Source organism: Pelagibacterium limicola, from assembly GCF_015694405.1.
Lineage (GTDB): Bacteria > Pseudomonadota > Alphaproteobacteria > Rhizobiales > Devosiaceae > Pelagibacterium > Pelagibacterium limicola.
Window position 1 is genome coordinate 285,475 of sequence record NZ_JADQDB010000002.1, and the last position, 57,671, is coordinate 343,145.

Below are 57,671 nucleotides of genomic sequence, written 5' to 3' on the forward strand. Positions count from 1 at the left end.
CTCTACCAGACCACGGTCACCCAACCCCGGCTTTACCGCAAATATCTCATTGAAAATCTCGCCGTCATCCTCAAGAACCACGGCGGTCCAATCGAGGTCGGCGAATCCGAAACGCCGATCCCGCTCCATTTCGCGGTCGATCCCACCGAGCGGGTCGAAGGGGAAGTGCTCCTCGACATCGGCGTTCCATTGCGCGATCTTTTCGATGTCCCCGATCTCGGCCATATGGATGACGAGATCGCCAATGGTACCTTCATTCCACCTGCCGGCGGCCCCTATCCGTTGGCGGCGTTTACCGCGCCGCGCGTCGACTATTCGCTGCACCGGCTAAACCACTATACCGGCACCACGCCCGAGCACTTCCAGAACTTCGTTATTTTCACCAATTACCAGTTCTACGTGGAGGAATTCACGCGCCTTGCCCAGATGTGGATGGCCCAAGGACATGAATTCTATGAGAGTTTTGTGGCGCCGGGCAATGTCGTCACGATGAACGCTCGCCAGGGCGGCGAAACCAGCGGGGTTCACCCTACCCGCCAGCCCCAGATGCCGGCCTATCACCTCACCGCCCCTAGCGGTCGCGGCATCACGATGATCAACATCGGCGTTGGCCCCTCCAATGCCAAAACGGCCACGGACCACGTCGCCGTCCTGCGCCCGCATGCATGGCTGATGCTGGGTCACTGTGCGGGCCTCAGGAATTCTCAATCGCTTGGCGATTACGTGCTGGCCCATGCCTATGTGCGCGAGGACCACGTGCTCGACGACGACCTGCCAGTCACCGTGCCGATTCCCGCTCTCGCAGAAATCCAGCTGGCCCTACAGGACGCCGTTGAGGAGGTTACCCATCTCGAAGGACTAGAGGCAAAGGCCATTATGCGGACAGGCACGGTCTTCACCATCGACAACCGCAACTGGGAGCTCCGCGATCAGACCGAAATCTCGCGTCGCCTGTCCCAGTCGCGCGCCATCGCCCTGGATATGGAAAGTGCCACGATTGCAGCCAACGGCTTCCGCTTCCGCGTGCCGTACGGCACACTGCTCTGCGTGTCGGACAAACCGCTGCACGGAGAATTGAAGCTCCCCGGGATGGCATCGGACTTCTATCGCACGCAGGTCAACCGCCACCTGCTGATCGGCCTCAAGGCGATGGAGATCCTTCGCAACCAGCCGCCGGACCGGCTGCATTCGCGCAAGCTCAGAAGCTTTGCGGAAACGGCGTTCCAGTAATGGGTGGGCCCCGATGAAACCGGGGCCCCGGAGTTCTACTCTTCCCGCTCCGCCGCCAGCGCCTCATTGACGGTGATTGCCGTCATGTTGACGATGCCGCGGCTGGTGACCGAAGGCGCAAGGATATGGGCGGGTGCCCGCGTTCCCATCAGGATCGGCCCAACCGGAAGCGCATTGTTCATTTCCTTGAGCAAGGTCATGGAAAGATTGGCGCTTTCGAGATTGGGGAAAACGAGGAGATTGGCTTCGCCTTTCAACACGGAATCCGGGATGTAGCGTTCCCGCAGGCCCTGGTTGAGTGCGAGGTCGCCCTGCATCTCTCCCTCGACAATGAGGTCCGGAGCAACCCGCTTGAGCTTGTTGTAGGCCTCGTGCATCTTGATTGAGCTGTCCCCGACGCGCGACCCGAAATTGGAGTAGCTCAACAACGCGGCCTTGGCTTCGATGTTGAAACGCTTGAGATGGTCCCGCGCCTGCAGCGTGATCGAAACGATCTCGTCGGCACTGGGCTCCATCGTCACATACGTGTCGGCAAGGAAGAAAACCCCTTGCGGCATGATGAGCATGGAAAGCGCGGAGACGTCGGAAACGCCTTCACTGAGCCCGATAATCGATTTGATGTCGCGGACGTGCTTGATGTAGCGCCCCTGCAACCCGCAGATCAGCCCGTCGGCTTCGCCGCGCTTGACGGCCAGCGCGCCGATGACTGTGGTATTGGTGCGCACGATTGTGCGGGCCGTATCCGGGGTAACCCCCGACCGCCCCACCAGCGAATGGAACAGTGAAACGTAGTCCTTGTATCGCGGATCGTCCTCTGGATTGACGATCTCGAAATCCTTGCCGGGCTGGAGAGCCAACCCGAAACGCTCGATCCGCTGCTCGATCACGAAGGGCCGCCCGATCAGGATGGGCGTTGCTATGCCCTCTTCCAGGATGACCTGCGTGGCGCGCAACACGCGTTCGTCCTCGCCATCGGCATACGCAATGCGCATGCCCTTGCCCTTCGCCTGCTCGATCATGGGCTTCATCACCATGCCCGAACGGAAGACGAAGCGGTTGAGGCTATCCTTGTAGGCGTCGAAATCTTCGATGGGACGCCGCGCCACGCCGGTATCCATGGCCGCCTTGGCGACCGCCGGCGCAATGCGGAGGATCAAGCGCTGGTCGAACGGGTTGGGAATGAGGTAATCGCGCCCAAAGGTCGAGGCCCCGCTCGGGATCGCCTCGAGTACGGGTTCATGTGCCAGCTTGGCGATGGCATGAGCTGCCGCAGCCTTCATTTCTTCGTTGATCGTAGTCGCCCCGACATCGAGCGCGCCGCGGAAGATGAACGGGAAGCAGAGGACGTTATTTACCTGGTTGGGGTAGTCCGAGCGCCCGGTGCAGATCATCGCATCGGGCCGTGCTTCCTGCGCCAGTTCGGGCATGATTTCCGGCACCGGATTGGAAAGCGCGAGGATCAGTGGATCCTTGGCCATGTTTTTGAGCATTTCCGGCTTGAGCGCGCCGGCCGCCGAGAGACCAAGGAAAATATCGGCGCCGTCCATCACTTCGGCGAGCGATGTCTTGTCGGTATCCTGCGCGAACGAAGCGCGCCAGCGGTCGACGAGGTTATGCCGCGCCTTGGTGACGAGGCCGTCACGGTCCGCCACCCAGATGTTTTCGCGTCTGGCGCCGACGGCGATCAGCATGTTGAGGCAGGCAATCGCCGCCGCCCCCGCACCGGACGTGCAGATCTTGACCTTGGAAATATCCTTTCCGGCCAGCTTGAGCCCGTTGAGCACCGCCGCGGCGACGATGATCGCCGTTCCGTGCTGGTCGTCATGGAATACCGGGATCGGCATCCGCTCGCGCAGCGCTTCCTCGATCTCGAAACAATCGGGCGCCTTGATGTCCTCAAGGTTGATGCCGCCAAACGAAGGCCAGAGCGGCGCTACGGTTTCGATGAACTTCTTGGGGTCCTGCTCGTCGATTTCGATATCGATGGAATCGATACCCGCGAACTTCTTGAACAGAACCGCCTTGCCTTCCATGACCGGCTTGGATGCCAGCGCCCCGATATTGCCGAGCCCGAGGACTGCCGTCCCGTTGGAGATGACCGCGACGAGATTTGCGCGGGAGGTGTATTGCGCAGCTGTTTCAGGATCGGCGGCGATTTCCTCGCACGGCGCGGCCACGCCCGGCGAATAGGCGAGCGCGAGATCGCGCTGGTTGGCCAGCGGCTTGGTGGCAACAATCTCGAGCTTCCCGGGTTTGGGATAGTTATGGAAGTGCAGCGCAGCGTCTCGCAACGCTTTCTGCGGATCGCGCGGTTCGTCGGTCATGCCGTCTCCTCAAGAGGCTTTTCGCGGCCTTAGGTGCCACTAAACACACAAAAAGGGAAGGCTTGAAGGCCGTCTTCCAATACGCCTTTAGGCTGAAAATCAGGCCGCCATATCGCCGTTGAGGTTCGATCCTCGCGCGGAAGGCTTGAGCGCGTTTGCCAGCGCCAGGAAGGAGGAAAGCTTGAGCGGGGGCGAGAACAGATATCCTTGTGCGAAATAGACGTTCTTGGCACGCAGGTACAGCGCCTGCTCCTGCGTCTCGACGCCCTCCGCGATGATTTCGATATCCATGTCCTTGGCCATGCTGATGAGGCCATCGATAACCGGTACCGGCACATGCGGATCACGGATCATGTCGACGAAAATCTTGTCGATCTTGACGATGTCGATCCCCAACGTATGCAGATAAGCAAGGTTCGAATGCCCGGTACCCGCGTCGTCCATCGCGATGCGGACGCCGAGCTTGTGCATGGCGGAGACGACATGATTGACCGCATCCCTGTCATCGAGCGGACGCCGTTCGGTGATTTCGAACACCAGTTGAGTGTAGCGAATGCCGCTGCCCCCGAATATCGACTGGATATCGTCGACGATGGTGCCGTCCCGGAAATGGCCCTCGAAAAGGTTGATGGAAACCTTGAAGTCGGGAACTTCGGCGCAAAGTTCCTCGAGATCGAACCGGACCTGCTCCATTAGGCTCAGCGTCATCGGCACGGCAAGACCCGACATTTCGGCATAGTCGATAAAGGCGCCCGGAGGCACGACTTCACCATTGCGCTTGACCCAACGCACCAGCACCTCGCACCCGATCAACTTGCCGGTCTTGAGGTTCATCACCGGCTGGTAATACGGCTTCATCTCGCCTGCGACGATCGCACGTTCGATATCGAAAGAAGGCAGGTCCGTGCGCCGTGCGTATTTGAGCATCAGGATGAGGACAAGGACACCCATCAGGCAGGCTACGGCCGTAAAGCCGAAATCGAGCTCGGCGTAGGACGAGCGCAGGGCTGAAAAACTGGCGCCAGCCTCGGCTTTGATCGGAATGTCGCCCGCAAAGGAACGCACAAAGATGTAGTCCGCATCCAAGGCCGCGAAGTCGATCGCATCCCCGCGTATTATGATCGGGGCGCCATTGGTCAACGATACCACGAGATGCCGCATGTTCCCGACAATCGGAGTGACCTCGCGTGCAACCAGCGGCGCGGCCTCGACAAAAGCCGACACCGCGCGATTCCCGCCGAATTGCTGGGTAATCTTGAGCAGAGGCGTAGCCTCGCCCTCAAGTTCGACCACGCTGAGCGTCTCGGTGTGGCCGGGAATGGCGAGAGACCCGGAAAGGACTCTGTAATTCACCCCACTTCCATAGGCCGCGCAGTATTGGATGCCCTCGGCGTTTTCCACGGCGACCTGACGCAGATAAATGGACTGCTGCAACTCCAGGTTGACGTTGGTGAAAAAGGTCGGCGTGCAAAGCGATGGGCTGTTGTGCAGGATGCGCCGCAGTGAAAGCACTGCGTCTTGCACAATTGTCTGGCTGTCATGGGTAATTGCGTCTAGCGCGGACTGCAGCTTGTTCGTTTCGCGGGACTTTGCATACCCATCCAGAACATAGTCGACGGCCAGAACCGGCAGGAAGGCCAGTGCTGCAACGACGACGATCAGTATCTGTGATCTCTTTGATCGCACGTCCTGCCCTGAGTTGGGATTGGTCTCAGCCCAACTCTATCCGGCAAGCTTTTAATCCCGCATTAACGGTGTTGCGAAAAGCCCGCGAACTGGTGCTCGCGGGCTGGAACCGACAAGGCCTCAGGCCTTTTTTTCCGTCGGCATGTTGACCCGCAGATGCAACTCGCGAAGCTGGCGTGGCGTCGGCTCGCTCGGCGCCCCCATCAGGAGGTCTTCGGCCTGCTGGTTCATCGGGAACGGCGTGATCTCGCGCAGGTTCTGGACGCCGCACAGGAGCATCACGATTCGGTCGATGCCGAACGCAGCACCACCATGCGGTGGTGCGCCGTACTGGAAGGCGCGATAAAGACCGCCAAACTTTTCCTCGACGTCAGCCTTGGAAAGTCCAACCTTTTCGAAGGCGGCAACCATGGTTTCGGGCTGCTGGTTACGGATGGAACCCGAGGCAATCTCGTAGCCGTTGCAAACTGCATCGTACTGATACGCCTTGATGGTCAAGGGATCGGCGTTCATCAGCGCATCGAGTCCGCCCTGCGGCATCGAGAACGGGTTGTGGGCGAAGTCGAGCTTCTTTTCGTCTTCGTCCCACTCGAAGAAGGGGAAGTCGACAATCCAGCAGAACTCGAAGCTGTCCTTGTCGACAAGGTCCAGATCGATGCCCACCTTGGTCCGCGCCGCGCCGGCGAAGTTGACGAACTTGCCCGGAACGCCGCAGACAAAGAACACCGCATCCCCATCAGCAAGACCAAGTTGCGCGCGCACCGCTTCCGTGCGTTCCTCGCCGATATTCTTTGCAATCGGGCCGGATCCCGCGCCCTCCTTAAAGAAAATATAGCCAAGACCCGGCTGGCCTTCACCCTGCGCCCACGCATTCATGCGGTCGCAGAAGGCGCGGCCGATCGGTTCGGCCCCGGCCTTGTTTTTTGCCGGAATGGCCCAGACTTCCACCTGGGGGTCGGCAGCGATCTGATTGGCGAAAACCTTGAACCCGGAATCGCGGAAGTGATCGGTGACGTTTTCCATCTCGATGGGGTTACGCAGGTCAGGCTTGTCCGTACCGTATTTGCGCATCGCAACGTCGTAAGGGATACGCGGCCAGTCCTTCGTGACCTTCTTGCCGTCCGCGAACTGCTCGAAGACCGAGGTAATGATGGGCGTGAGCGTGTCCCAGATTTCCTCCTGGGTCACAAAACTCATCTCGAGGTCGAGCTGGTAGAACTCGCCCGGCAGGCGGTCGGCACGCGGATCCTCGTCCCGGAAGCAAGGGGCAATCTGGAAATACCGGTCGAACCCAGCCACCATAAGCAATTGCTTATACTGCTGCGGCGCCTGTGGCAGCGCGAAGAACTTGCCCGGATGGATACGGCTCGGCACGAGGAAATCGCGCGCTCCTTCCGGCGAGGACGCCGTGAGAATGGGCGTCGAATATTCGCCAAAACTTGCCTCGGTCATACCCGCCCGCATGGCAGAAATGATCCTGCTACGCTTGACGATGTTGGCATGCAGCGTTTCGCGCCGCAAATCAAGGAAACGATAGCGCAAGCGCGTATCTTCGGGGTAGTCCGGTTCGCCGAACACCGGCAAGGGGAGTTCAGCGGCCTTTCCCAACACCTCGATGTCGCGGATGAAGACTTCGACGCCACCGGTGGGCAGGTTCTTGTTGACGGTTTCGGGCGTACGCGCCTTCACCTCGCCATCGATGCGGATCACCCATTCTGCGCGCACGGTTTCCGCCAGCTTGAACGCCGGAGAATCGGGATCCACGACGCACTGGGTCAGGCCGTAATGATCGCGCAGGTCGATGAACAGCAGCCCACCATGATCGCGGATACGATGCACCCATCCCGAGAGCCGGGCATTCTGGCCCACGTCGCCCGTGCTGAGTTGGGCGCAGGTGTGCGAACGGTAGCGATGCATGATCGAAAGTCTTTCGAGAAACCAAGGGAAATGCGTGGCGGAAAAGCGCATGAGACGCCCGAAATGTCAAGCGCGTAGGGCCCAAAGCAAGCCCCGCCCTTGCATCCTGGAGCAGCGCATCCGATGATGATCCGATAGAGAAAAATCCGCGAGTGCGCCATGGCCAGCGAGAGCAAGCCCGCAACCATTGAAGAGTATATCGCCGCTGCGCCTGAGGCCGCTCAGCCCAACCTTCGGGCCATTCATGCCTGTCTAGCAGAGGTTGCGCCCCACACTGAGCAGGGGATCAAATGGGGCTCGCCCACTTTTACCGGCCGGCGGATATACTTTTCCTTCGCTGCGTTCAGATCGTTTGTCAATTTCTACCCGACGCCCAGGGTCATCGAGGCCTTCAGGGATCGCCTCGCGGCCTATCGCACGACCGACGCGGGCATCAGCTTTCCCCACGGCGAGGCTCCACCCTTGGCGCTGCTTCGGGAGATCGCCACCTACCGCGTCCGCGACTGCGAAGAGAACGACGCGCGCTGGATGTAAACGGGCTTTGCCCCGCGCCGCCAACCTGTTACGAAATCGGCAACAGTTTTAAACAACTTCAAGAACCGAACCCTATGCAGGTTATCACCACGACGCAGGCCCTCGCTGCGTTTTGCAAGGATGCAGCCAACTACGATTTCGTCACCGTAGATACCGAATTTCTCCGCGAAACGACTTATTGGCCAAAACTCTGCCTTGTGCAGGCTGCAACGCCGGAGCGCGCGGTCATCATCGACCCCTTGGCGGACGACCTTTCCCTCGATCCGTTCGCCGAGCTTCTGGCCGCCGATCACATAACCAAGGTCTTCCACGCCGCCCGCCAGGACATAGAAATCTTCGTCAAGCTGTTCGGCGAGGTTCCCAGGCCCCTGTTCGATACCCAGATCGCCGCCAGCGTCTGCGGGCATGGTGATAGCGTTTCCTACGACAATCTCGTGCGGTCCGTGGTCGGCGAACAACTCGACAAGAGTTCGCGCTTTACCGACTGGTCGGCGCGTCCCCTGTCCGAAAAACAGCTTACCTATGCCTTGGCCGACGTCACCCACCTGCGCAATATTTATGCGGCCCTGCGTACCGAAATCGACAAGACTCGGCGCCATAGCTGGGTGGAGGACGAAATGGCGATCCTCGCCAGCGTCGATACCTACGTCACAAAGCCCGAGGAGGCCTGGAAGCGCCTCAAGGCCAAGGTCAATCGGCCCCGCGATCTCGCGGCCCTGCAGGCGCTGGCCGCATGGCGCGAGCGTAAGGCCCAGCGGAACGACCAGCCACGCAGCCGGGTCCTGAAGGACGATGCGCTTTCCGAACTCGCGACCCAGCGCCCCATGACGCCGGACGCCTTCGAAAAGCTCCGCGCCGTGCCGCGTGGCTATGGGCGGTCTTCTGCTGCGACCGAAATCATCGAGGTCCTGAAGACTATCGAGGCCTTAGACAAGACGGCACTCCCGAAAGTGCCCGAAAAGCCGCGCGGCCCGTCACCCAAGGGTGCAATCGGGGATCTGCTGCGCGTGCTCCTCAAAGCGGTCGCCGACAAAAATGGGGTTGCTACCCGCATCATCGCTTCGTCCGACGACATCGATGCGATCGTCCTCGATGACAACGCCGACGTGCCCGCCCTTCGCGGTTGGCGGCGCAAGCTGTTCGGAGAAAAAGCCCTCGCCGTCAAACACGGGCGCCTCGCGCTCGCAGCAACGCGCAAGGGCGTCGTCGAGGTGCCCGTGGATCTGGAATAACCTGCACAGGCAAACAGTCTAAGACTGTCCGGCACTTATCGCCGGATCGGCCCTGCATTTTCTAAACCCCGGGAAGGCTTCCCGGGGTGAAGTTTGTGTTGGATGAGTGCGCGAGACGGCCTAGGCGCCCAGCTTTGTCCAACGGCTGTCGTTTTTGGACGATTCCACCGAAGCCACGATGAACTCTACGCCTTCAACGCCGTCATCGAGGGTTGGCAACAAGGCCTCGAAATCCTGCCCTTCGCCCCGGATGACCGCCGCGAACTGGCTGTAGAGCGTCGCAAAGGCTTCGAGATACCCTTCAGGGTGTCCGGTCGGAATGCGGATGCCCATCGAGGCCGCAGGCGGCGCATCGATGGCTCCGCCGCGCGTTAGAAGCTGCCTGGGCTTTCCGAACTCGGTGTACCACATGTAGTTGGGATTTTCCTGCTGCCACTCGATGCCTGCTTTCTCGCCATAAATGCGCAGCTGCAGGCCGTTTTCCTTACCCACAGCAACCTGGCTCGCCCAGAGCATACCCTTGGCTCCGCCCTCAAAGCGCAGCATGATGTGGACGTTGTCGTCGAGCTTCCGGCCCGGCACGAAGGCCGTCAGATCGGCCGAGACAGCCTCGGTCTTGAGCCCAGTGACATAGCGCGCCAGGTTATAGGCGTGGGTCCCGATGTCCCCAATGGCCCCCCCTGCCCCGGATCGTGCTGGATCTGTACGCCAGGAGGCCTGCTTGTTGTCCGCATCCGCTTCGACCGCAAGCCAGTCCTGCGCATACTCCATTTGGACGACCCTGATCTTGCCCAAGGCGCCCGAAGCCACGAGCTCGCGCGCCTGCCGGATCAGCGGATAACCAGTGTAGTTGTGGGTCAGCAGGAACTTGGCATCATTCTTGGGCTTCACCGCCCTAAGGGCTCGCGCGTCCTCAAGCGTGGCCGTCAGTGGCTTGTCGCAGATGACGTGGATGCCGGCTTCGAGAAACGCCTTGGCGGGCGCAAAGTGCATGTGGTTTGGCGTGACGATCGAAACCGCCTCGATCCCGTCCTCGCGCGCAGCCTCCGCCCGGGCCATTTCGGCAAAATCGGTATAGATGCGGTCCTCGGCCAGCCCGAGATTCTTTCCCGATTCCCTTGCCACCTCAGGCCGGGACGACAACGCCCCGGCAACGAGCTGATAGTCGCCGTCCAGCCGCGAGGCAATGCGGTGCACATAGCCGATGAAGGCACCGGTGCCGCCGCCGACCATACCGAGGCGAATGGGACGCTTTCCGTTTTCAGCCATTGATTCGTCTCCTTAATCCAGCCCGAGCATCTTGCGGTTCGCGGCGGTGTCGGTGCCTGCATCGGCAAAATCGTCGAAGGCTTTCTCGGTAACGCGGATGATATGGTTCGCGATGAATTCCGCGCCTTCCCGCGCGCCGTCCTCGGGATGCTTCAAAGCGCATTCCCATTCGAGCACGGCCCAACCTTTGAAGTCGTACGCGGCGAGTTTGGAGAAGATCGCAGCGAAATCGACCTGGCCGTCCCCAAGCGAACGGAACCGTCCGGCCCGCTGCACCCAGCCCTGATAGCCGCCGTAAACGCCCTGCCGCCCGGTCGGATTGAACTCGGCATCCTTGACGTGGAACATCCGGATGCGCTCGTGATAGATATCGATGTAATCGAGATAGTCGAGCTGCTGCAGCACGAAGTGGCTCGGATCGTAGAGCAGGTTCGCGCGGGCATGGTTGTTCACCCGCTCGAGGAACATCTCGTAGGTGATCCCGTCGTGCAGATCCTCACCGGGATGGATTTCGTAACAAACATCGACGCCTGCCTCGTCAAACGCATCGAGAATCGGCGTCCAGCGACGCGCAAGCTCATCGAAGGCTTCCTCGACCAGTCCGGCCGGCCGTTGCGGCCAGGGATAAATATAGGGCCAGGCTAACGCGCCCGAGAACGTCGCGTGCTCGGTCAGGCCCAGGTTCTGCGATGCCTTGGCCGCATATTTGAGCTGCTGCACGGCCCATTCCTGCCGAGCCTTGGGGCTGCCGCGCACTTCCGGCGCCGCAAAGCCGTCGAACGCCGTGTCGTAGGCCGGGTGCACAGCGACCAACTGCCCCTGGAGATGGGTCGAAAGCTCAGTAATCTCGATCCCGTGCTTTCCGGCAATACCCTTCAATTCATCGGCATAGGTCTTTGATTCGGCAGCTTTCTTGAGATCGATGAAACCCGGCACCCAGCTGGGGACCTGGACGCCCTTGTAGCCGAGCCCCGCCGCCCACCTGCAGATGTTATCAAGCGTATCGAACGGTGCCGTGTCGCCTGCGAACTGGGCCAGGAATATCGCAGGTCCCTTGAGTGTGCGCATGAAATCCTCCGTTTGCGCGCCGACTCGTCACGCCGCGAACTGCGGGCGCTGCATCGGCCGATCGTGTTTGCATCGCCTCCCCAGGCATACATGACGTACGTGCGTCACGTGAAAACGTTTACACGATAATATGCCCATAGGTCGTGTCAAGACGTCCCTATCAGGGAATCTGGACATCTCTGCGCGTTCCTTGCGCGAGAGGAACGTCGTGGACAACCCAAAGTACCCGTCCTGATCGGTCAGAACGGGTACTCCAGGCTGCGGGGACTCCCCCAAGCCCTGCGCAGCACAGTTATTTCAGACCAGAAGCGCCTGCGCCTCTACGGGACCGAGCGCATCGGGGCGTTCGCAGGTCGTCGTCAGCGTAATCGCCTTGCCTGTCTCGCCCGACTTGAGGATCGAGGTCATGATATCGACGCCGTGCAAGGTTGTCTCGAGCGAGCAGCGCGGTTTACGCCCTGCCTCGATGGAGAGCATCATGTCTGCCAACCCCGCCGTGCGGTAATTGGCGAATGGCGGGCCGTTCGGGCGTTCCCAGTTCGGCACGCCCAGCGGATGCTTCCACGGATCGACCGTCTCGCGCACCCCGTTGCGCCGCGCCAGGATCAGCTCGCCGCCGAAGAAATTGGGATCGGGAACGAACAAGGTTCCGTTCGTGCCATAAATCTCCATGTTCCGGTGGTCGTGCGCCTCGATGTCCCAGGAGGCGCTAAGCGTTACGAGAGCGCCGTTATGGAATTCCATTACCGCATGAATGGTCGTCGGCGTTTCGACGGTGACAAACTCGCCGCGGCGCGGCTCGCTGCTGATTTCGCGCTTGTCCCGGGCCATGCCCGACATCGCCGTCACGCGCTTGACCGGCCCGATAAGGTTGATGAGATTGGCCACATAGTACGGTCCGATATCGAGGACAGGCCCCGCGCCCGGCTTGAAGAAAAAGTCGGGATTCGGATGCCAATGTTCGAGCCCGAAGTTCATCACATGGCATGTGCCCGAGACAATCCGCCCGATCGCGCCTTCATCGACCAGCGCACGCGCCTGCTGATGCGCCCCGCCCAGGAATGTATCGGGCGCGCAACCAACCTGAACGTTCTGTGCCGCCGCGGCGGCGCGCAGATCCTCGCCCTCCTCGAGCGTCAGAACGAGCGGCTTTTCCGAATAGGCGTGCTTGCCGGCCGAAATGATGTCCTTGGTCACGCGGTAATGGGCATCGGGAATGGTGAGGTTGACGATGACGTCAACCTCGGAATTGGCCAGGAGTTCGTCCGGCGACTGGGCCGCAACGTTGAACTCCTCAGCCCGCGCCTTGGCGGCATCGGAGCTGATGTCGGCAATCGCCCTGACCTCGATCCCCTTAAAGAGCGGGGCGAGTTTGAGATAGGCGCTGGAAATATTGCCTGCGCCCATAATGCCGACGCCGTAGGTCTTGCTCATTTTCAACTGTCCTGAAGCTTGGAGACGCTCGCGAACGAGCGCGATGCGAAACGTTCGAGATCGTTGGGATTGTCGTGTTCCATCACGTAATGCTGCGTGCGGGTATCCGACTTGATGGCGGCCATCAGCCCGGCCCAATCCATCGTACCATGGCCCACATCGGCCCAGCCGTCCTCGTCCTGCGCTTCCCCTTCGGGCGCGATGTCCTTGACGTGAACGTCGGAAATACGGCTGCCATGTACCGCGATCCACTTTATAGGATCGTGCTTGCCCCGGACGACCCAGGCGACATCCATCTCCCAGTCGATATCGGGTGCACCTTCGAGAAGGATATCCATCGGAAGACGTCCGCTGGCGGTCGGCCAGAATTCGAAGTGGTGGTTGTGCCAACCAAAGCCGAAGCCTTCGCCCTTATAGAACTTGCCCAGTTCGGCAAGCTCAGCGGCCAGCGCAATCCAGTCCTCTTCAGGCTGTTCCCAGCGTTCGCGCGGGATAGCCGGGCAATAAAGCGTCTTTATCCCCACCGTGCGGGCGATGCCCACCATCTTTTCGCGGTCGCGGAGCTGGTCGAGACCGAAATGGGAGGTCGGCATGGCGAGCCCGCGTTCATCGAGCTGCGCGCGCAAGGTGGCGGGGTCGGCAAAAAGGCCGCCAAACCCCTCGACATTGCGATATCCGAGACGGGCGAGCAACGCGAATACATCTTCAAGCGGGGGGAAGTTGCGCGCGCTATAGAGCTGGAACGAAATAGAACTCATGATTGACCCTCGTCAGATACGCTCACCGGATACGGCGTCGAACAGCGAAGCACGGGCCGGATCGAAGCCGAGACGAATCTTCTGACCTTCCTCCAGGTTGAGCTCGCTATCGGCGCGGAAAGTGAAGGAATGGCCGCCCAGCGTGGTCCACGCAATCGTATCGGCGCCCATGGGCTCGACGATCTCGATCGTCGCGTCGAACGAGAACGGCTGGGTGTCCACACCATTGAGGACAATCACGTGCTCGGGCCGCACGCCGAGTACCGCCCTGCCCGACCAGTTCTCGTTGCCCGGCTCGAACCCGTAGCGCCCGACGGACACAGAGGTTCCGCCCACATCCACGGCACCGTTGGTCAACTCCCCTTCGAGGAAATTCATTGAAGGAGAACCGATGAAGCCGGCGACAAACAGATTGACCGGCTTGTTATAGATGGCATGCGGCGTATCGAGCTGCTGGATGATGCCTTCCTTCATGATCGCGATACGATCGGCCAGCGTCATGGCTTCGATCTGGTCGTGCGTGACATAGATCATCGTGTTCTTGAGCCGCTGATGCAGCCGCTTGATTTCCACGCGCAGGTCGGACCTAAGCTTGGCATCGAGGTTCGAGAGCGGCTCGTCGAACAGGAATACGTCCACGTCGCGCACCAGGGCCCGGCCAATGGCGACACGCTGCCGCTGGCCGCCCGAAAGCGCCATCGGCTTGCGGGCCAGCAAAGGCTCGATCTGGAGGATTTCCGCCGCCCGTGCCACGCGTTTCTGGATCTCCTCCTTGGGAAGACGGGCATTCTTGAGCCCGAACGACAGGTTCCCCTCCACCGACATCTGCGGATAGAGCGCATAGGACTGGAACACCATGCCGATGCCGCGATCCTTGGGCTCGTCCCAGGTCACGTTCTTGTTGTTGATGAAGATCTGCCCAGATGAAACGTCGAGAAGCCCGGCAATGCAGTTGAGAAGAGTGGACTTGCCGCAGCCGGATGGCCCGAGCAGGACAAGAAACTCGCCCTGATGGACATCGATATTGAGCTGCTTGAGCACTTCGACGGAACCAAAGTTCAGCGAAACGTCGTTGACCTTGACACTCGTAATTGCGTGATCAGTCATAATACATCACCCCTTGACTGCGCCGGCCGCAATGCCACGAACGAAGAGCTTGCCAGACACAAAGTAGACTATGAGCGGAACCAGCCCGGTGAGCACCGTTGCCGCCATGTTGACATTGTATTCCTTCACGCCCTGAACCGAGTTGACGATGTTATTGAGCTGCACCGTCATCGGGTAGTTTTCAGGACGCGTGTAGACGACGCCGAAGAGGAAGTCGTTCCAGATGCCGGTGATCTGCAGGATCATGGCCACCACGAAAATCGGCAACGACATCGGCAGCATGATCTTGAAGTAGATCCCCCAGAACCCGGCGCCGTCCACGCGCGCCGCCTTGAACAATTCCTCGGGCAGCGAACTGAAATAATTGCGGAACAGAAGCGTCAGAATGGGCATCCCGAAGATCGTATGGACGATCACGAGGCCGGTGAGGGAGCCATAAAGACCCGCCTCGCGAAGCAGGATCACGATCGGATAGAGCATCACCTGGTAGGGCACGAAAGCGCCGAAGATGAGGATCGTGAAGAAGATGTTGGCGCCCTTGAACCGCCAGTTGGCCAAGGCGTAACCGTTGACCGAAGCAATGGCGATGGAAACGATCACCGATGGGATGGTGATGCGGACCGAGTTCCAGAACCCCCGGCTCAGCCCCTCGCAGTTCAGCCCGGTACAGGCTTCTGCCCAAGCCTTCACCCAAGGCTGGAACGTGATTTCGAGCGGCGGCGAGAAGATGTTGCCCATGCGGATCTCGGGCATGCCTTTCACCGACGTCATGATCATCACGTAGAGCGGCAACAGATAGTACACCGAGACGACGAACAGCGTCCCGTAGATCATGATGTTGCGCGGCGAGATGATCGGACGGGGCTTGGGTCCGTTCGGGCCGGTCAGAGCTTCTGCACGGGCCTGCGAGCCGGCCGACGCGCGGATATCGAGTGCGGTATCAGTCACGCTTCTTGCCTCCGAATTCGAGATAGGCCCAAGGGATGAGGACGATAAGCACCGTCAGCAGCATCATGGTGGAGCCGGCGAAGCCCTGGGCAAGGTTCTGGCGCAGGAAGAGCGAGTCATAGACGTATTTCGCGGGTACTTCCGAAGCGATACCTGGGCCGCCGCTGGTTTGCGCAACCACGAGGTCGTATAGCCGCACGATACCCGAAGCGATCAGGACAAGCGTGGTGATGAACACCGGACGCATCATCGGGATGATGATGAAAAGATAGGTCTTCCAGACCGGAATGCCGTCGACGCGAGAGGCCTTCCAGATTTCCTCGTCGATCCCGCGCAAGCCGGCGAGCATCAGGCACATCACGAGACCGGTCCCCTGCCACAGCCCCGCAATCAGCAGGCCGTAGAGCACGAGGCTCTGGTTATAGAGAGGATCGAAAACGAAATTTTCCCAGCCCCAGGACCGCACGACACTCTGAATCCCGAATTCGGGATTGAGAATCCATTGCCAGACAAGCCCGGTTACAATGAAGGAAAGCGCAAAGGGATAGAGGAAGATGGTTCGGAACGTATTCTCGAACCGCACTTTCTGGTCGAGAAACGCAGCGAGCACGAACCCGATGACCAAAGAGAAGGTCAACGACAACGTGCCGTAGATCATGATGTTCTGGATCGATACGATCCAGCGCGACGATGACCACAGGCGTTCGTACTGGTCGAAGCCAACGAATTCCAGCCGCGGCAGCAACCGCGAGTTGGTAAATGAATAAACGACCGTCCACAATGTCGCGCCAGTAAAGATCACCACGGCCGTAAGGACCATTGGTATCGATGCGATCTTGGCGTTCAGGTTGCGGAACAGCTGGTTTGGACGACCTGCCCGGTCCATCGCCACCTCTCCCCGTCTACGATATTATTATGGGACAAGCGACCGGCTCCGCACTGCGGAGCCGGTCCCCTTGAAAATTGCCAGCGTTAGTCGGCTTGGGCAATGATCGCAGCGTAGCGACGCTGAGCGTCTTCGGCGCTGATCGAGTCGCTGGACCAGAACTCGGTCATCAGGTCTTCGATCTGACCCTGCGTATCAGGGGAAAGAGTCTGGTTGCCGTCGGGCAGGATGTTGCCACCGGCAAGGATTTCGAGACCCTTCTTCATGCAGTCGTTGGCCGCTTCAAGATCGACGTCGCCGCGGATCGGCAGCGAGCCCTTCTTGAGGTTGAAGGCGACCTGGACTTCAGGCGAAACCATGAGCGAGGCCAGAGCAAGCTGCGCAGCTTCCTTTTCCGGATCGTTCAGCTTGGGGAAGTAGAAGGCATCGCCGCCGGTCGAGATGATCTCGTTGACGCCGAGACCCGGCAGACAGCTGTAATCCTCACCGGCAACCTGACCAGCAACCTGGAATTCGCCCTGCGCCCAGTCACCCATGATCTGACCGCCGGCCTGGCCGGTGATCACCATGTTGGTGGCCTGGTTCCAATCCTGAACGTTCGAGTTCTTGCGGAACTCGCGGGCAGCCGCAGCGGCTTCGAACACGCGAGCGTATTCCTCGCCACCCGCAACATCGGCGTTCTTGTCGATGTTTACGGCTTCCCATGCCTCCGAACCGGCGATGGCGATCGCCAACACACCGAAGGCGCCCGAAGACTGCCAGGGCTGGTTGCCCATCGCGAGCGGAATCTTGCCGGCAGCTTCAAGAGCTGGAGCAGCGGCGGCAAACTCGTCCCAGTTGGTCGGGACGGGGACACCTGCATCCTCGAATGCCTTATGGCTCAGCCAGAGCCATTGCCACGAGTGGATATTCACCGGCACGCAGTAAATGCGGCCATCCAGCGTGCACGAATCGAGCAGCGAGGTCGGATGGATGAAGTCCCGCCAGCCTTCGGCTTCAGCGACCTCGGTCAGGTCGAGCATCAGACCGGCTTCCACCAGCTCTTCTGCCTGACGGCCGTGGTTGAACTGGGTAGCACCCATCGGGTCGCCGCCGGTGATACGGCTGATCATCACGGGGCGGGCGGTGCCACCGCCGCCGGCGATCGCGCCGTCGATCCAGGTATAGCCGGCCTCTTCAAAGGCCCTGGCGAATTCGGCGACGGCAGCGGCTTCACCGCCGGAGGTCCACCAATGCGTGACTTCGAGCTCGGTCGCATGGATGGCGGTCGTGCCCATAAGAGCAGCTGCGAAGGTCGCAGCCACAGCAAATTTCTTCATGGAATATTCCTCCCAAAGAGTTGTCCAAGGAGACCCGAAGCCCCCTTCTCCTCCATCCCCGGCCCTCGGCGTCCCGTATTGACGCTCCTCCAAGGTTCCAGAAATGTAATCGATTACAATTCCTACGATCCGTATGGATGAAATCGATTTCAAGACCATCCAACAAACGGACAAGCCCTGTCAATAGGGGCATACGACAAAAGTTGTACGCCTCCGGAAAACCCGTCACTGCAGGGTGGTGGCAAGCCCGCCCGAACCGAACCGAAACCGTGGGGATCCCAAGCCCTCGACAACGGCCTTAACCAGTTTTTCAATTTTTCGGCATTCCGGATTTGGGGCTTTGAACATCATCTCCATCCTGACAAGCGGGTCTGATTAGGCTAGAGGGATGATGTGGCCCCGTAGCTCAGCCGGATAGAGCAGTAGCCTTCTAAGCTATTGGTCGCAGGTTCGAATCCTGCCGGGGTCGCCACGCAACGCCCCTGAACCACGCCGGGATTGATCGAAGTCAAGGTGGGGCATCGCGTAAGCGTTATCTATGCGAGTACCAACCTGGAGGCGAACATGTACAAGCACATCCTCATCGCGACCGACGGCTCGGAACTGGCGACCAAGGGTCTCGATCACGGTCTCAGGCTCGCCAAACTCGCCGATGCTTCAGTCACCATCGTGACCGTTACAGACGTTTGGGCATCCAGCGCTTTGGCATCTGCCGGACCTGCGACGCTCGCCGAATACGAAAATGCCATGAACGCCGCCGTGGACGACATTCTCGCCGAAGCGGCCAGGTTCGCCGAACAGAGCGGCGTGCAGTACAAGACGATGCATATCCCAAATCGTTATGCCGCCGACGCTATCGTCGAAACGGCTCAGGAAAAGGGTGCTGACCTGATCGTCATGGCTTCGCACGGCCGCCGCGGCTTCCGCAAGCTGATCCTGGGCAGCCAAACCACCGAAGTGCTTCAACTCAGCACGGTACCGGTCCTGGTCGTCAGATAGGCCTAGTCGGCCTCTACGCGCGGGTGAACCAGCACGTCGCCCGCGCGGATTCCGAGTTCCTCCGCCCTTCCCCCGGGAATTTCCAGCACGAACCGAACGGGCTCACCCGACGGGATCGGTGTTTCGTCATGGGGAATCGCATTCGCATGAATGCGCGCGATCTCCCCATTCGCGCGGATGAACAGCATATCGAGCGGGATCATCGTATTGCGCATCCAGAACGAGGTCGGACGTTCGCTGAAAAAATCGAACAGCATCCCAGCGTCAGGCGCCAGTTCGCGCCGGAACATCAGTCCCCGCGCCGAGGTCTCGGGCGTATCGGCAATTTCGATCTGGAAAGCGAATTCGGTCTCGCCGGAAGTGATAATCGCGACGTTTTCCGCTGCCCGGGCGGGCACGCCAGTCAGGCTCAGGAACACGCCCAGCCACACTAAAGCAGCAAGCCGGCCCGCAAGGTGCTGGATGATGTACAATGTCGCCTCCGGGCGCTGATCAATGCGACGATGGTCCGTCGCCCCAACCATCAGGCCGGATTTCGGCAACCATAAGGCCTTTCGGCCCATCGCCATAACGGGCAAGCACGACCTGGCCCGGCCGCAACTCGGTCAACCCGAATCGGCGCAGCGTCTCCATATGGACGAAGATGTCGGGATGCCCCTCCCCCGCCGAAAGAAAACCGAAGCCGCGGATGCGATTGAACCACTTGACCTCGAGCCGCTCCAGTTTTGAGGTCGGCTCGACCTGCACATGCGTGCGAGCCGCCGGCATCTGCGAGGGATGACGAGCGGTGCTTTCGTCCATGGAAAGGATGCGGAAGGCCTGCAACCCCCCGGGACGGTTTAGCGCCTCGACGACGATCCGCGCGCCCTCATAGGCTGTCTGGTATCCGTCGCGCCTCAAACAGGTCACATGGAGGAGAACGTCTGCGCCGCCATCGTCGGGAACGATGAAGCCGAACCCTTTTCCGGCATCGAACCATTTGATCGCGCCGGAAATCTCGATCACATCGAGTTCGCTACCCGCCGGCAGAGCCCCATCATGCATGTCCCGACCCGTTTCGCGGGCCGGCTCACGCTCACCCTGCGCTACGCTCGATGTGTCCTTAGCCCCCATAGTCCACGCCTTTACACTTGTACTCACGCGAAGGCTCTACGCCAAAGCCTTGCTTCTGGTTCCGGTACACAACTGAACCGCGCCTCGCGTCATTACGCTCTACATTGGCCGATTCAAAACAAAAAGTTAAGAAGCATTCACCAAATTGTCCGGATTTATTAACCCTGCCCGCCAACCGGGGCGCCGTATTGGCTCGATCCGGATTTTTCTGATAGCGTTCTGGCGATGCGCAAGAGCTCACCCCTTCACGAAAATCGGGAGACTGCCTCGTGAAATACCTTCACACGATGGTCCGCGTGACCGACGTCGATGAAAGCCTGCGATTCTATCGTGACGGTCTCGGACTCGTCGAATCCCACCGGATAGAAAACGAGAACGGCCGCTTCACGCTCATTTTCCTCAACGCCCCCGGGGACGAGGATGCCAAGGTAGAACTGACCTTCAACTGGGATCCCGAGGAGTATAGGGGGGGGCGGAACTTCGGGCACCTGGCCTACCGCGTTGATGACATCTATGCGATCTGCCAGCATCTCATGGACATGGGCTACACCATCCACCGTCCGCCTCGCGACGGGCACATGGCCTTCGTAAAGTCGCCCGACGGCATATCGGTCGAGCTGCTCCAGGAAGGCAGGCTCGAGCCAAAAGAGCCCTGGGCCTCGATGCCCAACACGGGAACATGGTAAACAGGTAACGGCATTTTAACCACGACGGTTGACCGGCGGTTAGGCGACCGCCGGTATTTTCATGTCCAGGTTTGGGAACAGGTTGCCCCAAAACGGACAGTGGTATGCGTCTTTTTTCGTCTCTTCTCGTTACAGTAATGCTCCTCGGCGCGTGCGCCCCGATGGCAATGTTCGCCTCATCGAGCGGCAATGGTTACAACGGTCTGAGAACCGACTGGGGCACCTTCGTTTCCCACAGCAACGTCAACGCGCTTTGTCTTACGCCCAAGCTGCGCCTGCTCATCTGGGATTTCGAGGGCTATTTCGGCAAGAAGGTCGTGATGAATTCGGGCTACCGCACCCCCTGGCACAACGCTTCGGTTGGTGGCGCAGAAGCCTCCTACCACACCAAGTGCATGGCGGCGGACTTCTATATCCCGGGTGTCGAAAAATCCCGGCTTATCGGATACGCCATGCGCAACAATCTCGTTGGCGGGCTCGGCTGTTACCCTGGCCAGCCTTTCATCCACGTCGACGTCCGCGACCGGCCGCGCGGGCGCAATACGCCCGTCACGTTCAGCGGCTGCTAAAAATCGGGAAACGAAGAATTTTTGGTCTTGCGGATTCGCATCACCCCCCCTATACAGCCGCACATCGGTTAGGCGCCCTTCGTCTAGCGGTCTAGGACGCCGCCCTTTCACGGCGGAAACACGGGTTCGAGTCCCGTAGGGCGCGCCACCTTTCCCACTCTGCGGCTCAACTACGGCTTCGCCGGTTGCCATGCGATGTGCGGAGAGGTATTCATACGATAAGGATCGCCCCGCGATCCATCCGCGCCCTTCGTCTAGCGGTCAGGACGTCGCCCTCTCACGGCGAAAACAGGGGTTCGATTCCCCTAGGGCGCGCCAAAAACTTGAAATATCCCTCGCTCCGATCCTCACCGCCCACCCGAAACGGTGATCGTCTCCCCGGTCACGTATCCCGCCTCATCACCTAACAGCCACAACACGGCCTCCGCGATTTCCTCCGGTTCGGCAGCCCGGCCCATGGGTATGGCGGGAGCGACGCGCGAGACGCGATCCGGCTCCCCGCCTGCCGCATGAATGCTGGTACTGGTGATGCCGGGCGCCACGGCGTTGACGCGGATACCGTGCCGCGCCACTTCCCGCGCCAGACCGAGAGTGAAGGTCTCAATTCCCGCTTTCGTCGCGGCATAGGGAATATATTCGTTGGGCGCGCCGAGCCGGGCAGCGACCGAAGATATGTTGACGATCCGCCCCCTCGTTCCGTCCGCCAACCAACGCCGGATCGCGACCTGGGATAGTAGCATCGGCGAGAGCAGATTGACCGCGACCACTTCCGCCATCACCTCGGGCTCAAGCGCATCAAACGTACAGATTCGACCCGTTATTCCTGCGTTGTTGACCAATGCGGTAACCGGCCCGAGAGCGGAATCCACCTCGTCCCAAAGCGCCGCGCAGGCCGAGGCATCCTCCGCCCGGTTGCGGATAGCGAGCGCTGGCACGCCGGTCGCCTTCAGCGCCGCGAGCGTTTCGACCGCAGCCGCTTCGTCGCGGCCATAGGTTACCGCCACCGCGCTACCCGTCCCCGCCACGCGCCGGGCGATCGCCGCCCCTATTCCCCGTGTACCGCCGGTGATCAGAATTACGTCGCTTGCCATCCCTGCCTCCCAACCCGATTGGGTTTGACCGGTAACACGCTTTAGGGATTGTCAGAAGTGGGACCGGGCCTGAGCGCGACACGCGCGACAACGATCATGCAGGCCAGGCCCAGCATCCCCACCAGCACCACAAGCCAGAGCGACAGGCCCACGCCGATCCCCTCGATGGACAGCGCCAGAAGGAACGGCGCGACCGCTGCCAACACTTGCCTGAAAGCCGCCATCACCCCCAACCGGGCGCCATAGGATTTCGAGCCGAACAGGGCGAGCGGCAGCGTGCCCTGCACGATGCTCTTGAGCCCTGAGCCGAATCCCAGCAGCAGCGCAAACGCCACGGCTCCCGCCACGACAGGGGCCGTGGCGGCAAGAAGGCCCAGAGCCAACGGGACCATGAGGGACGCCACGATGGTCGCCCATATGGGATGCCGCACGGCCCCGAATGCCATATTGATGAAACGGATCGCAACCTGCGCCGGACCGAAGAGCGTCGCAACCAGAAGCGCAGAGGTCCCAAGCCCAAGCGCCACCAGGACCGGCACCAATTGCGCAAGAATTGCCGACAGCGCAAAACCCGAAAGCGCAAAGCCGAGGGTGACGAGCCAGAGCAGCAACCGTTTTTCGCCGGACAGCCGGGCTGCGGGCGTGTTTTCCGTTTGCCGCGCCGCCCCTTTGGGTCGGCCGCGACGCTGCTGGAGCGCAAGGATCGCGTGGATCGGGAAACAGATCACCAGATTGGCGAGCGCAAACCCCAGGTAGATTTCGCGCCAGCCGAAAAGGCTCTCAAGCCAGGAGGTCAGCGGCCAGAACAAGGTGGAGGCAAAACCGGCAATCAGCGTCAGATGCGTGATGCGCTTTCGCGCGTCCGCGCCGCAGGTCTGCACAAGTGTGGCGAAGGCTGCATCGTACAGCGCGAGCGGCGAAACAGCCTGCACGCAGATATATCCGAGGGCAAACAGCAATCCGGTTGGCGCAAGAGCTGTCCCGGACAGGACGACGGCGAACAAGAGGCTTCCGATCGCCATCACCACCGCCGCGCCATGGCGATCCATACGCCGCCCGACTTCCGGCGCGATCAGCCCTCCAGCCAGCATGCCGATGGAAAGGCTCGCAAACAGCCAGGATACCGGCCAGCCGAGATCCTGCGCAATTCCTCCGGCCAGTATCGCAAAGCTATAATAGACCGTTCCATACCCGATGATCTGGGTCAGACCGAGCAGCCAGACGACCGCGGTCGGTGAGAGAGCTCGCCCCGCGCCCAACAAAGCGCCGGTTTCCATATGCCCTCGGTCCGTGAACATTGATCGCAGCGCCTCGCATCATCTGAGCCATGACGACCGCGCCGATTTACATATTCAGCCGCACCGGGAATCACGGTCGATCATATAAGCTGCAATTTATGACACTTTCGCTGCGCACGCCGAAACCCGATTCGCAGCGCCGCGCGCGCCTACGGACGCGTCCCGGACGACCCCTTTTAGGGGAGTATGGACGGGGTCAATCAGCGCGCCCTGCGCCCAGAGCCTGCGCCAATATCCGTTCGAGATCGGAACTCATGAACGGTTTGGCGAGCGTCGGCGTATTTCTGAAACGCTCCTGAAGGCCGGCGGCGCCATAACCGGTCGCAAAAGCGAAGGGAATCCGGCGTTCATTGAGGACGTCGGCCACATCGTAGCTATGCTGACCGTCGAGATTGACATCGATGATCGCAGCATCGAACGTGGCGGTCCTTGCCGCCTCCAATGCCTCGGGAAGCCGGGAGGCTGTCGCGACCACCTCGTGCCCCAATGCGTGCAGCGTATCCTCCAGATGCATGGCAACCAGCGCCTCGTCCTCGACGACGAGGATACGAAGCTTTCCCGTTCGGGAGAATGCAGCGTTCACGACGTTTCCTTCTGGTCTATGTCGGTTTCGATCGTGCACACGGCTCCGGTCGGAGGAAACACCAGTTCGACTTTGGCACCAAGTTCGTGGGTCAACGCCTTTTCAATGAGGCGTGAACCGAATCCCTTGTTTTCCGGCGGCTTGATCTTGGGCCCGCCGCTCTCTTCCCAGCGCAGGCGGATACGGGAGCTCTTACCCGGCGCGGTAGGCACCAACTGCCAGGCGATGGAAACGGTCCCTTCCTCTCGCGACAAGGCCCCGTATTTAAGGGCATTGGTGCACAACTCATGTAAGGCCAGGGAGAGCGACAAGGCCACCTTGGGCCGTAGCCGGACCCGTGGCCCTTCTATATGCACCCGCCAGGGATGGGCACTCATAGGCGTGACGGTCTTTTCGACCAGCTCCCGAAGGCCCACACCCTCCCAGTTTTCCCGAGTCAGGGCATCGTGGGCACGCGAAAGTGCGACCAAACGCTCCTCGAACCGACGGAACGTGGCATCCCGGTCATTCCCGCGAAACGTCTGCGCCGCCAGAGATTGGACGGTGGCGAGTGAATTCTTCACCCTGTGATTCAGTTCGTTGACGAGTAACTGGCGCCGTTCCTCGGCCTTCCGCCGCTCCGTCACGTCGCGCGCAATCTTCGAGGCGCCGACCACCCTTCCACGAGCATCCTTGAGTGGAGAAATCGACAGAGAAACATCGATCAGGGTTCCGTCCTTGCGCTTGCGCACCGTTTCGTAGTGATCGATATGCTCGCCTCTGCGGATTCGCTCGAGAATGGCAGGTTCCTCGTCGGCCCGGTCCGATGGAACCAGCATGTGAATGGGCTTTCCGACGGCTTCCTCTACCGAATAACCGAACAGACGTTCGGCTCCCTTGTTCCAGGTCTGGATGACCCCCTCGACGTCCTTGCTGATGATCCCATCATCGGAAAATTCGACGATGGCCGCCAGCCGTTCGGCATATTCCTCGGCCTTGCGGCGCTCGGAAATGTCCACCAGCATGTTGATGGCACCGACCATCTTGCCCTCTGCATCCCGCAGGGGCGTAGGATAAGGTACGAACGGCACTCTCGTGCCATCGCGTCGCTCGGCTATCGCCTCTACCCCGCGCACCGACCGCCCTTCCTTTAGAGCGATGGCCATTGGACACTCGTCATGGGGAAGATACGTGCCGTCGGTATTATAGAGACGCCATGTCACGCACCATTTCTGTCCCGGGTCAGGCTCCTGTCCGGCCATCTCGGCCGCGGCCTTGTTAAAGAAGGTAATGCGCCCTTCGACATCAGTGGTGTAGACCGCCGCTGGCAATGCCTGCAGCAGATCGTGCATGCGCTTCTCACTTTCGCGCAGGCGATCCTCGGCCAGTTTCGCCTCGGTGACATCCTGAAGCACCCGTACGGCGTATTGAAACGACCCGTCCGGGCTTGGGACAGTTGAACTGTACACGTCGACATAGACAATGCGGCCGTCACCCCTTACCGCACGTTTGCGCAGGCTGTAGCCATCGATTTCTCCCTCGACCTGCTGCCCGTAAAGCGCCGCCTCCTCTGCCTTGTCCTCGGCATTGGTGTAGTCAAAGAAGGTCATGCCCAGCAGTTCCTCGCGTGTACGCCCCAGCATCTTGCAAAGAGCATCATTGACGCGCAGGAGCTTGCCCGAGGCATCCGTTTCGATAATGCCGACCGGCGCGGCCTCGTAGGTTGCGGCCAGGCGCGCATCGCTGTCGCGCCGCGCCAGTTCAGCCTCGCGGAGCTGGGTAACATCGGTCGTGAAGCACCGGGTGTTGATGAATTTGCCGTTTTCGAAGCGGCTGCTGGACGTGATCAGGACGTGCCTGAAAGACCCATCCTTCGCCTTCAGCCGCGCCGGATACCTCTCAAGCTTTTCCCCACGCCCCAAACGGGCGAGAATATCCTCGATGACTGGAGGATCGGCATGGAATTCAGCGATATGGCGACCCAGATATTCGTCGGGGGCATACCCAAGCAGATCGAGCTCGGCCTTATTTGCCCTCTGGATCCGACCGTCCCGCCCCACGATATGGAGGGGAATGGCGGCATTCTCGAAAAAATCGTCGAGATCGTCCCGTTGGCGGCGGACTTCGCCTTCCAGTTCTCGTTGTGTGGTGATGTCCTGGAAGCAGTTGATGGCGCCTTCGATTTGGCCATTGTGCCCACGCAGAGCCCGAATATTGACTTGCGCGACGATGCGCGCTCCATCCGGCCGCTCGATATGCACCTCGGCGTTCCGCGTCGACACACCGGTCCTGACTGCCCATGCCATGGGGCAATCCTCATGCGCCATCTCGGTCCCGTCGGGACGGTGAAGGCGATAGGAACCGCAAAACCTGTCCCCGGAAACGCCGGTCGTGGGTTTCCTGCCCCAAAGATGTTCGGCTTCAGCATTGTAGCGAACGACCCAGCCATCGGCATCGCAGATATAGACCGCCCCGGGGATCGCCTCCAGCACCCCCGAATCCGGTCGTGTCAACACTTCGAATTCCGTGGGCGCAACAGGAACGGCCACCTCGCTTATTCTTGCCATTTAGATGGGACGTCCCTGTGTCATAAATCCCCTCGCCATATGGAAACCCGATACCCTCGTTACCTCGCGTCCAATAAAAAAGAACGCCGGTGACCCTAAGGGGTTCCCGCTGAACCATAAAAATTTTACCTGCCGGTGCTTCCCTCCTTGGCCGAGCGGCACTAGTTTTACCCTCCCTCCATTTGCAGACGGACTTTCCGCGATGACCGACGCCCCGCTCGATGCAGTGCTTTCCCATGTCGATGCCCAATTGGACGCCAGCGTCGAGCGGCTTTTCGAATTGTTGCGTATTGCCTCGATTTCCACTGATCCGGCCTATGCGGGACAGTGCCGGGAGGCCGCGGAATGGCTCACGGATGAACTCAAGGGGCTCGGATTCGACGCTTCGGTGCGCCAAACGACCGGACACCCGATGGTCGTCGGGCATGCGAGAGCGGCAACCGGCCCCAACGTGCTCTTTTACGGACACTATGACGTCCAGCCGGTCGATCCGATCGAGCTTTGGGCCAATGATCCCTTCACGCCCAAGCTCGGCGAGGAGAATGGCCGCAAGATGATCCTCGCCCGCGGCGCTTCCGATGATAAGGGCCAGCTGATGACCTTTGTCGAGGCTTGCCGCGCCTACGTGGCCGTAAGAGGCAACCTGCCGGTAGGCGTCACGGTGCTGTTCGAAGGAGAGGAAGAAGCCGGATCGCCTTCGCTCAAGCCGTTCCTGGAATCGACAGCCGAGGAACTCAAGGCCGACGTTGCCCTGGTTTGCGATACCGACATGTGGGACGAGAAAATCCCCTCGATCGTGACGATGCTGCGCGGCATGGTGGCCGAGGAAATCGAAATCACCGCCGCGAGCCGTGACTTGCACTCGGGAATGTACGGCAACGCCGCGCGCAACCCCATCCAGGTGCTTGCCAATATCGTCGCCTCGCTGCGCAACCCCGATGGATCGGTCGCCGTGCCAGGCTTTTACGACGACGTCGAAGAACTCGCCCCGCATGTGAAGGAACAGTGGCAGCGCCTGCCCTTCGATGACGGCACCTATCTCGGCGATGTCGGCCTTGCGATTCCCGCCGGCGAGCAATCGCGTTCAGTCCTCGAGCAGATCGCCGCGCGTCCGAGCTGTGAGATCAACGGCATCATCGGCGGCTATGTCGGCGAAGGCTTCAAGACCGTGATTCCCGCCAAGGCCAGCGCCAAGATATCGTTCAGGCTCGTTGCCAATCAGGACCCGGCGAAAATCCGCGAAGCCTTCCGCGCTCATGTGAAATCGCTCGTTCCCGCCGATTGTTCGGTAACGTTCAAGCCGCATGGGGGCGCCCCCGCCGTAGCGGTGCCGGCCGATGGTCCCTTTCTCACCAAAGCGCTTGGCGCGCTGACGGACGAATGGGGCGAGGAAGCGGCGATTGCGGGATCGGGCGGCTCCATTCCCATCGTGGGCGATTTTAAAAGGCTGCTCGGGATGGATTCGCTGCTTATCGGCTTTGCCCAGACCGATGACCGCATCCACAGCCCCAATGAAAAATACAACCTCGAAAGCTACCACCGCGGTATCCGCTCCTGGGTACGCATCCTCGACGCTTTGGCGCGATAAAATGACGGGGCGCGTCGCCTGGATTGTCGGGGGTGGTACCGGCATCGGCGCAGAAACGGCGAAGGGCCTGGTTGCGCGTGGCTGGACTGTCGCCGTCTCCGGCCGCCGCTCCGCGCCGCTCGCCGCCCTGCACAGGAGCCACGGCGCGCACCCCTTCCCGCTGGACGTCGCTGACCGCGAGGCTGTGAGCGCAACCGTCGAGGGGATCATTGCCGAACTGGGTCGCATCGACCTGATGATCTTTTCGGTGGCCCGCAAGGAAACCGTATCACCGGGCACCTACGACTACGATGCCTACGCCCGTATCATCGATACCAACCTGCTCGGCGCCATGCGCGTAATCGATCCTGTCGTGGCCCAGATGCGCAGGCAGGGCGGCGGCGAGATCGTGCTGGTCGCGTCCGTGGCCGGTTATTTCGGCCTGCCCCGCTCTGCCGCCTATAGCTCAGGCAAGGCGGCGATGATCGCGCTCGCCGAAACCATGCGCACCGAACTGGCACCGGACGGCATCTCGGTGCGCGTTGTCTGCCCCGGTTTCGTCAAGACAGATTTCACTGCCCGAAACAACTTCCCCATGCCGTTTCTGATCGAAGCCGACGATGCGGGCCGCCGGATCGTAAGCGGTCTCCTCGACAGCAAACGCTTTGAGATCGCCTTCCCGCGTCGCTTCGTTCTGATCCTCAAGGCGATCCGGATGCTGCCTTACCCACTGTTTTTCCGGATCATGCGGAAGCTGGCCGGGGTACGAAAGAGCTGATCCTATTCCGGCCGGCGGTACTTGTAGATCCCGACATCGATCGTCCCTTCGGTGAAGCCGGCCTCGCAATAGGCAAGGTAATAAATCCACTTGCGCTTGAATTGCTCGTCAAAACCAAGCCTTTCAATCGTGCTCCAACGGTCAAGGAACGTCTCGCGCCAAAGGCGCAGGGTTTCCGCATAATCAAGCCGGAAGCAGTCCACCTCTTCGAGAACCAGCCCCGCGCGATGCCCTGCCTCGCGCATGACCGACTTGGTCAACAGCATTCCGCCCGGGAAAATATAACGCTGGATGAAATCGGGGCCTGCCTTGTAGCCCTCGAAGTCGCGCTCGGCGATGGTTATGGCCTGGATCGCCGCGGTCCCGCCGGGCTTGAGCCGGTCGTGAACCGTCTGGAAGTAGTCCGGCCAATGGGCCTCCCCCACCGCCTCGATCATCTCGATGGAAGCCACATGATCGAACTGCCCTTGGGTGTCGCGATAATCTTCGAAGACCAGCTTTCCGAGCCCATCGAGGCCCTGCCGTTCCAGCCGCTCCAACCCGTATTTCAGCTGCTCGCGCGAAAGCGTTATCCCGCGCACTTTTGCCCCGGCTTCGCTCGTTACCGTCTCGGCAAATCCACCCCAGCCGCAACCGATTTCCAGCACGCTCGAACCCGGGCCGATGCCGGCCATCTCGATGATGCGCCGATACTTCGCGCGTTGCGCTTCCTCGAGCGGAATGTCCCGGCCACCAAAATAGGCTGAGGAGTAGGTCATCGTCGGGTCGAGCCATTCGGCATAGAAATTGTTGCCGAGGTCATAGTGCTCGGAAATATTCTCCCGCGATCCCTCCCGGGTGTTTGGCCGTGCCATGTGCCAGGCGAGATCCTGCGCCGCGCGACGAAAGAGGCCCGGATTGGCCTTGTCGAACACGTCGCGGTTTTGAAGGAAAAAGCGAAAAAGCCGCGTGAGGTCGTCAATCTCGATATCCCCGCTCATATAGGCCTCAGCGAACCCGAGCGTTCCGCGGCGCATTGCCTTACGGAGCACCTTGAAGTTGTTGAGCTTGAGATGACCGTGAACGCCGGAGACTGCATCGCCCAAGGTTCGGGCCCGCCCTGAAGGCAGCGTCACCGTTACGGCACCGTGCCTGGGAACCCCGATCAAGGCCGCACCCAGTTTTTCCAAGAGGAAAGAATTTACCCGCGTCCAGATACCGGCCGGAACGCGCTGCTGGTCAAGCGTCGTGCTCATTTCGCCCCCGTGCCTTCTTTGCGGGCACCGACAATCGGATCGTCTCTAAATATTAACGATCTTAACCACCGATCCCGCCAATGCAAGTCCGCGCGGCTTACGTCCCCGCGCGTTAGGCGGGCAAGGCCGCGTCGGTAACGCGCAGTTGCACGGTCTCCCGGCCCTGCCAGTGATCGATGTTGAGCGTGCCGGTAAGGTGCAATCGCCCCCCGTCACGCGCTTTCAACAGCGCATCACCAAGGGGCGTACCGGCGGCGCGGAAGGCAATGGCTTTAAGGTTGGCGCCGTCGCCTGCATTCAACGATAGCCGCACATGCCCGCCCTCACCTACGATTTCGGCAAAACGGACCGTATGCGAAGGAAAGGCGAAAACGGGCGTGGGATTGCCAGCCCCGAACGGCCCCGCCCGCTCGACATCGTGAACGAAATCAGGGCTCGCTCCGCGTGCGGTCAGTGCCGCATCGATCTTGAGTTCCGTTCGGGTCCGCGCCATGCTGACCGCGTGGCCGAGCCGCTCGACCATGAAGGTCCGGAATGGCCCCAACTGACCGGCCGCAAGCGTTATCCCGGCGGCCATCGCGTGCCCCCCACCCTTTAGAGCCAGCCCTTCACTCACCGCTGCAATCACCGCAGCACCCAGATCCACGCCGGGCATCGATCGCCCGGACCCCGTGCCGCCGCCATCCGCAGTCAAGGCAAAGGCAAATGCTGGGCGATCGAACCGCTCCCGCAGCCGCGCCGCCACCAGCCCGACGATCCCCGGATGCCATTGCGGCGAGCCGGACACCAGCACGGGGGGACCTTCGCCATCGCCGATTTCCATCTCGGCAGTCGCTACTGCCTGCTCCACCGCCTCCACCTCGATGCGCTGACGTTCGGCGTTGAGATCATCGAGTTTCGCCGCGATCGCCAGCGCTTCATGCTCGTCCGGCGTCGACAGCAACCGCGTGCCCAGACCTGCATCGCCGATCCGCCCTCCAGCGTTGATACGCGGCCCGAGGATATAGCCCAGATGGTAGCATGCGACCGGTCCGGATATGCGCGATGCAATGGCAAGGCTGGTGAGCCCCACATTTCCGCCGGCCCGAATCGCGTCTAGCCCCCGCATCACGAATGCCCGGTTCAGCCCTGTCAGCGGCACAACATCGCAAACCGTCGCCAAGGCCACAAGATCGAGCAGACTTATCAGATCGGGCAGCCCGGCCCGCCCGCGTTCGCGCAAAATGCGGTTGGTCGCCACTAGCGCCATGAACGTAACCCCGGCAGCGCATAGATATCCCAGCCCGGAAATGTCGTTGGGGCGGTTGGGATTGACCAGCGCATCGGCCTGGGGAAGTGCACTCGAGGGCAGATGGTGGTCGATGACCAGAACCGTGGCGCCTTTCCCGCGCGCATGGTCGATCGCCTCGCGGCTCGTCGTCCCGCAATCGAGCATCACGATCAGCGAGCAACCTCTCTCGATAAGGCCGTCTATTGCAGCGACGTTGGGCCCGTACCCCTCGAAAATGCGGTCGGGAATATGCCAGGCGGGATCGAGCCCGAAGGTTCGCAGATAACGCAGCATCAGCGCGGCCGAACAGGCGCCATCCACGTCATAGTCCCCGAAGAGTCCGATTTGCTCGCCGCGCTCGACTGCATGGGCAAGCCGTTCGGCGAGCCCGTCCATGTCGACCAGAACGGAGGGATCGGGCATGAGGTCGCGTAGCGTGGGATTGACGAAACTCGCGGCGGCCTCGACCGCAACGCCTCGCCCCGCGATGACCCGCGCCAATATCTCCGATAGTTCAGTCTGTTGGCCGATGGCCTGAGCCATGCGCGCCGCGGCTGGATCGAGACGATCCACCCAGCGTCGTCCGGTTACGGATCGCTCGACATTGAGAAAGGCTGGGACATCAGGCTTCATACTCCATCTATATCCCGCAACCGAACCGGGGAAAACGCGTTGACGACTTCAAGGGGGAATTCTCCCCACCCAAACCGGCCCTTGCCCCAACTTCGCCCATATTTGGCCCAAGAGCACCCACCGTCAGATTTGATAAACAACGAGGGTCCGAATCGATGAACACCAAATTTCTCTTGCCTTTAGCTGCCATTTCCGCGCTGGCACTCGCCGCATGCGGCGGTGACACCCCGCCTCCGGCGCAGCCCGATCCCGACGCCGGTCCGGAGGTCGTGATCGACGAGACCCAGGAAACCACAGAGCCGCAAGCCGAAACGACCCAAGATCTCACGCGCACGGTGGAGGAAATCCAGCAGGAGGCGGCCGAGACCTTCGAGCAGATCCTGCAGCAAACCGAGCAGACGGGTGAAGAGATGCGCGATCTCGGCACCGACGCCATGCAGTCGATGAACAATCAGCTGCAAGGGGCCGAACAGTCGCTTGAGGCGCAGGTCGATGAACTCATCGCCGGCCTTGCGAACCTTCGCGATGAAAACCTGACCGACGAACAAAAACTCCAGGCTGTCGCCAGCGCCCGCACGGCCGCCGAAAACGCGGCGCGCCTGGCCGGCCGCTCGGAACAGCAAATTGCCGCCCTCGGCCGGTCCACCGAGGATCGCGCCCGCGAAGCGCTGGGGCTCTAGATTATCCATGCGGTGTCGCCCAAAATGGGCGGCACCGTCCCAAACCTAGCGCGGATGCTCGGCCGTAATCCAGCGCACCGTCCGCGACCAGGAACGCATCACCACGCTTGCGGTAATGATTTTCTTCTGGCCGAAGCGCACCCCTCTCAGGAGACTCCCGTCCGTCACGCCCGTTGCGGCGAACAGGACGTCCCCGTGCGCCAGATCTTCGGCGGCATATTTCCGGTCATGATCGGTTATGCCGAGCTCCGTGGCGGCAAGGCGCTTGTCTGGTGTATCAAGGATCAGCCGCCCCTGCATCTGCCCGCCGATACACCGCATGGCAGCAGCAGCGAGCACCCCTTCTGGCGCGCCACCCGAACCGAGATAGATGTCGATGCCGGTGTCGTCGCTGTTTGCCGCATGTATAACCGCTGCAATATCCCCGTCCGGCAAAAGCTTTATCGCCACGCCGATCTCCCGCAACTCGGCGATCAGGGGAGCGTGACGCGGGCGGTCGAGCACGCAGGTGACGATATCGGTCACAGCAACGCCCTTGGCCTCTGCCAGCGATTTGATGTTTTCGGTGGCGGATTTATCGAGATCGACCACGCCCTTGGGATAGCCAGGCCCGATCGCGACCTTTTCCATATAGGCATCGGGCACATGCATAAGCCCGCCACGCTCGGCAAAGGCCAGGACGCTCAGGGAATCCGCGAGGTTCTTGGCACACCCCGTCACCCCTTCGAGCGGATCTACGGCAACGTCGATCGCCGGGCCGGTACCGGTGCCCAGCGTCTGCTCAAGTGCCAGCATAGGTGCGCCATGCCCCTCGCCGATCACCACACGGCCATCGAAATGCACCGCGTCGAGCGCTTCGTGCATGGCCGCCACCGCCGCCTGGTCCGCACGCATCTCGTCGCCCTTGCCGCGCCAGCCAGCCGCCGCAATGGCTGCCTGCTCGGTAATCCGCACGATCTCCAGCGTCAGGTTCCTGTCCGCCGCAGTCGAGGCCGACGTTCCACTGGCAACCATTGGCAAATCCTCGATCATCTCAAATTGCTCGCCTAACCGCTTATCCGGCTTTGCGTAACACTTTCAAGTCGATTTGACCCGGCTCTAGAACTCCTCGATCCGGATCAACTGGGGCTGGCCAACGATGAACCCGTCTCCCGCAACACGCGTCAACGCTTCGCGCACTGCGCTCTCGATGGTTTCATGCGTGATAAGGACGACCGTCCGCGTACTTTCGGCATCCACGCCCGGCTCGACGGCCCTGAGATCGGGGCGCTGGATCACGCTTTCGAGCGAGATGTTGCTTTCACCCATCCGTGTTGCGATGGCGGCCAGCGCACCGGGAACGTCGCGGGCATTGAGGCGGATGTAATAGCCCCCTTCGTGCACCCGCATCGGCGCGCGCTCGCACGGTTTGAGTTCTGCTGCGGGCACGCCGAGCGGCGGCACCCAGGTATCTCGAGCCACGTCCAGAATGTCGCTCAAAACGGATGCTGCGGTAGCGTCGCCCCCCGCGCCCGGCCCGGCCAGGAGCAATTCCTGCACATGGTTGGTCTCGAGCGCCACGGCGTTCAGCACGCCGTCGACACCGGCGATAGCCGTGGTCTTTCTTACGAGCGTCGGGTGCACGCGCTGTTCTATCCCTTGATCCGATTTGCGCGCCATGCCCAGGAGCTTGATCTTATAGCCCAGATCGGCTGCGACCCGGATGTCGGCTTGCGTGATCCGGGAAATGCCCTCAACGAACACCTGGTCCGCAGCGATTTCCGTCCCGAAGCAGAGGCTCGCGAGGATCGCCAGCTTATGTGCGGTATCGTACCCCTCCACATCGAACGTCGGGTCGGTCTCGGCATAGCCCAGCGCCTGTGCATCCCTGAGGCATTCCTCGAACCCGATTCCCTCGGCGCCCATCCGCGTGAGGATATAATTGCACGTCCCGTTCATGATCCCATAGACGCGCGTAACGGTGGCCGAGCCGAGCCCCTCGCGAAGGGTCTTGATGACCGGAATACCGCCCGCTACAGCGGCCTCGAAACCGAGTTGGGTGTCGTTCTCCTCGGCAAGTCTCGCGAGGGCTACGCCGTGCCGCGCAAGCAGAGCCTTGTTGGCCGTGACGACAGGGCAACCGCGCTCCAGCGCCGCCGTCACCGAAGCGAGTGCAGGGCCATCCTCCCCGCCCATCAGCTCGACGAACAAATCAACCTCTGGCGAACGCGCCAGCGCTACGGGATCGTCGATCCAGTTGATCCCGGAAATGTCGACGCCTCTGTCCCGCGAGCGCGAGCGCGCACTTACGGCCGAAATCACGATATCCCGACCCAGCTTGCGTGAAATCGCGTTGGCGTCGGAGGCAATAATGCGGATAAGCGCCGCCCCAACGGTACCAAGCCCTGCGATACCCACACGGAGCGGCTTGGATTCGAGTTCGACCTGCTCGGCATACCGTGCCATTCCCGCGATGATGCGCTGACGCGTATCAGTGCGCGGCTCGCGCCCATCCCTCAGATCGAAAACGAACTGCGGATCGCCCGCAAGGTCGCGCCCGAAGCGCGTCGGGGTCCAATTATGCGTTGCAAGGAAAGTCTCGATGGACTGTTTGAACGACTCGATATCACTCATGCTGCACACAAATTCCTATTGCGTGCAGGAGATCAATAGGAAAAATCCTATTCGGTCAAGGGCGAGAATGGGAGCAGTTGCTCACAGGTGCAGTCCCGGGAGCCAGAGCGATTTCACACCATGCTCCGGCATCCGGCCGATTTCATGCCGACACCCGGAAATGGGTCCCGGGTGCCATCCAAGTATGGGAGAAAATCCTACGCCTTCTGCAGTTTCACGACGTTCCCGCCGCTAGCCGAGCCGCCAAGGAACTTTTTTATCGCCCTTGCCGCCTGCCGGATGCGTTGGTCGTTCTCGACGAAGGCAAGGCGGACATACTGGTCGCCATATTCGCCAAAGCCCACACCGGGCGCCACGGCGACCCCGGTCTCCCTGATCAGCAGCTTGGCGAATTCGAGCGATCCCAGATCGGCGAATTGGTCGGGAATCGGCGCCCATGCGAACATCGTCGCGGCGGGAACCGGGATGTTCCACCCTGCCCGGCCAAAGCTCTCGACCATGACGTCGCGCCGTTGCTTATAAACCTTGCGCATCTCCTCGATGCAGGAATCATCACCATTGAGCGCTGCGGCGGCGGCCACCTGGATCGGCGTGAAGGCTCCATAATCGAGATAGGATTTGACGCGCGCCAAAGCCGCAATCAGGCGCTCATTTCCCACCGCAAATCCCATGCGCCACCCGGGCATCGAGAAGGTTTTGGACATCGAGGTGAACTCCACGGCAACATCCATTGCCCCGGGAATTTCAAAGATCGAATGCGGCGGCTCTCCCTCAAAATAGACTTCGGCGTAGGCAAGGTCGGAAAGTATGAAAATGCCGTGCGTTCGACAGTAGTCCACGACTTCCTTGTAGAAATCGAGCCCTGCGACATACGCGGTCGGGTTCGCGGGATAGTTGAGGATCAAGGCAATCGGCTTGGGGATCGAATGACGCACCGCCCTGTCGAGCGAGCGCAAAAAGTCCTCGTTGGGATCGGCCGGCATCGAACGGACAACCCCTCCCGACATGATGAAACCGAACGAATGGATCGGATAGGTCGGGTTTGGCACCAGGACGACATCGCCCGGCGCAGTAATGGCCTGTGCCATATTGGCAAAGCCTTCCTTGGAGCCGAGCGTCGCTACCACCTGCGTATTCGGGTCGAGCTTTACCCCGAACCGGCGGCCGTAATAGGACGCCTGCGCCTTGCGCAGCCCCGGAATGCCGCGCGACGACGAATAGCGATGCGTACGGGGATCCTTGACCGTCTCCTTGAGTTTTTCGACGATGTGCTGGGGAGTCGGCAGGTCGGGATTGCCCATGCCGAGGTCGATGATATCGATCCCGTCCGCGCGGGCCTTGGCCTTGATCGGATTGATATGCTCGAAAACGTAAGGCGGCAGGCGGCGGATGCGATGGAATTCTTCGCTCATTGGTTCCTCGATGGGGCGCGCTTGTGGCCCCGTATTGTCCCGGCTTTGCGGCGGCACTCAGGCCCAGCCGACGCTCGGGATATTATCTCAACATCATGATGTTCAAAGTGTGAACGGGGTTGCCTGGCAGGCCGGGCCACCGCCCGTGGTCTTTACCGGCCCTGCCTCTCCTTCCCTATGGGAAGAGCGGCAGAGCCTCGATAGCGGTTGCCTCGGCAAAACCGAACGCCACGTTGAAATTCTGGATCGCCTGTCCGGCGCTCCCTTTGACCAGGTTGTCGAGAACCGCAATCACAATGGCACGCCCTGCGATCCGGTCGTCAAAGACACCGATGACACAGAAATTCGATCCGCGAACGTGCCCCGTTGCGGGCAATTCGCCCTTCTCGGCGACCCGCACGAAGGGCTCACCGGCATAGGCCTGCTGCAGTACCCCGCGCAGGTCGTCAGCGTTGGTGGCATTGCCCAGCTTGACGTGAGCTGTCACCAGCTCGCCCCGGCTCATCGGGATAAGGTGCGGGGTGAAGTTGACCACCACATCCGATCCGCAGGCCCGCGACAATTCCTGCTCGATCTCGGGAGCGTGGCGATGCACGCCCACCGAATAAGGCGACACGCTCTCGCCCGCCTCCGCCATGAGGGTATTCTGCTTGGGCGCGCGTCCGGCACCCGAAACCCCGGATTTGGCATCAATGATGAGATCGTCGCTCGAAATCGCCCCGGTCCGGATAAGCGGCAGCAGCGCCAGGAGCGCCGCCGTCGGGTAGCACCCCGGGCAGGCAACGATCCTTGCTTTCCGGATCGCGTCGCGATTGTGCTCGGTCAGCCCATATGCGGCCATTTCCTGCATTTCCGGCGCGATATGCTGGGCGCCGTAGGTGGCGGCATACGCTTGCGGGTTGCGGAACCGAAAGTCGGCACCCATATCGATCACACGGATGCCGGGATTGGCTTGCACGATATCGGTAACCAGCTTCTGGCTGGTCCCGTGCGGCAGACCACAGAAGACGACATCGGCTTTGGAAAAATCGACATCCTCATTGGCAACCAGGTCCGGCAATCCCGCATGAGCGAGGTGAGGATAGACCGAGGACATAGGCTTTCCCGCGTGGGTATTGGCGGTAAGCGCCACGAATTCAAGGCCCGGATGGCGCACGCCAATGCGCAGCAGGTCGGCCCCGGTATAACCGGAAGCGCCCAAAAGTGCGGCTTTGACTGGCGGTTGCATCTTGCTTGCCCTCAATACGGGATTGTGTAAATGAAGCTGTTGCGAGGGGCCGTATTACTGCCGTGCCGGCACAATGTAAATGGCCCAAAGCGCCGGGGAGGCAGAGCAATCCGTCCCTATTCGTGGGTGAGTGTGGGGTGTAGATGAGACGCATTGCGATGGCCACAATCGGCACGCAGGGCGACGTTCAGCCCTATCTCGCGCTTGCGGTGGCCATGAAGGCGCGCGGCTATTCGGTCGTGCTGGGATCGAGCGACGATTTCGAATCCCTGATCACCAGTTATGGAATCGAGTTCCACAGCCTGGGGTCCTCCATTCAGGACTTCGTCACCCAATCCCAGTTCGACCAGGCGATGAGCAAGAACTTTCTCGCCAACGCCCCCGCCCTGCTCCGGCAGGGCCAGAAGATCGTCGATCGCGCCGCGCGTGCCGCTTGGGACATGTGCCAGGGTGCCGACGTAATCCTCTTCCATATGAACACCAGCTTTGCTGTCGATATTGCCGAGGCGCTCGATGTGCCTGCAATCGTCGTTGCGCTGCAACCGCTCAACGCGACGAGCGAGTTCCCGCTCTGCGTCCATTATACGCCGACCTTCGGGCGCGCGATCAACAAGCTGACCTATACGACCATGACCGTGCAGCAGATTTACTACAATCTGCCGCGCAACAAGCTTCGCCGCGAATTGATGAATCTCGAGCCGCGCAAGAAGGGCGGTTTTTTCAAGGATACCGACGGGCGTCCGCTCTGGGTGCTTAACGCCTTTTCCGAACTTGTTTCGCCAAGGCCAAGCGATTGGCCCGACACGTCGATCGTCACGGGCTACTGGCTGCTGCCCGACCGCTCCGGCTGGGAGCCGGACGAAAAGTTCAAGGCCTACCTCGCAGCCGGTCGCAAGCCGATCTATGTGGGCTTCGGCTCGATGCCGTTTGGCGCCGACCGCAACACGGAAATACTTCGTGAAGCGATGCGCCTCTGGGACGGGCGCGTCGTCGTCGCCCGCGGTTGGGGCGGAATCAACCACCGCGAGGATTTCCCCGACAGCGTCTACGTGATCGAGCGTGCACCGCACGACCAGCTCTTCAAGCACGTTCGCGGCGTCGTCCATCACGGCGGCGCAGGCACGACGGCCGCTGGCCTGCATCTGGGCCTGCCGACTTTTGTCGTGCCGCAAACCGTGGATCAGCCGTATTGGGGACGCCGCGTCTACGAGTTGGGCTGTGGCCCGAAGCCGGTCCGCCGCCGCAAACTGACCGGAGCATTGCTCGCGGAGGCCCTGGGCGAACTTGAATCCAACGTGGGATATGCACGTAACGCGGAGGCCGTGGGAGAGAAACTGCGCGCAGAGGACGGAACCGGCAACGCCATCAGCGTCATTGAGCGCGTCATGTCCAACTACCAGCAGCGGCGGGCGGGCGTCACCGCCTGACATCCTGCGGCCAACCGCCCGTTTTCAATGTCGGCCCGAACGTATAAAGCTCACCCACGCCTCACCTCGAGGCCGTGAACGTCTGTCTGGAGAACGCCGTGAAGATACTCGTACCGGTCAAGCGCGTGCTCGATGCCAACGTTGCCGTCAGGGTCAAGCCTGACGGCACGGGTGTCGATCTCACCAATCTCAGGATGTCCATGAACCCCTTCGACGAAATCGCCGTCGAAGAGGCCGCGCGGCTGAAGGAAGCGGGGATAGTGCAGACTGTCACTGCCGTCTCCATTGGCCCGGCTCAGGCAACCGACACCTTGCGCGCGGCGCTCGCAATGGGGGCCGACGATGCCATTCTGGTCAAGGCCGACGGCCCGGTCGAACCGCTCGCCGTCGCCAAGATTCTGAAAGCGCTCGTTGAAACGCATCAGCCTGACCTCGTCATCATGGGCAAGCAGGCCATTGACGGCGATTCCGGACAGGTTGCCCAGATGCTCTCGGCCCTGCTCGGCTGGCCACAAGCGACGTTCGCCTCAAAGGTCGAGATGAACGGCAGCATCGTCCGGGTCACGCGGGAGGTCGATGGCGGCCTTGAAACCATCGAGATGGATCTCCCTGCGGTGATCTCAACCGATCTGCGCCTCAACAATCCCCGCCGCGCATCGCTCCCAAGCGTTATGCAGGCCAAGAAAAAGCCCCTCGAGGAGATCGACGCCGCAAGCCTCGGCGTCGCGCTGGAGCCGACCCTCAGGATCGCCTCGACCCTGCCTCCGCCGGGCCGCAAGCCGGGATCCAGGGTGGAATCGGTTTCAGAACTGATCGATAAACTCAAAAACGAGGCGCGCGTAATATGACGACGCTTATTCTCGCAGAGCACGACAACGCTGCCCTTCTCGGCGCCACCGCCCGTGCGGTTTTGGCTGCCTTGGAAATCGGCGCGCCGATCCACGTCCTCGTTGCAGGACACAATGCCACCGGCATTGCCCAGAGTGCAGCAAAGCTCGAGGGCGTCGAAAAGGTGCTGCTCATCGATCACGAAAGCCTCGCGCATGGCGCGCCCGAACCGGTGTCCGAGGCCGTCGTAGCTGTGGCTGCGGCCTACAGTCATCTCGGTGCGCCCGCGACGACGTACGGTAAGTCTATCATGCCGCGCGTCGCGGCCCTCCTCGGCGTGATGCAGGTTTCCGAAATCACCAAGGTGCTCTCTGCGCACAGCTTCGAGCGCCCCGTCTATGCCGGAGCCGCCATCGAAACCGTTGAGGCAACGGCGGACAAGATCGTCTTCACGGTCCGCGCCTCGGCCTTCGATGCGGTTGGCGAAGGCGGATCAGCTCCGGTCGAAACGGTCGAATTCACCCCGACGATGCGCACATCGCGTTTTGTCGGACGCGAAAGCGCCGGCGGCGGGGGACCAGATCTCGCGAGCGCCAAGATCGTCGTATCCGGCGGCCGTGCGCTCGGCTCGGCCGAGCAGTTCAACGCGATCATTCAGCCATTGGCCGAAAAACTTGGCGCCGCCATCGGCGCATCCCGCGCCGCCGTCGATGCCGGGTACGCCCCCAATGACTGGCAGGTGGGCCAGACCGGCAAGGTCGTCGCCCCCGATCTCTATATCGCCGTGGGCATTTCCGGCGCGATCCAGCACCTAGCGGGCATGAAGAACTCCAAGGTCATCGTCGCTATCGACAAGGACCCAGACGCCCCGATCTTCGCCGTCGCCGATTATGGCCTTGTCGCCGACATCTTCGAGGCGGTTCCGGAACTCACCAAGGCGCTTTAATGAATTACGGCTGGGCGCCGATCCGCGTTATGGCATCGGCGCCGGCCTCCGCTGCCTGCTCCAGACAGGCGAGCGGTCCCTCGCCCCGAAGGTGGGCAGCAAGAAAACCGCCTGCAAAGGCATCGCCTGCTCCAGTGGTGTCGACCACCTCGGCTTTCCGTCCGGGCACCGAGATGATTTCGTTCCCACCGCCTCCAAGCATCGCCCCCAGCGCACCGCGCTTGAGTACGACTGTCTTGTAGTAGCCCTCAAGGGCCTCGATCTGCAGGTAGGGCGAATCCACTTCGGCGAGCAGCGCCGCTTCCTCAGCATTCGGAAAGAAGAAATCCGCCCCGGCCGTCCATGCGAGAAAATTCGCTACACCGACCTCCGCGAGAAAAGCGGTGGAGGCCGGATCGATACTGACGGCTATCCCTGAGGCGTGCGCCGCCGCGATCAACGCCAGCACTGCCGCCCGAGGGCCTGGCTCGAAGAGTGAATATCCCGAGACGTGCAGCAGACTGACGTTCTCGAGCAGCGATTGGGGGAGATCGGCCGATGAAAGCGCCGTATTGGCCCCTCTGTCGGTGAGAAAGCTTCGCTCACCGTCACTATCGACGAGGCAAACCAGCGTGCCGGTTGGCAGATCGGGATCGCCTGCCAGCGCTGTCATCACGCCCCGCGCCCCGAAATAGCCTTCGAGCCCCGGAAGATCGCCTGCGCCGACCCGCGCGACAAAGAGCACATCCGCGCCCTTGGCAGCCAGCCACACCGCCTGGTTTGCTCCTGAACCGCCCGGCACCTGCCGGATCACGGCGCGAACGTCGCTTCCCCGCACGATTGGGCCGTCCGGCACGACGGAAATATCCGTCATAACGTCGCCAATGACGAGAACGCGCCCGCTCATTCAGTTCCGGGCCGATAGCGCCACGGCGATCCGAGCCGCCACCATCGCGTTATGCTTGACCAGCGCGATATTGGCCTCGAGGCTCCTGCCCCCGGTCAGCTCGAACAGCCGGTTGAGGAGATAAGGCGTCAAATCCTTGCGCGTTACCCCGTTATCCTCGGCATCGGCGACCGCTGCGGCGATACTTGCCTCGATCTCGGCGCCGTCGATGGCATCTTTCTCGGGAATGGGAACCGCGATCAGCAAGCCTCCCGGCATCCCGAGCTCACGTTGCGCGGCGATGACTTCTGCTACCTCCCCGGGCGTATCGAGGCGATAATCGACCCCGTATGCGCTCGTGCGGGCAAAAAAGGCCGGAAACACATCGGTCCCATAGCCGATCACCGGAACGCCGTTGGTTTCCAGCACTTCGAGCGTCTTGGGGATATCGAGGATGGACTTCGCACCCGCGCAGACAACCGCGACTGGAGTCTGGGAAAGCTCGCGCAGATCGGCGGAGATGTCGAACGTGGTTTCGGCCCCGCGATGGACACCCCCGATCCCTCCGGTGGCAAACACCCTGATTCCCACCAAATCGGCGATCTGCATTGTCGTGGCGACCGTCGTTCCGGCCGTCTTGCCCGAAACGAGCAGCGCAGCGAGATCGCGCCGGGATGCCTTGGCCGCTTCCCTGCCCGTCCGTGCCAGCGTTTCCAGCACCTCGCCGCCCAGCCCGACGCGTAGCTTGCCACCGAGCACGGCAATGGTGGCGGGAATCGCGCCGTTCTCGCGCACGACATCCTCCACCGCCATCGCCATTTCGAGATTCTGGGGATAGGGCATGCCGTGGGTGATGATCGTCGATTCAAGGGCGACGATGGGCCTGTGCTCGGCCAGCGCCGCCCCGATTTCCTCGCTGATGGCGAGGTGGGCATGGATACTCATATGGCACCTCTTGCAGCAGTATCTGTAAACTTATCAGAACCACAGCCGACGCCGGCCTGCAAGCAAAGCGCCTGCGCATGGTTTCCCTAAAGCAACCCTTCGGCCGCAAGATCCCTCATCAACTGCCGCGAGCCGTACGTCCATGGCGGGCACTCGGTTGAGAGCCTTACGGTATTTACCAATGCGCCGAGCTTGGGCGAAGAAATCGTCACCACGTCGCCAATCTTGTGCGTGAAGCCCTTGCCGGGGCCGTCTCGATCCTTGACCGGCGCGAACATGGTCCCGAGATAGAGCACCATACCGTCGGGATACTGGTGATGCGGCCCCAACGCGGCCTTGACCAGGGATTCAGGCGTGCGGGAGATTTCGCTCATACGGCTGGTCCCTTCGAGCAGAAATCCGTCCGGCCCTCTGACCTCGAGGGTGACTTCAGCCGATTTCACGTCCTCAAGCCCGAAAGTCCCGTCGAATAGGCGTACGAAGGGGCCGAGCGAGGCCGATGCGTTGTTGTCCTTGGCCTTACCCAGCAGCAAGGCCGAGCGCCCTTCCACGTCGCGCAGATTGACGTCGTTACCCAGCGTGGCGCCCACAATCCGCCCGCCAGAGTTCACGGCAAGCGCGATCTCAGGCTCCGGATTGTTCCAATTCGAGATCGGATGTAGTCCGATATCGGCGCCATACCCAACGCTGGCCAGTGGCTGGCATTTGGTGAAGATTTCGGCGTCCGGCCCTATGCCGACTTCGAGATACTGGCTCCAGATGCCCCGCGCGATGAGGTTTTCCTTGACCGCCGCCGCTGCGTCCGAGCCGGGAACGAGTTCTGAAAGATTGGCGCCCACCAACTCCAGAATCTCCCCCCGCAGTGCGTCCGCTCTTGCCGGGTCGCCCTTGGCCTGTTCCTCGATCACCCGCTCGAGCAGGCTCACGACAAAGGTCACACCTGCGGCCTTGACCGCCTGGAGGTCGACCGGCGACAGGAGATGCGGCAGGGTCTGCCGACCTTCCTTCGCGACGCTGTTGGCCATCACGATATCGACGTTCCCGAGGCTCTCGCCCCCCGCGTTCCGGACATAGCCGACAGGATCGTCCATTTCCCAGATGTCGCGCACCGTAGGCGCGGCCTTTGTGGTGATGTCGATGACCTCCCCGTCCCGCACGGTAACGACGCGCGGCAGCGGCGCGCTTCCGATTCGGGCCCGGCCCAGCCAGGTTCCCTCATTCCAAAAATTCATCGGTTTCTCCCCCGAGGATTCGCGGTGTGGACCATAACGGATCGGACCGGCGATACCAGCCCGATTAGATGCACATGGTGATGAAAAGGCTGGGCGCGAGAACGAAAATCATCGAGCCCAGCGCCGCAACGGTAAGCCCGAACCCTGTATAGGCGATCATCTTTCTGGGCTCGGCGTCCGCGGCCAGCAGGTAACGGTAGTTCTGTCGGGCAAACCAGGCCAGAAACAGGGCGTGAACGACGAACAGCCCCACGAGGACGGTGCGCTGGAACCTCTGATTCCACCCGAACTCGCATCCGATCGCATTGACCGCATAAAGCGCAATGAAGGCGATCGACCAGACGATAAAGCCGATGACGAGAAGCAGAAGATCGGCGGACGGCGTCCGGACAAGGGTCATCGTGTTGCCTCCAGCATCCCGATGAGAAACGGCATCGCCATGACCATAAGGATACCCGCGATTCCGGTCAGCGCCGTATAGCCATGCCACAGACTCCCAATCCGCAATTCGAGCTGGGCACCCGGCACGATGAGTCCACGCCACATCTTGATCGCCGCATTGAGCACAAAGAGAAGGCCGATCGCGCAATGGAGCACCCCGTAGCCGAGCAGCGCGAAGGCCGTGGCAGCGTGGGCATGGGCGGTGGGATCAGGCATCCCCGCAATCGCAATCGATCCGGCGGCTATGGTCAGGATGTAAGCGCCCGTCAGCCCCGCAAGGAGAGGCGCGATGCGGCCGCTTCCCCGATTGGTGCGCTCGATCCACCATCCCACCGCGCCAGCGATGGGGTAGCCGATCAACGCAACCAGCATGGCGAGGCCGGTTTCGGCGACGTCCGGTGGCGGCCAGTTCGCCGCCACCAGCCAGTTATAGAGCGTCCCAAAGAGGAGCGACGCGAACAACGTGCCGTTGGCCAGCAGGGCAAAGACCATTGCCCACCACGAAGCTGGCCGGTCCACCTCGCTATGTGGCGGAGCCTTCTCCCCGCGCCCAACGTCAAGCAACCCCATCCCGGGTTCGATCCTGTTGGCTTGCGACCACCACACGAAGCTCAGGGACACCAGCACCGCAAAGGCCAGCGCGACCCAGTAGAACGCGAACAACATCGAAATCACGGCGCCGGCAACAAGCGATGCGGAAACAAGCGGCAGGTACGTCGATTTGGGCAGCAGCGCGACATGCTCAAGCCGTCCGGTGGTCATGTCGACCCCGAGCGTCTCCATTCGCTCTTCGCGGACAAATCCGAGATAGCCATTGCCAGCGGCCAGATCCCGTCCGAGCGTATCGACATCGAGATCGTCCGCCCGTTCCGAAACCTCTGGGAGTGACGCGAAGGCATAGGACGTTGGACGTGTCGGCATCGCCCATTCCAGCGTCCCGGCCCGCCAGGGATTGCGGCCGAACTGCCGCCCGAAATTGAGTTGTAGTATGATGTCGGCCATTACGAGGGCAAAACCCATCGTCAGGATGAACCCGCCCACCGATGACAGGAGGTTGAGCCAGTCCCAACCGAAGGCGGCGGGATAGGTGTAGATGCGCCGCGGCATACCCATGAGGCCGGTCAGATGCATCATGAAGAAGGTGAGGTTGAAGCCGATGAAAATCAGCCAGAAAGCCGGTACCGAAATTCTGTGCACACTCTGACGGCCGGTGAGGTGCGGCAGCCAATAGTAGATGCCGGCCAGCATCGGGAACACGAAACCGCCCACCAGGACATAGTGCAAATGCGCAACGACGAAATGCGTGTCGTGTGCCTGCCAGTTGAACGGCACCATCGCCAGCATGACGCCCGTCAACCCGCCGAGCACGAACACGATGAAGAACCCCACCACATAGAGCATTGGAACGTCGAACCGCGGCCTGCCATGCGCAAGAGTGGCGAGCCACGCAAAAATCTGCACCGCTGTTGGGATCGCCACGACGGCGCTGGCGGCTGAAAAGAAGGCAAGCGCCAGATGCGGAATGCCCACCGTGAACATGTGGTGCACCCAGATCCCGAACGATAGGAAGCCCAGCGCGACGATGGCGATGATGATTGCGCGATATCCTATGATCGGCCTTTGCGCGAACACTGGGATGATGGTCGAGAGCACCCCTGCCGCCGGCAGGAAGATGATATAAACCTCGGGGTGGCCGAACAGCCAGAACAGGTGCTGCCAGAGCAGGGGATCGCCTCCGCGCGTGGGGTCAAAAAACGGCAGATCGAATGCCCGTTCGATCTCGAGCAGGATCGAGGCGAGGATCAGCGGCGGAAAGCCCACCACCATCATCAGCGCCGTCACCAGCATGTACCAGGCAAAAATCGGCATCCTGTTGAGCGACATGCCCGGCGCGCGGATCTTGAGGATTGAAACCGTGATCTCCACCGCTGCAGCGATGGCCGAAATCTCTACGAACGTCACGCCCAAGAGCCAGACATCGGCGTTGATGCCCGGCGTATAGACGTTCGAGGAGAGCGGGGTGTACATGAACCACCCCGAGTCGGGGGCGACACCGAACAGCATCGAGACAAGGATGATCGTGCCCCCGAAAAGGTAACACCAGTACCCGAATGCCGTAACGCGGGGGAACGCAAGATCGCGCGCGCCAAGCACTTTGGGCAGCATGTAGATCGCCAGTCCCTCCAGCATGGGAATCGCGAACAGGAACATCATCACCGTGCCGTGCATGGTGAAAATCTGATTGTAGATGTCCGCCCCCACGAAAGCCGAATGGGACGTCGCCAGCTGGGCCCGGATGAGCATCGCGAGCACGCCGCCGATGGCGAAAAACACCAGGGCGGTGACCATGAACCGCGTTCCCACTACGGTGTGGTTGACCGCGGACAGCCGCCTTAAACCCTTGCCGCTTCCCCAGACCCGCTCAAGCGCCTTGTGCAGCGCTATGGGCGAGCGCGGCTCCATGCTGCTCATGGGGTACCTCCTGATAGTATCGCCTGGTACTCCTCAGGGTCGTGAGCCATGAGGGTAAAAATCATCTCGGTGTGTCCGATACCGCAAAATTCTGCGCAGACGCCCCGGTATGTGCCGGGCCTGTCGGCATGGATGCGTACGACGTTCTCGTGCCCCGGAATGGCATCGATCTTCCCGGCCAATCGCGGCACCCAGAATGAGTGGATGACGTCTGTCGATGTGACCAGCACGTCAACCGGCTGCCCAGCCGGTATGTGCAGCACGTCCGTTTCTCCCGCTTCCGGGTGGTCCGGGTACGAAAACCGCCACACCCACATCTCGCCTCGCGCGGACACGCGCGGAACATCCGGATCGGGATGCGCCAGCAATCGCTCGCCGGTAAAAAGGGCGTAGATCACCAGCGCCGTGAGCACGACGACAGGCATGATCAGCCCGCCGCCTACGATCCAGTGGTAGGGTTCGAAGCGCGCGCCGAGGTCCGGCCGTCGATAGACCACCGCCAGCAAAACAAAGACCAGGAGGGCCAATACGGTAGCGCCGGCCAGCATGACCCACCACAGCCAGGCAATTGACAAGGCAGCGGGACCGGCTGGATCGAGCGTCGACAACGGTCCGGCGCAACCCGCTAGCGCCAGAGCGGCGCCTGCCAAAAGGAACCAGCGCCCGCTCGCCAGCGTTGCCTGCGCAACGCTCCCCCGGAATCGCGAGGAAAAATGACCGAGGACAACAGCAAGCACAGCCCCGTCATGCAGAAGGTCAAGGAGCACTCTGTGAGCTCTGCGGTTGCTGTGGCCGGCCACCCGATCCACGCCATGCTGGTGCACTTTCCCATCGCGCTCATCATGGCCACGTTGGGATCTGACGTGTTCTATTGGTTCACGGGCGACGAATTCTTCCTCCGCGCAGGTGTCTGGAGCGCAGGATTTGCCTTTTGGCTTGGCGTCGCCGCCTCGCTCGCCGGTACTGCAGAATTGCTCCTTGTACGCGGCATCAGGATACGGGTGGGAAGCTGGACCCACGCCATCGCCGCCATGACCCTCCTGGCCATTGCCGCGAGCAACTGGGGCGTGCGCCTCTACTTTCCCGAGGAGGTTCTCCCGCACGGCCTTGCCCTCTCCGTGCTCTCGGCCATTTTCGCCGGAGTAGCTGGTTGGCATGGAGGGAAACTCGTGTTCGATCATGGGGTTGGCCTCATGGTCTCACCAGACGAATGAACGGCTCCAGCACAGGGGCCAGCATCTCGCCAAGGTAGCCGGGCTGGAAAAAATCGGTCTGGAAATCGCGGATATCGATCTCCGGCTTGCCTGAGACGACAACAAGGATTGCCGTGACAACGGCAGCGGTAAACGACGTCACGGCGACATAGCGCCAATTCGGGTAGTGTCCGGCCTCTTCGAACAGCTTGAGGATTACAAGGCCGGTGAGGACGTGAACGAGCACAAGAACGCCGACAAAAAAGAGCTTCACCGTAAACCAGGGCACGAACGTTTGCTGATCGAAGATCAGTACGGTCCCCGATCCAATGGCGACGAACGCGGCGGGCGAGAGGATCACGACGTAAAAGAACCGGGTCATCGCATGCAGCCGGTGCAGATCGTGATCGACGCCCACTTCGCTTCGCTGACGGTAGACGAAAGGCAGGCAGATCAGCCCCGCCGCCCATATGGCGATGGTTGCGACATGGATGAACTTCAGTCCCGCAGACAGCATCAGGTCGTCCGCGCGCGAGGCGCCAGCATGGCCGCGAACCGCCCCAGCGCAACCCCGAAATAAGGCAGAGCCGCCGTCACCCACATCAGCAGCCCCGCAAGCTGTTGGTCGCCCAGCGGCGAAAGGCCGAATGCCTGCGTCGTCCCGAAATGCGCGATATAAACGGGGTGTGACGCAAAGACGAGCAAGGCGCCCAGGAACCCCATCTGCATGACGGTGGCGAGCAGTGCCATCACCCCCGGACCCGCCCGGGTCAACGGTGAGAGCACCTCACGCCAGACGAGATAAGCCGATCCCATCAACGTTACCTGCATGGCCCAATATAGCGCGTCATGCGAAAGCGCCCACAGATACGGGTCCGGCGCGTGCCAGAACCACAATACCGCTGCGTGTAGGATCACCAGCGCAGAAAGCGGGAGCAAAGGTCCGGCCTTCCACGGCAGAGCCACGGCGAGCAGCGGCGCGACGCCCGCAATCAGAATGACATGATGGGCAATGCGAGCAGAAAAAAGTGCCGAGGCCAGCGCACAAAGCGGAGAAATGAACGCGACCGCGATTAGCACCTGCGCACCGACCAGAGACAGGCGGCCAGCAGTGTCGCGACGGCCCCATTGCAGCCAGGCGACGGCCAGGGCGAACATTGCCGCAAGGATGATGGGATCGAAATTCCAGCGCCCCAGAAGCGTTACAGGTGTAGGCGCCGGTCCACAGTAAGGATCGAGATATGGTTCTGGCATGTCGGTATCTGGCCCTCGCAGGGGCCGATACCAGTGCCGTTCGGCCCCTCAGGCGCTAACGCATAAGGGGCCGGTTTCGATCCATCGATTTAATGCAAATCCGACGGCAGCAGTGCATCGGGGAGGTTCTGGTAGCACACGGGGCGCAGGAAGCGTCGGATCGATAGCGTGCCCACCGAAGTCGCCCCGAAATTGGTCGACGCCGGATACGGCCCGCCATGCACCATCGAATCGGCAACTTCGACGCCGGTCGGGAACCCGTTGGCGAGAACACGCCCTGCCTTGCGCTCGATGATCGGCATCAGGCTCTGACCGAGCGCACTGTCGCCGGCGTCGAGATGCAGGGTGACCGTCAGCTGCCCTTGGAGGCTGCGGGCAATGGCCAACATTTCACCCTCGTCGCGCACCCGCACCACGAGACCCAACGGCCCGAACACCTCTTCGCCCAGTGCGTGGTTGGCCAGCCAGTTCGCACCGGTCGTTTCGAAAAGATATGGCGTCGCATTGCGCAGGTCGCAGGTCGATGTCAGCAATTCCTGCACACCCGCCGTACCCGCAACACGGTCGCGGCCCGAGCGGAAGGCCTCTGCAATCCCGTCGGTCAGCATGGTTTGCGGGCCCACGGCCGCAAGCGCTTCCCTGGCGGCACTGACGAAACCGTCAGCCTCCGGCCCATCGATGACGACGGCGATGCCGGGATTGGTGCAGAACTGCCCTGCGCCCATCGACAGCGATCCTGACCAGCCCTTACCAATCTCGGCGCCGCGCGCCTTTACCGCTTCAGGCAGGAGGAACATCGGATTGACCGACCCCAACTCACCGAAGAACGGGATTGGCTCGGGCCGAGCCGCGCAGAGGTTGTATAGCGCCCTGCCCCCACCCAAGGAACCGGTGAACCCTACCGCCTTGATATTGGGATGCTGCACCAGGGCAGACCCGACCTCACGATTGCCGCCCTGGATGAGCGAGAATACGCCCGGATGCAGCCCGAGCTTTTCGCGCGCGGCATTGACGGCCTCGGCGACGATTTCACCCGTTCCCGGATGAGCCGAATGCCCCTTGACCACCACCGGACACCCTGCGGCCAGCGCCGCCGCGGTATCGCCGCCCGCGGTCGAGAAGGCCAGCGGGAAGTTCGAAGCCCCGAACACGGCAACCGGGCCGATGGGACGCTGCACCATCTTAAGGTCCGGGCGCGGGAGCGGCTGGCGGTCCGGCAGGGCCTCGTCGTGCCGCCGGTCGAGATAATCACCCTTCAGGATATGCGAAGCAAAGAGCCGGAGTTGGCCTGTTGTCCGGCCACGCTCGCCAACGAGCCGGGCCTCTGGCAGCCCTGTCTCCTGGCTGCCGATCTGGGTGATGGCGTCGCCGCGCGCGTCGATTTCGTCTGCAATCGCATTGAGGAACGCCGCACGTTCCTCGCGGGTCGAATAGCCATAGGACCAGAACGCCTCTTCCGCCGCCTCACAGGCCGCGTTCACGTTATCTACCGTCCCGATGGAAAAATCGTGCGCGTCGCCATGCGCGGGTTCCGATTTGAAGGTATTGGCCTCAGCCACCCATTCACCGGCGATCAGATGCTTGCCATGCGGCACAAAAGTCATGTCAGTCGTCCTCGTAGATCGGATCGGTCACGTGATTGCCGCCCTGATAGAGCGCAATTGGATCGGTTGGGTCCGGACGCGGCACAGTCGCCTCGATTTCAGCCCGGTACACCTCTGAGTTATCAGAGGGTACCCACCCAAGCCAAGCCACATGTGAATTATCCCACCAGTTGGCTGTATTGTTCGATACCCCCCAGATGACCGGACACCCCAAACGCGGCACCGCGAATACACGCTCGGTCAGCGAAGCAAAGTCATCATAGCTCAGCCATGTGGCAAGTTGACGGTAATTGCGTGGCCTGTCGAAACACGACCCGACCCGGACTATGGCCGTCTCCTGCCCGAACCTGTCGTGATACATTTGTGCGAGCGCTTCACCGAAGCATTTGGACACCGCATATAGTCCGTCGGGCCGCGTCGGAGCCTTGGCGTCAAGCCGCTGGTTCTGGGGGTAGAATCCGACCGTATGGTTGGAACTCGCGAAAAGAATCCGCGGCATCCCGTTAGCGCGGGCCGCCTCATAGAGATTGTAGAGGCCCACAATGTTGCCGTCGACGATATTGGAAAACTTGTCCGCGGCGGCGACTCCAGCCAGGTGAACGATCCCGTCGCACCCTTCGACGGCCCTGAATACCGCGTCCCGGTCAGCAAGATCGCATAGCGCGAACTCTTCATCCGGGCGCTCGGTTTCCATCGGGCTACGATGAGAAATTCTGACGATGTCGGCCAGATGCGCAAGTTTCGTCCGCATCACTCGGCCCATCCCGCCTGCGGCGCCTGTTATCAACAATCGCTTCAAGGGGTTTCTCCTTTCGGGAATACTGGGCCCATGCCCGCTTCCGTCGCTGGGATTGCCATTTGCGGCCAACATAAAGATAAGATAGGATACGTCAATCTGTCTGATGACTTTGCCGTACCTGTTCCTTCTCGACTTGACAGCGCGTGATACGGCATGTGTCAGTCGGCTTTATAAAAATTTGAGGAATCGGGGTCGAAACTCCGGTGTGAGGGGCAATATGGACATCGACAAGCGCGACGACGCAAACGGAGGCACGCTCGTCGTGCAGGTGAGCAAGGCATTACGCCATGCCATTCTGTCCGGCAAGGTCAAGCCTGGCGAGAAACTTCCCAGCGAAGCCAAGCTGACCGAGGCTCATGGTGTCAGCCGCACGGTCGTACGCGAAGCCATTGCAGCCTTGCGGGCCGATGGCCTGGTCGAGCCGCGTCGCGGGGCCGGGGTTTTTGTCCTGGAACCCGGTGCCGCACACGCCCAACCCTTCCAGAACATCGATCACGCCCGCATTTCCTCGATTATAGAACTGCTTGAGCTACGGGGAGCCGTGGAGATGGAAGCCGCGGCCCTGGCGGCCCTGCGCCGCTCCCCAGCGCAGGACGAAGAGATCCATGAAAGGCACGCCGCCGTCCAAGCATGCATAGCCGTGGGCGAACCGACCAGTGGCGCGGATTTTGAACTCCACAAGGCAATCGCAAGAGCAACCAATAACCCCAGGTTCCTCGAATTCATTGAGCTTATGGGTCAGAGCGCTATCCCCCGCGCCGCCCTGCAGTCCGCCGACAACGAACGCACCTCGCCCGCCTACCTCACGCAAATACACGAAGAACACGGCAGGATCGTTTCCGCCATCTCCAACGGAGACGCCGAAACCGCGCGTGACGCCATGCGCGACCACCTCCAGGGCAGTCAGAGACGCTACCGCGCCTTGCTTCGCAAGGATGGGTAGAGCGAGTTCCCCAGACACCATTTTTACGGCAGCACTTGATTGTAACGGTTTTCATTAACAGGCGGGCACAGGCTCTCCTCTCCCTCGCCGCCCTCGGTATGACCTCCAGTTAAGCCGCCGACTTGGCGCAAACATATCATACAAGCTGTTGACATAAGTCATGCAGGTTTGTATGCCCATGGATAACGCGAAGCGGCTTGAAGGAAATTGCAGCGATGGACATTCTCGAACTGAAGAAGGCTCTCGGAGCCGGGTTGCTCTCGTTTCCCGTCACCCATTTCGATTCGGAAGGGCGTTTCAACGCCGATTCCTACCAGCAGCATGTCGATTGGCTATCCCATTACGATGCGACGACCCTCTTCGCTGCCGGTGGCACGGGCGAATTCTTCTCGCTCGCTCCCGAAGAGGTTGCTGATGTGGTTCGCGCGGCGAAGGAAGCCGCTGGCGGTCGCACGGCCATCGTCTCTGGCTGCGGATACGGGACGGACATCGCCGTCTCCATCGCACGATCGGTAGAAAAGGCAGGTGCTGAAGGCATCCTGCTCCTCCCCCATTACCTGATCGACGCCCCCCAGGAGGGGCTATTCCAGCACGTAAGGAAAGTCTGCCAGTCGATCGGCATCGGTGTCATGGTCTACAACCGCGACAATGCCGTCCTCCAGCCGGACACCCTCAAACGCCTGTGCGACGAGTGCCCCAACCTCATCGGTTTCAAAGACGGTTCAGGCGATATCGGCCTTGTCCGCCAGATCACCGCGACAATGGGCGACCGCCTGACCTATCTCGGGGGCATGCCGACGGCCGAACTGTTCGCCGAAGCCTATCTCGGTGCAGGCTTCACCACCTATTCTTCCGCAGTCTTCAACTTTGTGCCCGGCCTCGCGATAGAATTCTACAACGCCCTGCGTGGCGGCAACCGCGCACGCTGCGAAGAGATCCTCCGCGACTTCTTCTACCCCTTCATGGCGATCCGCAATCGTGCGAAGGGTTATGCCGTATCGGCAATCAAGGCTGGTGTCCGGTTGCAAGGCTTTGACGCGGGACCGGTTCGCGCGCCACTATCGGACCTGACGCAGGAGGAGGAAGATATGCTGGCTGCCCTGATCGCTTCGTACAAGCGATGAAAATCGTCGACGTACGCACCCATCTGCTCGAACACCGACTCGAAACGGCCTTCGAGAGTGCATCCATGCGCTTCGACAAGCGGTTGCATCTGCTTGTCGAGATCGAATGCGACAATGGCATCACGGGATGGGGCGAGTGCCTCGGTCCGGCCCTCCCCAACGCCGCAATCGTCGGCATCTATAAGCAGTGGCTTATCGGACAGGATCCGCTCCAAACCGAAAAGGTTTGGGCAACGCTCTATAACGCGCTGCGCGATCAGGGGCAGCGTGGCCTGACGATCACGGCCATTTCCGGGATCGACGTCGCCCTTTGGGACATCAAGGGCAAGCATTTTGGAGTGCCGGTGTCGATCCTTCTCGGTGGCCGCTTCCGCGAAACCGTGCGCGCTTATGCCACCGGTTCGTTCAAGCGCGATGGCGTGGACCGTTTAGCAGACAATGCGGCGGACGTCGCTCGCTACCGCGCGGAGGGTTTTCACGCAACCAAGATCAAGATCGGCTTCGGCGTCGAGGAAGACCTCCGCGTCATCCAGGCCGTCCGAGAGGTGGCCGGCGAGAACATGCGCCTGATGATCGATGCCAATCATGGCTATGATGCCATGGAGGCCGTCGAGCTGGGACGGAGGGCGGTCGAATACGGCATCGACTGGTTCGAGGAGCCTGTAGCGCCCGAACAGCTTGGGGCCTACCGCGCCGTACGCGCCGGCCAGCCCATCCCGATTGCCGCCGGCGAGACCTGGCACACCCGCTGGGGTATGCGCGAGCCCATCGAAACCCGCTGTGTCGACATAGTCCAGCCCGATATCTGTGGCTGCGGCGGCTTTACCGAAGCCCGACGGATCGCGGATCTCGCCGCGCTTCATGGTGTCCGCCTCATTCCCCACGTCTGGGGCACGGCAGTCCAGATCGCGGCGGCGCTTCAGTTCATGGGGGCGATGGTCCCCAACCCGGTCCGTACCGCGCCTCTCGATCCAATCCTCGAATTCGACCGAACCGACAATCCCTTCCGGCAGGCCGTTGTCACGACCCCGCTCGAACACCAGCGCGGCGTTGTCGCAATCCCCGCCGGCCCCGGTCTCGGCATCGAGATTAATCGCGATGCCCTCAAGGAATTCGCACCCAAGGCAGGCTGATGCTCGACCGCAAGTATTCGGGCGACAAGCCCGGCATTGCCCTCCCCGCTGGTACCATCGACACGCAGATGCACATGTACCTGCCCGGCTTTCCGCCGAAGGAAGGCGGACCGGGTCTGCCAGCCGAACCCCTGCCCGGCCCCGCCGAATATCGTCGTACGATGGATTGGCTGGGCATTGCCCGCGTTGTCATCACCCAAGGCAACGCCTACCAGGGCGACAATTCCTGCCTGCTCGCGACGCTGGCGGAAATGGGTGATGTCTCCAAAGGTGTCGCCGTCATCACCGGGACGACGGACGACGCGGAAATGCAGCGCCTCGCCGATGCCAACGTTGTGGGCGCCCGTATCATGGACCTGCCCGGCGGCGCTGTCGGCCTGTCCAGCCTGGAAGCCGTCGATGCCCGCGCGTCGGCCTTTGGCTGGATGATGGCCATCCAGTTCGACGGCTCGTTCATCCTCGACCACGAACCGCGCCTCGCCGCGCTGAGGAGCCCTTGGGTGTTCGACCATCACGGGAAGTTCTTTTCAGGCGTCACCCCCAATAGCCCACAGATCGGAGCGGTCAAACGCCTGATCGACAAGGGCAATTGCTGGTTCAAGTTCGCCGGGTGCTATGAATCCTCCCGCGCCGGCGGCCCCGACTACCCGGACATCGCTGCAATCGCACGCGAAATCGCCGCCTACGCGCCCGAACGGGTCGTCTGGGGCACCAACTGGCCGCACAACGGCGCGCGCACCACCGACGACTACCCCGACGACGCCGCGCTGATCGATACCGTGCCCGGCTGGTTCCCCGACGAATCCGGGATCAGGAAGGCGCTGGTCGATAACCCCGAAGAGCTTTACGGCTTTAGCCGGTGGACGAAGTAGCCGGCCGGCTATTCGTCCTCCACCACGATTGCCCCGCCGCCGAACCCCGCCTCGATTGCAAGCTGGCGCTGGCGTCCCTGCATCCGCTCGCCGTCGAGAAACGCCAGATCGCCCGGCAGGTGCAAGACAAGCGTTTTCTTGTTCACCGTGAACCAGGTGCGCGGCACGATACCCGGCATGGCGGCGGCCAGCGGATATGCGACGCGGAAATAGGCAGCGATCAACCGCGCCCGCTTGCTTAGGGGCTCACCAGCCAGCGCGAGCAGTTTTTCACTGGCGCTCTTTTGCTTGAAGCCCATGTAGCGATAGGCGATTGTCTGGGCAAGAAAGGCCCGCCCAGGGTGCCCGATGCCCACAATGTCGGAAAAGGCGATCATGTCTATGCTCTGCTCGCCCCGGTAATCGGGATGCGCCCGCCAGCCGATATCGGATATGTAACAGGCAGCCTCGCGCAGCCGGCGTTCTTCCGGCGTTTCTTCGATCCCCGCAATCGCCAGAAGCTCTGCACTCCCCGCAATCAGGTCATATGCAAATTCGGGAGACCGCGACCGGAGCAGCGACACTTCCTTGCAAGCGGCCAATAACGGATCGTCGTCCTGGGTTTCTTCATCGAGGAGGGCGTAGAGATAGCCCTCGCGGACCCCAAGCGCCGAGAAAACCACCTGGTCGAACTGCCCCGCCCGCAGGACTTCGGCAAGCACTGCCGCCCCATAGGGCAACAGCGCCTTGCGTCCGCTTGAGACCGAATCGATGCCGGTGACCTTCTTTGTGCTTTTCGCCGCCGCCTCAGCCACCAGCGTATCGCAGAGAGGCAAAATCTCGGCGGCAGGCACCGCGTAGTCCTGCACCATATGCAAGGGATATTTGCGGCGGGTCTGATGCAACTTGCCCAGCGCGCGCCAGGTTCCGCCGATCGCAGCGAAGGTCCTGAGATCCTCGCGCCCGATCACCTCCGATTTCGCCAGCCGTTCACGGACGATTTCCGCGGCCTTGGCCGGCGACATGCCGCTATCGTCCTGAAGACGGATGACGCCGAGTTCATGTGTCTCGCCAAAATAATCCCTGCGCCCGCGCACCACGGCAAGCTCGAGGCTGCCCCCGCCGAGATCGCCGACGACCCCTGAGAAATCGGGCATGCCCGACACTACGCCAAGCGCGGCGTAATGGGCTTCTTCTGCGCCGGTCAGCACGCGGACCGGAACGCCGATGATCTGTTCGACGGCCCGGTTGAAATCCGCCCCGTTTTGCGACTCGCGCACCGCCGAGGTCGCAAAGGCATGGATTTGTCCCACTTCCGTCAGGCGTGCGACGAGCGCAAAACGGCGTATCGCCTTGATGGCCTTGGCCATGCTCGCCTCTGCCAGCATGCCGGTCTGCGCGACGCCTCGCCCAAGGGCCGAGGATGATTTTTCGTTATAGAGAACCGTCAGCGCCCGTGCGAGGCGCTCATAGACCACCAGGCGGACCGAGTTGGATCCGATATCGAGAACGGCCACCGGCTTCGCTCCGGCAATCCGGCCCTGCCCCGCCGGATCCGATTCGACGCTCCAAAATCGAATCAAACGTCACCTTCTTCGTCG

Annotated in this window: 52 protein-coding genes and 3 tRNA genes (2 of these 55 only partly in view); 20 read left to right on the forward strand and 35 right to left on the reverse strand. The window is 61.4% G+C overall.

Annotation, left to right across the window (positions count from 1 at the left end; all coding sequences use genetic code 11):
* On the forward strand, positions 1–1,230 hold the 3' portion of the coding sequence (locus I2G20_RS04340) for an AMP nucleosidase (RefSeq protein ID WP_196258462.1). It extends 249 nt beyond the left edge of the window; the window shows 1,230 of its 1,479 coding nt (coding positions 250–1,479); its start codon lies off the left edge, out of view; the stop codon is at positions 1,228–1,230.
* A 35-nt stretch (positions 1,231–1,265) separates the two neighbouring features.
* Here the strand turns inward: I2G20_RS04340 and I2G20_RS04345 are convergent, their stop codons facing one another.
* From I2G20_RS04345 to aspS, 3 genes are all read right to left on the reverse strand, one after another.
* Complete coding sequence (locus I2G20_RS04345; protein WP_196258463.1) at positions 1,266–3,554, reverse strand: NADP-dependent malic enzyme; 2,289 nt, start codon at positions 3,552–3,554, stop codon at positions 1,266–1,268.
* Between the two features lie 99 nt (positions 3,555–3,653).
* Positions 3,654–5,240, reverse strand: coding sequence for an EAL domain-containing protein (locus I2G20_RS17455; RefSeq protein WP_196258464.1), 1,587 nt, complete (start codon positions 5,238–5,240; stop codon positions 3,654–3,656).
* Between the two features lie 120 nt (positions 5,241–5,360).
* Positions 5,361–7,157 carry an aspartate--tRNA ligase gene (aspS, locus tag I2G20_RS04355; protein WP_196258799.1) on the reverse strand — a complete coding sequence of 599 codons (1,797 nt, stop codon included), beginning with the start codon at positions 7,155–7,157 and terminating at the stop codon, positions 5,361–5,363.
* A gap of 159 nt (positions 7,158–7,316) precedes the next feature.
* On the opposite strand from aspS, the gene I2G20_RS04360 reads away from it, so the two are divergent.
* Positions 7,317–7,691 carry an iron chaperone gene (locus I2G20_RS04360; RefSeq protein ID WP_196258465.1) on the forward strand — a complete coding sequence of 125 codons (375 nt, stop codon included), beginning with the start codon at positions 7,317–7,319 and terminating at the stop codon, positions 7,689–7,691.
* Between the two features lie 74 nt (positions 7,692–7,765).
* The gene (gene rnd / locus I2G20_RS04365) at positions 7,766–8,923 is read left to right on the forward strand and encodes a ribonuclease D (RefSeq protein WP_196258466.1); all 1,158 of its coding nucleotides are present in this window, start codon (positions 7,766–7,768) and stop codon (positions 8,921–8,923) included.
* Between the two features lie 120 nt (positions 8,924–9,043).
* Here the strand turns inward: rnd and I2G20_RS04370 are convergent, their stop codons facing one another.
* The 8 genes from I2G20_RS04370 to I2G20_RS04405 form a co-directional block, all read right to left on the reverse strand.
* Positions 9,044–10,192, reverse strand: coding sequence for a Gfo/Idh/MocA family protein (locus tag I2G20_RS04370; RefSeq protein WP_196258467.1), 1,149 nt, complete (start codon positions 10,190–10,192; stop codon positions 9,044–9,046).
* A gap of 12 nt (positions 10,193–10,204) precedes the next feature.
* Positions 10,205–11,260, reverse strand: a complete 1,056-nt coding sequence (locus I2G20_RS04375) for a sugar phosphate isomerase/epimerase family protein (protein ID WP_196258468.1) — start codon at positions 11,258–11,260, stop codon at positions 10,205–10,207.
* Between the two features lie 297 nt (positions 11,261–11,557).
* A complete protein-coding gene (locus I2G20_RS04380) occupies positions 11,558–12,694 on the reverse strand; it encodes a Gfo/Idh/MocA family protein (protein WP_196258469.1) in 1,137 nt (378 codons plus the stop codon).
* A 2-nt stretch (positions 12,695–12,696) separates the two neighbouring features.
* Entirely contained in the window at positions 12,697–13,452 is a 756-nt protein-coding gene (locus I2G20_RS04385; protein ID WP_196258470.1) for a sugar phosphate isomerase/epimerase family protein, read from the reverse strand.
* A 12-nt stretch (positions 13,453–13,464) separates the two neighbouring features.
* Positions 13,465–14,559 carry an ABC transporter ATP-binding protein gene (locus tag I2G20_RS04390; RefSeq protein ID WP_196258471.1) on the reverse strand — a complete coding sequence of 365 codons (1,095 nt, stop codon included), beginning with the start codon at positions 14,557–14,559 and terminating at the stop codon, positions 13,465–13,467.
* 6 nt (positions 14,560–14,565) lie between these two features.
* A complete protein-coding gene (locus I2G20_RS04395) occupies positions 14,566–15,393 on the reverse strand; it encodes a carbohydrate ABC transporter permease (protein WP_196258800.1) in 828 nt (275 codons plus the stop codon).
* A gap of 106 nt (positions 15,394–15,499) precedes the next feature.
* Complete coding sequence (locus I2G20_RS04400; RefSeq protein ID WP_196258472.1) at positions 15,500–16,393, reverse strand: carbohydrate ABC transporter permease; 894 nt, start codon at positions 16,391–16,393, stop codon at positions 15,500–15,502.
* 86 nt (positions 16,394–16,479) lie between these two features.
* Entirely contained in the window at positions 16,480–17,712 is a 1,233-nt protein-coding gene (locus tag I2G20_RS04405; protein WP_196258473.1) for an ABC transporter substrate-binding protein, read from the reverse strand.
* Between the two features lie 395 nt (positions 17,713–18,107).
* On the opposite strand from I2G20_RS04405, the gene I2G20_RS04410 reads away from it, so the two are divergent.
* Together I2G20_RS04410 and I2G20_RS04415 are read left to right on the forward strand one after the other, a co-directional pair.
* Positions 18,108–18,184, forward strand: a tRNA-Arg gene (locus I2G20_RS04410).
* 92 nt (positions 18,185–18,276) lie between these two features.
* Complete coding sequence (locus I2G20_RS04415; RefSeq protein ID WP_196258474.1) at positions 18,277–18,711, forward strand: universal stress protein; 435 nt, start codon at positions 18,277–18,279, stop codon at positions 18,709–18,711.
* 2 nt (positions 18,712–18,713) lie between these two features.
* On the opposite strand, the gene I2G20_RS04420 is transcribed toward I2G20_RS04415, so the two are convergent.
* Positions 18,714–19,184, reverse strand: a complete 471-nt coding sequence (locus I2G20_RS04420; protein ID WP_246472831.1) for a DUF192 domain-containing protein — start codon at positions 19,182–19,184, stop codon at positions 18,714–18,716.
* A 19-nt stretch (positions 19,185–19,203) separates the two neighbouring features.
* Positions 19,204–19,824: a cold-shock protein gene (locus I2G20_RS04425; protein WP_425502613.1), complete on the reverse strand. Its 621-nt coding sequence runs from the start codon at positions 19,822–19,824 to the stop codon at positions 19,204–19,206.
* 269 nt (positions 19,825–20,093) lie between these two features.
* Here I2G20_RS04425 and I2G20_RS04430 point away from each other — a divergent pair, with 269 nt between their 5' ends.
* The 4 genes from I2G20_RS04430 (at position 20,094) to I2G20_RS04445 (ending at position 21,397) form a co-directional block, all read left to right on the forward strand.
* Entirely contained in the window at positions 20,094–20,510 is a 417-nt protein-coding gene (locus I2G20_RS04430; RefSeq protein ID WP_196258476.1) for a VOC family protein, read from the forward strand.
* A gap of 104 nt (positions 20,511–20,614) precedes the next feature.
* The gene (locus I2G20_RS04435) at positions 20,615–21,079 is read left to right on the forward strand and encodes a YcbK family protein (RefSeq protein ID WP_196258477.1); all 465 of its coding nucleotides are present in this window, start codon (positions 20,615–20,617) and stop codon (positions 21,077–21,079) included.
* 72 nt (positions 21,080–21,151) lie between these two features.
* Positions 21,152–21,227 (forward strand) — tRNA-Glu (locus I2G20_RS04440).
* 95 nt (positions 21,228–21,322) lie between these two features.
* Positions 21,323–21,397 (forward strand) — tRNA-Glu (locus I2G20_RS04445).
* A gap of 29 nt (positions 21,398–21,426) precedes the next feature.
* Here the strand turns inward: I2G20_RS04445 and I2G20_RS04450 are convergent.
* The 4 genes from I2G20_RS04450 to I2G20_RS04465 all read right to left on the reverse strand — a co-directional run bounded on the left by I2G20_RS04450 (position 21,427) and on the right by I2G20_RS04465 (position 26,597).
* On the reverse strand, positions 21,427–22,170 hold the full coding sequence (locus I2G20_RS04450) for an SDR family oxidoreductase (RefSeq protein WP_196258478.1): 744 nt from the start codon (positions 22,168–22,170) through the stop codon (positions 21,427–21,429).
* 41 nt (positions 22,171–22,211) lie between these two features.
* Positions 22,212–23,468, reverse strand: a complete 1,257-nt coding sequence (gene arsK, locus I2G20_RS04455) for an arsenite efflux MFS transporter ArsK (protein WP_196258479.1) — start codon at positions 23,466–23,468, stop codon at positions 22,212–22,214.
* Positions 23,469–23,664: 196 nt separating this feature from the next.
* Positions 23,665–24,051 (reverse strand): response regulator, encoded by a 387-nt coding sequence (locus I2G20_RS04460; protein ID WP_343070304.1) that lies wholly within the window; start codon positions 24,049–24,051, stop codon positions 23,665–23,667.
* On the reverse strand, positions 24,048–26,597 hold the full coding sequence (locus I2G20_RS04465) for a PAS domain S-box protein (RefSeq protein WP_196258480.1): 2,550 nt from the start codon (positions 26,595–26,597) through the stop codon (positions 24,048–24,050). Before I2G20_RS04465 ends, I2G20_RS04460 begins: the two co-directional genes overlap by 4 nt.
* A gap of 202 nt (positions 26,598–26,799) precedes the next feature.
* Between I2G20_RS04465 and I2G20_RS04470 the strand changes: the two genes are divergently transcribed.
* Together I2G20_RS04470 and I2G20_RS04475 are read left to right on the forward strand one after the other, a co-directional pair.
* The gene (locus I2G20_RS04470) at positions 26,800–28,185 is read left to right on the forward strand and encodes a dipeptidase (protein WP_196258481.1); all 1,386 of its coding nucleotides are present in this window, start codon (positions 26,800–26,802) and stop codon (positions 28,183–28,185) included.
* Between the two features lies 1 nt (position 28,186).
* Positions 28,187–28,942, forward strand: coding sequence for an SDR family NAD(P)-dependent oxidoreductase (locus I2G20_RS04475; protein ID WP_196258482.1), 756 nt, complete (start codon positions 28,187–28,189; stop codon positions 28,940–28,942).
* Positions 28,943–28,944: 2 nt separating this feature from the next.
* Here the strand turns inward: I2G20_RS04475 and I2G20_RS04480 are convergent, their stop codons facing one another.
* Together I2G20_RS04480 and recJ are read right to left on the reverse strand one after the other, a co-directional pair.
* On the reverse strand, positions 28,945–30,177 hold the full coding sequence (locus tag I2G20_RS04480; protein WP_196258483.1) for an SAM-dependent methyltransferase: 1,233 nt from the start codon (positions 30,175–30,177) through the stop codon (positions 28,945–28,947).
* Positions 30,178–30,289: 112 nt separating this feature from the next.
* On the reverse strand, positions 30,290–32,080 hold the full coding sequence (gene recJ / locus I2G20_RS04485) for a single-stranded-DNA-specific exonuclease RecJ (RefSeq protein WP_196258484.1): 1,791 nt from the start codon (positions 32,078–32,080) through the stop codon (positions 30,290–30,292).
* A gap of 155 nt (positions 32,081–32,235) precedes the next feature.
* Between recJ and I2G20_RS04490 the strand changes: the two genes are divergently transcribed.
* Positions 32,236–32,760: a hypothetical protein gene (locus I2G20_RS04490; RefSeq protein WP_196258485.1), complete on the forward strand. Its 525-nt coding sequence runs from the start codon at positions 32,236–32,238 to the stop codon at positions 32,758–32,760.
* A gap of 45 nt (positions 32,761–32,805) precedes the next feature.
* Here the strand turns inward: I2G20_RS04490 and glpX are convergent, their stop codons facing one another.
* From glpX to argC, 4 genes are all read right to left on the reverse strand, one after another.
* Positions 32,806–33,774 carry a class II fructose-bisphosphatase gene (gene glpX / locus I2G20_RS04495; RefSeq protein ID WP_196258486.1) on the reverse strand — a complete coding sequence of 323 codons (969 nt, stop codon included), beginning with the start codon at positions 33,772–33,774 and terminating at the stop codon, positions 32,806–32,808.
* Positions 33,775–33,858: 84 nt separating this feature from the next.
* Complete coding sequence (locus I2G20_RS04500) at positions 33,859–35,205, reverse strand: homoserine dehydrogenase (RefSeq protein ID WP_196258803.1); 1,347 nt, start codon at positions 35,203–35,205, stop codon at positions 33,859–33,861.
* 365 nt (positions 35,206–35,570) lie between these two features.
* Positions 35,571–36,785 carry an LL-diaminopimelate aminotransferase gene (locus I2G20_RS04505; protein ID WP_196258487.1) on the reverse strand — a complete coding sequence of 405 codons (1,215 nt, stop codon included), beginning with the start codon at positions 36,783–36,785 and terminating at the stop codon, positions 35,571–35,573.
* A gap of 175 nt (positions 36,786–36,960) precedes the next feature.
* On the reverse strand, positions 36,961–38,013 hold the full coding sequence (gene argC / locus I2G20_RS04510) for an N-acetyl-gamma-glutamyl-phosphate reductase (protein ID WP_196258488.1): 1,053 nt from the start codon (positions 38,011–38,013) through the stop codon (positions 36,961–36,963).
* A 143-nt stretch (positions 38,014–38,156) separates the two neighbouring features.
* Between argC and I2G20_RS04515 the strand changes: the two genes are divergently transcribed.
* From I2G20_RS04515 to I2G20_RS04525, 3 genes are all read left to right on the forward strand, one after another.
* Complete coding sequence (locus I2G20_RS04515; RefSeq protein WP_196258489.1) at positions 38,157–39,440, forward strand: glycosyltransferase; 1,284 nt, start codon at positions 38,157–38,159, stop codon at positions 39,438–39,440.
* A gap of 98 nt (positions 39,441–39,538) precedes the next feature.
* The gene (locus tag I2G20_RS04520) at positions 39,539–40,288 is read left to right on the forward strand and encodes an electron transfer flavoprotein subunit beta/FixA family protein (protein ID WP_196258490.1); all 750 of its coding nucleotides are present in this window, start codon (positions 39,539–39,541) and stop codon (positions 40,286–40,288) included.
* The gene (locus I2G20_RS04525) at positions 40,285–41,214 is read left to right on the forward strand and encodes an electron transfer flavoprotein subunit alpha/FixB family protein (protein ID WP_196258491.1); all 930 of its coding nucleotides are present in this window, start codon (positions 40,285–40,287) and stop codon (positions 41,212–41,214) included. Before I2G20_RS04520 ends, I2G20_RS04525 begins: the two co-directional genes overlap by 4 nt.
* Before the next feature lie 4 nt (positions 41,215–41,218).
* Here the strand turns inward: I2G20_RS04525 and I2G20_RS04530 are convergent, their stop codons facing one another.
* The 6 genes from I2G20_RS04530 to coxB all read right to left on the reverse strand — a co-directional run bounded on the left by I2G20_RS04530 (position 41,219) and on the right by coxB (position 47,936).
* Entirely contained in the window at positions 41,219–42,100 is an 882-nt protein-coding gene (locus I2G20_RS04530) for a carbohydrate kinase family protein (protein WP_196258492.1), read from the reverse strand.
* The gene (locus I2G20_RS04535; protein ID WP_207747536.1) at positions 42,101–43,024 is read right to left on the reverse strand and encodes a pseudouridine-5'-phosphate glycosidase; all 924 of its coding nucleotides are present in this window, start codon (positions 43,022–43,024) and stop codon (positions 42,101–42,103) included.
* Between the two features lie 86 nt (positions 43,025–43,110).
* Entirely contained in the window at positions 43,111–44,256 is a 1,146-nt protein-coding gene (locus tag I2G20_RS04540; protein ID WP_196258493.1) for a fumarylacetoacetate hydrolase family protein, read from the reverse strand.
* Positions 44,257–44,320: 64 nt separating this feature from the next.
* Positions 44,321–44,656: a hypothetical protein gene (locus I2G20_RS04545; RefSeq protein WP_196258494.1), complete on the reverse strand. Its 336-nt coding sequence runs from the start codon at positions 44,654–44,656 to the stop codon at positions 44,321–44,323.
* A complete protein-coding gene (gene ctaD, locus I2G20_RS04550; RefSeq protein ID WP_196258495.1) occupies positions 44,653–47,169 on the reverse strand; it encodes a cytochrome c oxidase subunit I in 2,517 nt (838 codons plus the stop codon). The genes I2G20_RS04545 and ctaD overlap by 4 nt, the downstream gene beginning before the upstream one ends.
* Positions 47,166–47,936: a cytochrome c oxidase subunit II gene (gene coxB / locus I2G20_RS04555; RefSeq protein ID WP_343070305.1), complete on the reverse strand. Its 771-nt coding sequence runs from the start codon at positions 47,934–47,936 to the stop codon at positions 47,166–47,168. The genes ctaD and coxB overlap by 4 nt, the downstream gene beginning before the upstream one ends.
* Between coxB and I2G20_RS04560 the strand changes: the two genes are divergently transcribed.
* A complete protein-coding gene (locus I2G20_RS04560) occupies positions 47,916–48,383 on the forward strand; it encodes a DUF2231 domain-containing protein (RefSeq protein WP_425502615.1) in 468 nt (155 codons plus the stop codon). The two genes, coxB and I2G20_RS04560, sit on opposite strands and share 21 nt — an antisense overlap.
* Here the strand turns inward: I2G20_RS04560 and I2G20_RS04565 are convergent.
* From I2G20_RS04565 to I2G20_RS04580, 4 genes are all read right to left on the reverse strand, one after another.
* Positions 48,361–48,879, reverse strand: coding sequence for a CopD family protein (locus I2G20_RS04565; protein ID WP_246472833.1), 519 nt, complete (start codon positions 48,877–48,879; stop codon positions 48,361–48,363). The two genes, I2G20_RS04560 and I2G20_RS04565, sit on opposite strands and share 23 nt — an antisense overlap.
* Positions 48,879–49,616: a cytochrome c oxidase assembly protein gene (locus I2G20_RS04570; RefSeq protein ID WP_196258497.1), complete on the reverse strand. Its 738-nt coding sequence runs from the start codon at positions 49,614–49,616 to the stop codon at positions 48,879–48,881. Before I2G20_RS04570 ends, I2G20_RS04565 begins: the two co-directional genes overlap by 1 nt.
* Positions 49,617–49,705: 89 nt before the next feature.
* A complete protein-coding gene (locus I2G20_RS04575) occupies positions 49,706–51,220 on the reverse strand; it encodes an aldehyde dehydrogenase (NADP(+)) (RefSeq protein WP_196258498.1) in 1,515 nt (504 codons plus the stop codon).
* 1 nt (position 51,221) lies between these two features.
* Positions 51,222–52,019, reverse strand: coding sequence for an NAD-dependent epimerase/dehydratase family protein (locus tag I2G20_RS04580; protein ID WP_196258499.1), 798 nt, complete (start codon positions 52,017–52,019; stop codon positions 51,222–51,224).
* 217 nt (positions 52,020–52,236) lie between these two features.
* Between I2G20_RS04580 and I2G20_RS04585 the strand changes: the two genes are divergently transcribed.
* The 4 genes from I2G20_RS04585 to I2G20_RS04600 all read left to right on the forward strand — a co-directional run bounded on the left by I2G20_RS04585 (position 52,237) and on the right by I2G20_RS04600 (position 56,091).
* Positions 52,237–52,962 carry a FadR/GntR family transcriptional regulator gene (locus I2G20_RS04585; protein ID WP_196258500.1) on the forward strand — a complete coding sequence of 242 codons (726 nt, stop codon included), beginning with the start codon at positions 52,237–52,239 and terminating at the stop codon, positions 52,960–52,962.
* A 215-nt stretch (positions 52,963–53,177) separates the two neighbouring features.
* Complete coding sequence (gene kdgD, locus I2G20_RS04590) at positions 53,178–54,086, forward strand: 5-dehydro-4-deoxyglucarate dehydratase (RefSeq protein ID WP_196258501.1); 909 nt, start codon at positions 53,178–53,180, stop codon at positions 54,084–54,086.
* Positions 54,083–55,219 (forward strand): mandelate racemase/muconate lactonizing enzyme family protein, encoded by a 1,137-nt coding sequence (locus I2G20_RS04595; RefSeq protein ID WP_196258502.1) that lies wholly within the window; start codon positions 54,083–54,085, stop codon positions 55,217–55,219. The genes kdgD and I2G20_RS04595 overlap by 4 nt, the downstream gene beginning before the upstream one ends.
* Positions 55,219–56,091 (forward strand): amidohydrolase family protein, encoded by an 873-nt coding sequence (locus tag I2G20_RS04600; protein ID WP_196258503.1) that lies wholly within the window; start codon positions 55,219–55,221, stop codon positions 56,089–56,091. Before I2G20_RS04595 ends, I2G20_RS04600 begins: the two co-directional genes overlap by 1 nt.
* 8 nt (positions 56,092–56,099) lie before the next feature.
* Here I2G20_RS04600 and I2G20_RS04605 read toward each other — a convergent pair whose 3' ends face one another.
* Together I2G20_RS04605 and I2G20_RS04610 are read right to left on the reverse strand one after the other, a co-directional pair.
* Entirely contained in the window at positions 56,100–57,587 is a 1,488-nt protein-coding gene (locus I2G20_RS04605) for a Ppx/GppA phosphatase family protein (RefSeq protein ID WP_196258504.1), read from the reverse strand.
* Positions 57,588–57,649: 62 nt separating this feature from the next.
* Positions 57,650–57,671, reverse strand: partial view of an RNA degradosome polyphosphate kinase gene (locus I2G20_RS04610; protein ID WP_246472889.1) — the 3' portion only. Its footprint extends 2,156 nt past the window's final position; the window shows 22 of its 2,178 coding nt (coding positions 2,157–2,178); the start codon falls outside the window, past its right edge — the gene reads right to left on this strand; the stop codon is at positions 57,650–57,652.

Coding starts and splice junctions, on each gene's coding strand:
- I2G20_RS04540 (WP_196258493.1), bottom strand. CDS start 44,256: ATGAATTTTTGGAATGAGGGAACCTGGCTGGGCCGGGCCCGAATCGGA.
- I2G20_RS04480 (WP_196258483.1), bottom strand. CDS start 30,177: ATGAGCACGACGCTTGACCAGCAGCGCGTTCCGGCCGGTATCTGGACG.
- I2G20_RS04560 (WP_425502615.1), top strand. CDS start 47,916: ATGCAGAAGGTCAAGGAGCACTCTGTGAGCTCTGCGGTTGCTGTGGCC.
- I2G20_RS04575 (WP_196258498.1), bottom strand. CDS start 51,220: ATGACTTTTGTGCCGCATGGCAAGCATCTGATCGCCGGTGAATGGGTG.
- kdgD (WP_196258501.1), top strand. CDS start 53,178: ATGGACATTCTCGAACTGAAGAAGGCTCTCGGAGCCGGGTTGCTCTCG.
- I2G20_RS04400 (WP_196258472.1), bottom strand. CDS start 16,393: ATGGACCGGGCAGGTCGTCCAAACCAGCTGTTCCGCAACCTGAACGCC.
- I2G20_RS04450 (WP_196258478.1), bottom strand. CDS start 22,170: ATGGCAAGCGACGTAATTCTGATCACCGGCGGTACACGGGGAATAGGG.
- rnd (WP_196258466.1), top strand. CDS start 7,766: ATGCAGGTTATCACCACGACGCAGGCCCTCGCTGCGTTTTGCAAGGAT.
- I2G20_RS04585 (WP_196258500.1), top strand. CDS start 52,237: ATGGACATCGACAAGCGCGACGACGCAAACGGAGGCACGCTCGTCGTG.
- I2G20_RS04545 (WP_196258494.1), bottom strand. CDS start 44,656: ATGACCCTTGTCCGGACGCCGTCCGCCGATCTTCTGCTTCTCGTCATC.
- I2G20_RS04425 (WP_425502613.1), bottom strand. CDS start 19,824: ATGGGGGCTAAGGACACATCGAGCGTAGCGCAGGGTGAGCGTGAGCCG.
- aspS (WP_196258799.1), bottom strand. CDS start 7,157: ATGCATCGCTACCGTTCGCACACCTGCGCCCAACTCAGCACGGGCGAC.
- arsK (WP_196258479.1), bottom strand. CDS start 23,468: ATGTTCACGGACCGAGGGCATATGGAAACCGGCGCTTTGTTGGGCGCG.
- I2G20_RS04470 (WP_196258481.1), top strand. CDS start 26,800: ATGACCGACGCCCCGCTCGATGCAGTGCTTTCCCATGTCGATGCCCAA.
- argC (WP_196258488.1), bottom strand. CDS start 38,013: ATGCAACCGCCAGTCAAAGCCGCACTTTTGGGCGCTTCCGGTTATACC.
- I2G20_RS04505 (WP_196258487.1), bottom strand. CDS start 36,785: ATGAGCGAAGAATTCCATCGCATCCGCCGCCTGCCGCCTTACGTTTTC.
- I2G20_RS04530 (WP_196258492.1), bottom strand. CDS start 42,100: ATGAGCGGGCGCGTTCTCGTCATTGGCGACGTTATGACGGATATTTCC.
- glpX (WP_196258486.1), bottom strand. CDS start 33,774: ATGGTTGCCAGTGGAACGTCGGCCTCGACTGCGGCGGACAGGAACCTG.
- I2G20_RS04370 (WP_196258467.1), bottom strand. CDS start 10,192: ATGGCTGAAAACGGAAAGCGTCCCATTCGCCTCGGTATGGTCGGCGGC.
- ctaD (WP_196258495.1), bottom strand. CDS start 47,169: ATGAGCAGCATGGAGCCGCGCTCGCCCATAGCGCTGCACAAGGCGCTT.
- I2G20_RS04345 (WP_196258463.1), bottom strand. CDS start 3,554: ATGACCGACGAACCGCGCGATCCGCAGAAAGCGTTGCGAGACGCTGCG.
- I2G20_RS04405 (WP_196258473.1), bottom strand. CDS start 17,712: ATGAAGAAATTTGCTGTGGCTGCGACCTTCGCAGCTGCTCTTATGGGC.
- I2G20_RS04570 (WP_196258497.1), bottom strand. CDS start 49,616: ATGCCAGAACCATATCTCGATCCTTACTGTGGACCGGCGCCTACACCT.
- recJ (WP_196258484.1), bottom strand. CDS start 32,080: ATGAAGCCTGATGTCCCAGCCTTTCTCAATGTCGAGCGATCCGTAACC.
- I2G20_RS04360 (WP_196258465.1), top strand. CDS start 7,317: ATGGCCAGCGAGAGCAAGCCCGCAACCATTGAAGAGTATATCGCCGCT.
- I2G20_RS04535 (WP_207747536.1), bottom strand. CDS start 43,024: ATGAGTATCCATGCCCACCTCGCCATCAGCGAGGAAATCGGGGCGGCG.
- I2G20_RS04435 (WP_196258477.1), top strand. CDS start 20,615: ATGCGTCTTTTTTCGTCTCTTCTCGTTACAGTAATGCTCCTCGGCGCG.
- I2G20_RS04385 (WP_196258470.1), bottom strand. CDS start 13,452: ATGAGTTCTATTTCGTTCCAGCTCTATAGCGCGCGCAACTTCCCCCCG.
- I2G20_RS04595 (WP_196258502.1), top strand. CDS start 54,083: ATGAAAATCGTCGACGTACGCACCCATCTGCTCGAACACCGACTCGAA.
- I2G20_RS04415 (WP_196258474.1), top strand. CDS start 18,277: ATGTACAAGCACATCCTCATCGCGACCGACGGCTCGGAACTGGCGACC.
- I2G20_RS04500 (WP_196258803.1), bottom strand. CDS start 35,205: ATGGCACGGTATGCCGAGCAGGTCGAACTCGAATCCAAGCCGCTCCGT.
- I2G20_RS04600 (WP_196258503.1), top strand. CDS start 55,219: ATGCTCGACCGCAAGTATTCGGGCGACAAGCCCGGCATTGCCCTCCCC.
- I2G20_RS04465 (WP_196258480.1), bottom strand. CDS start 26,597: ATGGCAAGAATAAGCGAGGTGGCCGTTCCTGTTGCGCCCACGGAATTC.
- I2G20_RS04380 (WP_196258469.1), bottom strand. CDS start 12,694: ATGAGCAAGACCTACGGCGTCGGCATTATGGGCGCAGGCAATATTTCC.
- I2G20_RS04375 (WP_196258468.1), bottom strand. CDS start 11,260: ATGCGCACACTCAAGGGACCTGCGATATTCCTGGCCCAGTTCGCAGGC.
- I2G20_RS04490 (WP_196258485.1), top strand. CDS start 32,236: ATGAACACCAAATTTCTCTTGCCTTTAGCTGCCATTTCCGCGCTGGCA.
- I2G20_RS04390 (WP_196258471.1), bottom strand. CDS start 14,559: ATGACTGATCACGCAATTACGAGTGTCAAGGTCAACGACGTTTCGCTG.
- I2G20_RS04475 (WP_196258482.1), top strand. CDS start 28,187: ATGACGGGGCGCGTCGCCTGGATTGTCGGGGGTGGTACCGGCATCGGC.
- I2G20_RS04395 (WP_196258800.1), bottom strand. CDS start 15,393: ATGATCTACGGGACGCTGTTCGTCGTCTCGGTGTACTATCTGTTGCCG.
- I2G20_RS04515 (WP_196258489.1), top strand. CDS start 38,157: ATGAGACGCATTGCGATGGCCACAATCGGCACGCAGGGCGACGTTCAG.
- I2G20_RS04525 (WP_196258491.1), top strand. CDS start 40,285: ATGACGACGCTTATTCTCGCAGAGCACGACAACGCTGCCCTTCTCGGC.
- I2G20_RS04565 (WP_246472833.1), bottom strand. CDS start 48,879: ATGCTGTCTGCGGGACTGAAGTTCATCCATGTCGCAACCATCGCCATA.